Below are 56,490 nucleotides of genomic sequence, written 5' to 3' on the forward strand. Positions count from 1 at the left end.
CCAGGGAGGGGGGGGCGGCGCGGGGTCGGTCTACGCGGCGGGGCCGTCGTGGTGGCCCGGTGGGGGTGTGGGGCGGCCGGCCACGTGGAGGGCGAGAATGTGGACTGCCCGATCGGCGGCGAGGAGCAGTGCCGGCGGCGGACCCCCGGGGCGGGCGGTCAGGGCGCCAGGGATAGGCTCGGTGCCACTGGGGCATTGGCGCAGTTGGTAGCGCGCTTCGTTCGCATGGAAGAGGTCAGGGGTTCGAATCCCCTATGCTCCACCCGGCGCACAAGGTTCAAACACTGGCCCGTAGAGATACGGGCCGGGGTTTGGACCTTGTGTGATTTCTCTGCCCAAGTGAGTGCGTTGCCGTTGAGTTCGGGGTCGACCAAGACCTCGTAGGCGCGAGCGTGCTCGGGCCGCAGGGTGTTGTCCTCGTCGATGTAGATCTTGGTGAAGAGCGCCTGGTTGCACAGCCGGCGGTTGGTGTCGTCGCAGCGGGAGTAGATCGCGGCGCAGTTCTCCAGTAGGTCGAGTGCCTCATCGAGGTGTTTGCGGGCCTCGGCGTAGTCGCGGTGCTGGGCGTCGAGCTGGTGGTTGATCTGGTCGAGTTCTGTCGAGATCCGGTCCTGCTCGCTCTTGAGGACGTTGAGCGGGACGGCTCCGGCGTAGTGCGCTCGCATGAGGGTCTTCTGTTCGTGTTCCAACTCGTCTCGTCGGCTGGTAAGTTCCTTGAGGTTTGCTGTCTCGGTCGCCATGAGGTGGTCGAACTCGTGGTGGAGCATTCCGGCCAGTGCTTCGCGCCGGGTGGCGGTGATCTGCACGCGGTCGTAGTAGGTCTCGACCAGGTGCTCGACGTCGCTGATGAGGATGGACTGGCGGGTGCAGTCGGTGCGCTTGGAGTGACGGCCCGAGCAGACGAAGTAGGGGTAGATGTTGCCGGTCTTGTTTCTGGCGTTGGAGACCACGAGCCGTGATCCGCAGGCTCCGCAGAAGACCGTGCCTTTGAGGTAGTGATCGTGGACCTGGGTGGCCTCGACCGCGTACTTGTGGGCAGTCAGGACGGACTGGACCTGATACCAGACCTCGGCGGGCACGAGTGGTTGGTGCGCTCCCTTGTGTCGCACGCCGCGATAGATCACGTCGCCCTTGTAGTAGGGGTTGGTGAGCATCCGGTGGACCGATGAGATCGCAAGCGGCTTCGAGGCCCGCTTCGGCGTGGGCGCCGTCACCAGTCCACGGTCGATGAGTGCCGCGTGGAGTTGTGTGACGGTCCAGTCGCCGGAGGCGTATGCCTTGAACGCCCACTCGACCAACGGCGCGCGTTCAGGGTCGAGCTCGACGGTTCGCAGTTCACGCCCGACCTCATCGAACACGCGGATGTTCTTGTAGCCAATGGGAGCCTTGCCGTTCGTGCCTCCGTTTGCGGCCTTCTGGCCCATGCCCTTGGCGACCTCGGTGGCGAGGTTGCGGGAGTAGAACTCCGCGATGGTCGACATGATGCCGTGCAGCAGCATCCCGGAGGGCGTCTCGTCGATGTTCTCGGTGGCGGACACCAGCATCACTCCGGCCTCTTTGAGGGCCAGGTGGATGGCGACGTCATCGGCGCGGTTTCGGGCGAGCCGGTCGACCTTGTTGACGATGCAGTAGGAGACGCGGCTCTCCTTGACGTACTCGATCATCCGCATGAGTTCGGGGCGGTCCGCTTTGCGGGCCGACTCGCCTGCGTCGACGAACTCGGCAACGATGACCGCTCCGAGCTGCTCGGCCTTGCGGAGGTTGCCTTCGCGCTGGGCGGGGATCGAGAAGCCTTCGTCCATCCCGCCCTTCTCGGCCTGTTCCCGCGTGGAGACGCGGAGGTAGGAGACGGCGAGGGCTGTGCCGGGCAGGGCGCTTGGGCTGGTGGCCTCGGTGGGTTTTACGAACAGTTCGGTGCTCATGGTGGCGGCTCTTTCAGTGCGGGTTGCTGATGCTTCCCACCCGCAGACGCGACCGATTGGTCGCTGGCGATGCTGTTTGTGAAAGAGCCTGATGGCTGTAGAGAACGACCGTGAGGTCGAAGTTCGCTTGCCCGCCGACGGCGAGGTTTAGGGCCACAACACCACGCTTCCGCGCGTGGTACGACTTCATTCTAGTGCTCAGGCCGACAGTTTGGCCGGAGCCGTCGGCGTCGGGTCGCGGTAGGTCTCGGGTGCCTGCGCCGCAAGCTGCGCGGCACGGGTGGCTCCGGTCTCACGGAGCGTGAGGCGGATCAGCACCTCGCACAGCTTGTGCAGGTCAGGACCGTCACGGTGGACGGCTCGGGCCGACAGTCGCCGTTCCTCAAAGGGACGTCGGTCGGTCTTCTTCGTGTACGCGCTCATCGGTATCTCCTCCTTGGTTGGTGCGGGTTCTTCTGGTGGATAGGTGCGTCAGAGCACCCGGTCACAGGCTGGGCGGCTCGTAGGCCGGACTGCTCTGGCGTGGGCTTGGAGACAGGCGCTGGTCGTCCTCGTGTTCGGCGTTGGCGCGAGGGAGGACGCGCTTGATCGGAGGTACGTAGTCGCGGAGCGTCTGGACGGTTACCGGTGCTGGCGCTTGCGTCGGGGTCGCGGGTGTCTCGCGGTTCTCTTCTTGCATGGCGGCCAAGGCGGTCTCGACGGTGGCGAGCTGCTTCTCGGCCTGGTCGAGTGCTTCGCCGCGCTTGAACGGCTGGCCGATGCGCTGGGCTGCTTCGGTCTTGGACCGCTCGGCTTTGTCGAGGTCTTCGTGGACGTGGGTGAGCAACGTCGGGATAGCGGACACGCGATTCTCGATGCGCTGGACAAGGCCGACTCCGCCGGCGAGGAACTCCCGCTGGGTCAGAGTGAAGGAGGAGCGTGGGATGCCCGCCAGGCTGGTAGTGACGTTGAGGACGCCCATCCCGGGGCTGGTCCTGACTTCGATGTCGAAGCCGCTGATGTTGCCGATGACGCCGTACTCCTGCCCTCGGTAGGTGGGCATCCATTGGAGTCGATTGGCCTGCATCCAGCGTTCGAGTGCCCCAGCGGCGTCGGCCCGGGAGGTGTAGTTGCGGACGTCGAGGGTGATGCGGAAGCGGTCCCCGCTGGTGTCGGTGACCAGCGGTGCGGCTGCTTCGAGGGCGGCGATGTGCTCGGTGAACCGTGCGATGTCCTCCTCAGCACGGCGTTCGGTGTGGGTGAGCATGTTCTGGTTGCGCTCGTGGGCTCGTTGCAGGCGGCGGAGCTTGGCGACTTCGCTGGTCAGTGTGGAGTGCTCTAGCAGGAGTGGGTTGCCTGAGCTGAGTGCTTTGGCTTCGGCGGCCGAGAGTGCGCCGGGGTCGATTTCGTCGATTTCGCGGGAGTCGAGTCGGCCGCGCATGACCTGGGCGATGAAGGTGGCCTTGCGTTCGATGGTCTGCCACATGAAGGCGTCGAAGGATCGTTCGGTGACGAACCGGACGATGGCGATCTCCTCGTTCTGGTTGCCTTGCCGCAGGATGCGTCCGTCCCTTTGGGCGAGGTCGGCGGGACGCCAGGGGCAGTCCATGTGCCACAGCGCGACCGCGCGGGCCTGGACGTTGGTCCCGACTCCCATCTTCTCGGTCGAGCCGATGAGCACAGAGATGTGACCGGCTCTGGCTTGGGCGAACAGCCTTGCCTTCTCTGAGTCGTTGTTGGCTTCGTGCATGAATCGGATGCGCTCCCCGGGCACGCCGCGTTCGTTGAGTTGCAGGGCGAGCTCGTCGTAGGCGTTCCATCTGTCGGGGTTGGGCGTGCCGATGTCGCAGAACACCAGTTGCAGCGCGCCCTTGATCGGTGAGGGTTGGCCGGTGAGGGGGTCGAGGTACTCGTTGTCGCGGGTTCGTTCCCACACGGCGGCGATAGCGTCGGCGGCGACATCGACCTTGGTGGGACCGGACGGGCGTTCGGGCAGCACCATGCGAATGTCGAGCGCGGCTTTGCGACCATCGGTGGAGATGGTGAGCATGTTGTCTTCCTCGGGACGGACCGCCTTGTTCGCCACGGCCTCGGCCCGTTCCCCGAGTAGTTCCACGAACCGTTCGAGTTCGGCGGTCGGCTCCACCGGGACCGTCTTGGCAGCCCGTTGGCCGTCGTCTCGCTCGGCGAGCGCCGGGATGGGCAGGTCGAGGTCGGCGGCGGTCTTGACGTCGGCGAACACCGACCACATCCGCAGCATCTCGGGGACGTTCTGGAACTTGGCGAACCGCGTCTTGAGGCGGAACGCGCCGGTGGGTGACATCTCCATCTGGGTGACGGTCTGCCCGAACGTTGCGGCCCAGGCATCGAAGGAGCCGATGCCGGCGGCGTCGAGGAGGTCGGGTCGCAGGTAGCGCTGCATCACGAACGCCTCGGTCACACTGTTGGCGATCGGGGTCGCCGTCGCGCCGGTGACCACACGGGAGCGGCCCGAAGCGCGCAGGTACTCCAACTTCATGTGCAGGTCGGCGGCGCGTGCCGAGCCGTCGATGGCGGCGTCGCGGATGTTGGAGTCGGTGGCGAGGTTCTTGTAGAGGTGCAGCTCGTCGACGCAGAGGTAGTCGATACCGGTGTCCTCGAAGCACACGCCCTCGTCACGACCGGTGTCGATGCGGGACTCGATCTTGCTCTCGGTCTGGAGCAGCTTGCGCTGGATGCGCTTGACCGTCATCGCCTGCCCGGCCTCGGCGTTGTCCAACACCGACCGGAGCTGGTCGACCTGGGCACGCACATAGTCGTCCTGGGTGGCCTGACGCAGCGGAATCTTGGCGAACGCCGTCTGGGTCAAGATGATGCCGTCCCAATCGTTCGCTGCCGCCTTGGCGACGAACTCGCGGCGCTTCTCCGCCGACACATCTGAAGACGACGCGGCCAGCACACGGGCTTGCGGATAGATCTGCAACCACTCCCTGCTGAACTGCTCCAGCATGTGATTGGGGACCACGATGACGGGCTTGTTCACCAGCCCCATACGCCGCATCTCCGAGACACCGATGATCATCTCGGCGGTCTTGCCCGCCCCGACCTCGTGGAACAGGCCGGCCGAGGGCTCGGCGATCATCCGGGCCACCGCTGCCCGTTGGTGCTGACGCGGAGTGAACCCTTCGGCCACGCCGGGCAGGGTCAGATAGCTCCCGGCATCGGTGTAGTCACGCAGCACGATGGAGTTGAAACGCCGGTTGTATTCCTCGACCAAGCCGCGTGCGCGTTCGGGCTCCTCCCACACCCACTCTGCGAACCGCTCCGACAGGGCGTCGGCCTTCTCCTGAGCCGCTGTCGTCTCGACCGGGTTCAGGACACGGCGCTTGCGGCCGTCGATGTCCTCGAACTCGTCGTGGACCAGCACCGCCCGCTGCTCCATCACCGCTTGGGCGGTATCAGGGGCTGGACGGCGGACGGTGCCCCACTCGCTCGTGGACAGCAGGCCGCCGCGTCCGCCACGGACCTCCCACATGCCCGGCAGAGGGTTCTCCACCTTCACGTCCTCGACCCGCAGCAGTTCGTTGAGGAACGCCTGGTGGACCTCGGCGCTGATCCACACCGCGCCGAGCTTCGCGGTGATCTCGTCTGCACCCAGGGTGGGTGGCATCACCGCCTCAAGCGCCTGCACGTTGACCTCGAAGTCTGGCTCCTCCTTCGCCGCCGTGCGGGCTTGGTCGAGCTTGGTTCGCACGTCACCCGAGAGGTACTCCGGTGTATGGATCAGTTCCTTGCTGTCGGGGTCGGTGAAGACCAGCCCGGCCAGTGCCTCACGGGCCTCGTCCTGGTCCAGTCCGAGGAGGTCGGAGATCATCGGCAGGTCGACGCCGCCGGTCTTGTCCAGGCTGACGGCGATGGCATCTGCTGGGGTGTCGACCCCTTGGATCTCGGGACGCGGTGCGACGACGCGGCGGCTCATGATCGCGGCAGGGGTGGCGACCTGTTCCACGTCGTCGAACTGCTCCAGCGCAAGCACCAAGGCACCGAACGGGTCGGTCCGCAGCAGCCGGATCGCCGGGGGGACGATGCGCGCGTAGGTGTCCTCACCGTTCTCGTCCATCCGGCCGGTGCGTCGCAGAGTGAATCTGTTGATGGGTCCCCACCGACCGACGTACTTGCGGTAGTCGTGACTCAGCGTGGCGCGGGCGGCGGTGATCTCCTCGGTGTCTTCAGCGGTTGCGCCTTCCAGCGTCAGCAGGTGGGAGGCTTGGTCACGCAGTCCCAGCAGGGCACGCAACTCGCTGGCGGCGTTCTTGGGCACCTTGACCGGCTCCAACAGTCCATCGGCGACGGTGGCGAAGGTGCCGTCGGATTGGGCGACGAGGCTGCCCGCCCACAGGTCTTCGGCCGCCACAGCACCTGTCACCGGATGGCCCGGACCCTTCACCCCGGTCACGAGTTCAGGGGCGGTCATGGTCAGGTCGTTGCGTCGGGCCGTGAAGGTGATCTGGTCGAGGGCTTGGGCGAGGTCGTCCTCCAGGCTGTCGAGGCTCCCGGTGACTCGCAGCATCGGAGCGCCGTAGGTCCCGGTCCCGGTGCTCACTTCGCCGAGCATGTGGTCTGGACGGGTATCGAAGTAGGTGTTGATCTTGATCTCGTCGTTCCCGATCTGAACCGGGACCACGTTCTCCCACTCCGGTGCCCGCACGGGTTCGCCTGGCAGCCGTCGGCGGAACAGCAGCAGGTCGGTCAGCACCGTGGTGCCGGCGGCACGCTGGAACGCGCCGTTCGGCAGCCTGACCGCGCCGAGCAGGTCGGCCATCTCTGCCATCGCACGGCGGGCACCGGGGTTCTGGGAGTCCATCGTGTAGTGGCTCGTCAGCACCGCGACCAAACCGCCGGGACGAGTCAGAGCGAGGGACTTGATGATGAAGTGGTTGTGCATGGAGTGCCGTCCGGCACCGTGGCCGGGATTGTGAACCGGGTCGTGGAGCTTCACGTCCGAGAACGGGACGTTGCCGATCGCGGCATCGAACGTGCCGGTGCGGATGCGGGTGTCGGCGAACGACTCGGTGCGCACCTGGGCGTTCGGGTACAGGGCACGGCTGATCGCAGCGGTCAGCGGGTCCAGCTCGACACCGGTCATCTGCGCTCCGGCCGGCGCCATGCCGATGAAGGTGCCCGCGCCGCTGCCGGGCTCCAGCACGGTCCCGGTGGTGAAACCCAGAGAGCTGAGTGCCCGCCACATCTGCCGTACCACCAGCGGGTCGGTGTAGTGCGCGTTCAAGGTGGTGCTCTCTCTGCCGCCGACCACTCCTGGTCGGTGAGCAGTCCACGCAGCTCGTGGTGTTCGGAGGCCCAGTTCTCCTTGCTCGGGTCGAACACATCGGCCACCGCGCCCCAACTCGACCAGCGGGCCAGCGTCTGCTGTTCCTCGGCGCTCGCCGGTCGCTGCTCGTCGGTCAGGGTCCGCAGGAGGCGGATCGCCTCGATGTTCGCGGCGTAGCGGGCCTTGGCACCCGACGGTGCGAGGTCGTCCTGACTGGTCGGGACGAAACTCGGGGCGGGGGTGGGGTCTAGCGGACTTCGCGCAAGAACCGGAGCGTGGCTGCCTCGGCCATCGTTGCCTGGTTCTCGGCGACGAACTTCCGGGGAATCGGCGCCGCCACCAAAGAGGTCAAGAACTCCGGCGTCACCGCCCAGGTCTTCGCCTTGTCCTCGAGTTCCGCTGTCGAACCCATCAGGTCCGGGCAGTCCTGAATCCGCTCCGCCCAAGAGATCAGTGCCTCGTCGGAGGGGCGGGTCTGCTCCCATTCCTCCCGGGCCTCGGCCAAGGTCAACTCCGGTGCCGGTGTCCACACCAGTTGCGCCATCACGACCTCCTCCGCTGTCCGGGTCGCCGTCTGGAGTCGGGCGACCTTCTGGCTGTAAGTCTCCCTCGCCGGGTCCGGTCCAGCCAACAGGCGCGCCAGATCGCTCACTTGTGCCTGCACCTGCTCGCCCAGGTCCGTGAAGAACGCCACCGGGTCGTACAAGGCCCGCACCCGGCTCGGTGCCCAGCGTTGCCAGTGCGTCATCGCCAGTTGTGCGTACCGGTTCATCGACTCCATCGCCTTCCGTGTGCTCGACGAGCTCTGATGCCGATTCCTCGGCGGCCGATTCGGTAGCCGGTTCCTCGCCCCACAGGTCGAGGGTCAGTTGGCCCTCGGCGTCGTATCGCGTTCTTCCGCGCCCCATCGCCCGTCACCTACTGACCGTCGATGCGTGCCGGACCCGCGCTCCGGGCGTGGAATCGCTCCTCGACCAGACGGCGCTGTTGGAGGTCGTCGTTGACGAACTGCGCGAAGTCCTCAGCACGGTCCTTGATCTCCCGCTCGGGCGCTGGCGCAGGCAGAGACTCGCCGGGCCAGGTCGTCTGGCGGGTGGGCCGGTCGTGGTCCAGCCGGGTGCCGCAGGTGGAGACCCATTCCCGCAGGCGTCCGCGTGCCTCGGCGAAGTCCTTGTGCCAGGTCAGCGGCATGGACGGCGAAGAGTCCGCGTCGTAGCAGGCAAGCCAGTGAAGGTGGAGCGCCGACAGTTCCCAGATCAGCTCGTCGTGGCGGTGCCAGAACGGTGGGACTACCGCTGGGGGGAGGCCGTACGCCTTGCGGAGCCACTCCACCCAGTAGTTGAGGCTCAGCCACTCGGGCAGTGCTTCCTCAGCGGTCAGCGTGTTCCAGTTGATTGGCTGGAGCTGCTCTTCGTGGCCGTCGACGTCGGGCTCGGGCTCGTCTGTCGGTGGGGCATTGTCGTAGAACGCGGTCATCGGGTCGCTCCGGCTCAGAGGCCGATGGCCTGGCTGGAGCCCAGTGTCGTGGGACGGGCGCTCGGACCCGGGTCGTCGACCTCGGCCCGCTGAGCGGGCCGGTCGACCGAGTAGCGCGTCCGGGCGGTGTCGTGACCGATGCGGCGGGCGACGAACTCCTCGCGGGGCACGGCCTTGCCGTTGCGGTCCACCTCGTACTCGTGGATGTAGCCCGAGGCGACGAAGTTGTCGCCCTTGCGGAACCGGGAGTTCGCCCGAACGGCGCTGGCGCCGTAGATCACGAGGTCGTGGTAGCTGGGCTCCAGCGGGGTGAAGGTCCCGTCGGTCTCCTTGCGCGAGTGCTCGACCCCGATGCGCATGTAGCACCGTGCGACCTCATCGCGGGTCTGAGTGAGCTGGGGGTCGTTGGCGACGAACCCCGACAGGCTCATCTGGGTGGGGATGCTCATGGCTGCTGCTCCCTGCTGTTAGTTGGGCCACCGGGGTGGTGGCCGCTCTTGGCAGGTAGGTGCGCGCCAACGCCCGAGGCTCGGGCGTTGGTTCAGCGTCGGCGCAGCGATTCCTCAATGTCGGCCCGTTCAGCTTGCAAGGCATTGGCGTCAGAGCGGGTGGTCCACGGGCGAAGGTCGGTGACCAACGGCGGCGCTGAGCGAAGCAGCACCAGCCCGGTCCCGAACGGCAGCATTCGGATGGTCTCCGGTGGCATGACCGGCACGCGCCGGGTGGAGCGTTGCAGGGACCGCGAGCCGTAGTCGCCCACCGAGATCGTGTCGGTGTGCTCGTCACGTTCCCCGATAAGCGCGGAGAGGTCTTGCAGGTCGCGTGCCGATGCCGTGCCGCCGAGGATCACCTTGACGATGGAGGCGTCCCAGATTGCACCGGCCGCGTGGTCGCCCCACTTGTCGCGCGCCTGTGACAGTGATTGGAGGACCGGCATGGTGGTGATTCCGGTTCCGCCTCCTTCGGCCATCAGCACTGGCAGGGACGGCAGGGGTGAGAGGTTGCCGATCTCGTCGAGTGCGAGCAGCAGTGGCGGGTCGAGACGGGCGCCCGGTGAGCTCGCGGCCAGATGGCGTGCGGTCTCCACCAAGTCTTCGATGAATGCTGCCACCAGCGGCCAGGACGCACCTGCCCCGGCGCCGGTCGCCAGCAAGTAGAGCGTCCCGTTGCTGGTGAGGAACTTGGTGGGGTCGAACTCCTCACCGGGAGACGGTGTCACCGCGTCGAGGACCCGGGGATCGGCCAGGCACGACAACGCGAGTGAGACTCCCATCCAGATCGAGTCCCGGGTCCGGGGGTCGGCATGGATCATCGACTCCAACGAGTCTGCCCACCCCGGTGCCGCGCTGGGGTGGCTCGACAACACGGCCACGGCATCGGCTGCCGATGACGGTGAGAGCGTCCACCCGAACAACTCCCGGGGACTGCGTTGGTCCAGTGCGGCGGCATGAAGCAGGGCCTGCAACGCGGTACGGGTCTTGCCCTCCCAGAAGCCACCGGACTCCACCCCACCCGAGGTGAGCCCGGTCGCTGAGGCGAGGCCGGTCGCTCGGATCATCGCCGTCAGCGGGTCCTCGCACCCCCGCACCGGCGACCAGCGCAACCCCGATGGCAGGCCGTCCGCGAGACGTTGCGGGTCGAAGACCGCTACAGGTCCCTTGCGCTTGCGGGCGGTGATGGTCGCAGCGATGTTGTCCGGCCTGGTTGCGGTGGTGACCACCGCCCCGGGGGCATCGAGGATCGCGTTGATGACGACATGGAGCCCCTTGCCGGAGCGCGGTGGCCCCAGCAGCAGGATCGAGTCCTCCACCGATGCCCACACGCCTTTGCCGCGCGAACGGCCCAGCAGGTATCCGACCTGTGCTGCGGGCGGCTTCGTCAACGACGGGCGCAGCGTTCCAGCCCGCTTCAACAGTGCCTTCTCCGACGCCGTGCTGGCCACGTCACGAACAGTGGCCACCCCTGCGAGCCGATGTGGGTCACGGGAGGTCTTCTGCCGCGACCCCGACACCAGCCGCCACCCGACCACGGCCCCTGCGACCACTACGGCCACCAGAAGCGCGACGGTCGGCCAGTAGACCCAGACCGACAGCCCGGGCACGCCAAGCGCCACACCCGGTGCGCCGGCGTGGGTCAGAACACCGAACCCAGCAGCGATGCCGCCAGTTGGAAGTGGGTTCCCGGTCACGAACGCGGCGAGAACACCGGCAAGCCAGAGCACCGCAGCGAGAGCGGCAGCGGCGGCGACCAGAATCAGACCGAGGATCACCAGCTCGTCATCGACACCCCGGCCACGCGGGTTCACGCCTGGCTCCCGCTGACAGCGACGAACCCGGAGGCACGACCCAGCAGAACGACCGTTCCCGGCCGTGACGCCAACAGCGCGGCAGGAAGCCGCAGCCGAGCACACCCATCGGGGCCAGCGGTCTGGTGTGCCACCACCACCGCGACCGCAACCTGCTCATCGGGAGCGAAACCGCTGCCACCAACCTCCAGCCGACCGAAACCGGCTGCGTCCAGATCGGCACGCTCCCAAGAGGCGGGCGACTCGCTCACGACCTGCACCGGCAGCGGCGGTGGCTTCACGATCTCGGTGAACACCGAGCCGTCAACCTCATGAACCTCGATCCGCACCGGGCACCCCAAATCCGTGGTCACCTGCTCCACGAGCCCACCAAGTGCCGAGCGTCCCACGCCCGGACCTGCCGGAACGGGATACGGCTCACCGTTGAGAGTCGCGCTCAGCCGAGCTCCGCCATCGCTGGTGGTCATGCTCGCGTCGCTGATCGTGATCGCCAGATGCGGGAGGACCACCGGCACCCGGCTGGCGTCCTGCGGCTTGCGGTAACGGGCGTCGGCAGCGGGCCGAGCGTGGAGCCCCATCACAGTGCCACCGCCTCTACGGTCGCGGCGCTGGAGGACCGGGCATCGGAGCCTGGGCCCACGTCGGGACTCCGACGTCTGGTGCTCCGTGCCTGCGCCAGCGCGTCCCGGTCCAATCCCGGGGGTGTGCCGTCGCCGACCTTGGTGGTCTCAAGTTGGTCGAGAATGGTCGCCGCAGCGCCCCGAACACGCTCGGCCGTGGACTGCACGACCTCGACCGGAGTCTTGCCGGGCACGCTGGAGGCCCACGATGCGACGTAGGGGATGGTGTAGTCATCGGTTGCCAGCCCGTGCGCGGCGCCGACCATCAGGGCGACCGACTCGGCCTCTACCTCGGCGATGCCACGGTGCATCACCGCATCGTTGTTGTCGGGTCCGTGCAGCATCACATGCCCCAGCTCGTGCGCGAGCGTCTTGACCTGGGCGGCGTCGTCCATGTCGGTGCGCACCGAGACCTCGTGGCTCCCGTAGTCGGTCAGACCGTTGGCGCCACCGATCGCCTGCGCGTTGGAGACCAGCCTCAGCTCGAAGCCGCGTGCTGTCACCTGAGCAGCGAGCCCGTCCCACAACCCCTCGGGTGCTTGCCCCTGAAGCAGCGTTGGTCGGGTGGTCTCGGGGATCGGCTCGCCCTCGGTCTGAGAGATGTCAAAGACATAGGCGGGACGCAGGCCGACCAGCTTGGACCGAACTGTCTCGCCCCACGCGGGCCGCTCGCCACGCGCGAGCCGCCGCCATGAGTCCTCGACCTCGGGAGTAGCCGAGGCGAAACGCGCCGTGACGGGGGCGAGAATCTGATAGCCCGACTGGCCCTTCAATACGTTGCGGCCCATGCTCAGCCACTGCTTGAACCCGGCGACGTAGGTCGGCATCGGCTCCGGCACGCGACCCTTGCTGAAGGCGGCGTAGTGCTGCACATAGATGAGCAGGGTGTTGTTGAACGACCGCGAGCGGAACCTCGCGGCGAACTCGATCGCGCGCTTCCAGTCCTCGCCCGAGACCAGCCCGCTGACCGCTTCGGTCAGCCGCTCGTGCAGGGCTTCCAGCTTCGCATCCTGCTCCGCACGGCTCAGCCGCGTCCTCGTCGCCATCGTGCCCTCCTGCCGTCGGTACGTTCCGAACGTCAGGTGCGCCACCTCCACCCGTGCAGGGCGAGACCGGGGAATCGCAGGTCAGGTGAAGCAAGCGCCGCCGATGCAGTCGACCGTCAGGGCGGCCTCGTCGAAGAGAGTTCCTTGCCCGGCGTCGATCTGCCGCTCCGCATCCGAGCGCAGGTCGACCTCGCGCAAGGGGATGCGGTCGGAGTGCAGGAACATCTGGCCGGCGAACGGCGCTCCGCTGCGAGCGTTGAACGCTCCGCCGTCGCGGATGTGCTCATCGAGCTCGCAGGCGCGCTCCCACAGGTCAGGATGCTGGCCCTTCAACGCCGCCCACCGGGCGTTGCGTGAGTTCGGGCAGGCTATTGAGAATCTGGGCCTGCGCTGTGCGGGGACATCAGCGATCGAGTTCATCAGGTGCTCCTTCCTGGGGCTCAGCCGGTCGGTGGTGCTGGTCGTGGGCCGGTGAGAGCACTGATTGGGATGAAGGCGGGCTCGACGCCGAGCTCCTGCGGTGTTGGCCCTGCCGGGGTGGGGACGTCGGAGAGCTTGTCGAGTAGGGCGGTCAGTGCTTCGCGGTCGCCTTCGAGGGCTTCGCGTTCGTCGTCGGTGAGGGTGAGCTGTTCGAGCATCTGGCCGATGCCGTCCTTGACCGCGAGGAGTTGGCCGCGGGTGGAGTCCTTGGGGACGTAGAACGGGCAGCGGGCGCAGGCCAGGCGGTGGGGGCACTTGGCGAAGAAGTCGTAGCCGCAGTAGCCATCGCCGAGGTCGTAGTACTTCCAGGGCTGTTCCCCGCCGGCGGCGGCGCCGGTGAGGATGGCTTCGCGGTCGATGAGGACCTGGATGGTGCGGACGTTGCGGGCGAAGTAGTCCGCCCGCTTGTAGGCGGCCGAGAGGACCCGTTGCAGGATCTCGGCGTAGTAGCGGGTCGAGGCGATGTGCTTGTGGCCGAGCCATTGCTGAAGATCAGCGATGCTCAACGGCTCGCGGGCGTTGAGGAGTTGGGTGGCGATCGTGGTGCGTGCCCGATGGCTGGTCAGCGCGCCGCGGGAGTCGGCCTCGGGGATGCTGGCCTTGGCGCACAGGATCGGGATGAGCTTGTCGTTGAGATAGGTCTGACTGACGAGCTGGCCCCGGACGCAGAACAGGTGCTGGCGGTATCGGCCGGTCTTGCGGTCCATCAGGTCGGGCTGCTCGCCGCGGACGGCCTGCCAGGTTTCGATCAGCTCACCGACGAGGGGGTCGACGGGCTTGCTGAACGCCCGCGAGGTCTTGTTGGCCGGGACGTGCAGCAGGCAAACCCGGTAGGGCTCGCCGGTGGTCTCATCGACTGCTTGGTCCCAGGTGATGCACTCCAGTTCCAGGCGGCGGATCTCGTCGATGCGACAGCCACCGAACAGCCAGACCCCAACCAGTGCGCGAACCATCTCGATCGGGTAGTACGTCGTCGCCTTTCCCGCAGTGTGGGCGGCAGGTGTGCCGTAGACCTTCAAGTCCTCCTCGGCCAGCGTCAGCCCGGCGGCCATGAGTTTTGCCCAGGAGGCGTCGTCGATGACGCGGGGGTTGGGTCCGAGCTGGGCGCGTACCGAGATCGGCAGGCTCAGTACCTGGCGTGGGTTGAACCTCGGGGTGATCCACTCCCACTCGATCAGGTCGCCGAAGAACCCGCGCACTGAGTCCATCCGGTTCGCCTTGCCGCTGGCCGAGAGTGGCTGACCCTCTCGGCTGCGGTTGCGGCCCAAGCCGCTGCTCCACTGGCCAGCCTTGGCCTGGAGCGTCGCCGCGACGTACTCCGCTGCGATGTCACGGGTCCATGCGGCCGGGTCGACCGCCTCGGGGTGGTGCTCGGCCGCCCAGCGGCCGGCGGTCAGGATGCCTGAGAGCATGGATCGGTTGCTAGCCGGCTCCCGGGTCGAGAGCTTTGCCCACCGCTGGGCGTAGTCGCGCCAGGGCTGCGGGACTGTCTCCCAGGTCGCCGCGGTGGGTCCGCGCATGTCGTTGTTGGCGATCAGCGGCACCGGGATGATGCCGCGATGCGCCAGCACCCGGGAGAGCCGGAACAGGCCGAGACGACGGCTCCGGCCGGGCGGCGCAGCCTGCACCAGTTCGTAGAGCAGGTCGCTGGTCAGGTCCTCCAACCGCGGGCTGCGGTTGCACAGCAGCGCGTCGTAGAGGGCCTGCCTCGTTGACTCGTGCTTGGCTGTGACGCCCCAGGACTCCAGGGTGGTCAGCACGTCAGCGAGCGTGTGCTGGGCGACCCCGACGCCGAAGACCCACGCCGCCAGGTCCTTGGGCTTCAGCGAGGGGAAGCGGTGGTGGAGGCGATGGTGGCCAGCCAGCAGATATCCCAGAGCGACCAGCGCACCGAGGCCCTTGTGGCCGTGTCCGTTGCTGAGCAAGGTCGTCTCGATGACCTCGACCCAGGTGTCCTCATCCTAGGACCAGCACGCGGTGCCGCGCTCGTGAGTCGCCAGCAGCAGGGACTTCCGCACTCCGCTCGGCTTGTAGTTTTCCCGGCTGGTCAGCACCGCATAGACGGGCTCGATCACGCGCTCCAGATCCGTCCTCATCTGCCGGGTCATCCTCGGGGCCTGACGCACCGCCCATCGAGCCAGCGCCGCACGCTCCACGTCGGTGAGCGCTGGGTCCAGGCACCGCAGGTCGGCGAGTCGATCACACAGCGGCGCGGCGGCCTCGTCCGCCATCCGACGTGCCGCGTTCACCGGACACCTCCACCGGGCAACGTCGTGTCGTCTGGAGTGGCGCCGCCGCGGGCCGGCGCATCGGGGGCGGCGAGCATCGAGGCAAGTAGTCGATCGCGGTCGATGTGTAGGGACGTGTTGGCCTTGTGGAACCGTTCGGCGATCTCTCGGCCCGAGAGGTGGATGTAGACCATCGTGGTCGCCAGGTTGCGGTGCCCGGCGTACTGCGCGATCTGGTCGATGGTCCACTCCGCACGCGCAAGGTCGGTCAGCCGCAGGTGCCGGAAGGTGTGGGTCGAGAACCGTGCCAGCCCTGCCCGTTCGGCAGCGGCCTCGATGATCTTCGACCACGACCAGACCCCGATCGGATCGCCGTGGTTGCGCCGCGAGACGCTGCGGAACAACGGCCCGTCGACCCGGCCGAACGCCCCACGTCGCTCCCGCAGGTAGGCGACCAGCAGTTGGGCCGACGCCGACCCGAACGCGACCGTACGAGCACGCTTGGACTTCGTCGTCTCAGCCCGCAGATGGATCAGCCCGTGCGCCGGCTCGAGGTCGGCCACGTCGAGCTGCACCAGCTCCTCGCGCCGCAACGCGCCGTCGTAGGCGAACGCAGCCATCAGCCTGTTCCGCAACGGCTCGCGGCCGAGCTCGACCAGCATCCGTTCCCACGCGGACTCGTTGGGAATCCACGGAGCCTTCTCCACCCGACCGACCAGCCCGTGCCGAGCACGGCCGCCATACCGACTCGACTGACCACGACGTACCGGGTTGCGCTCTCGCAGCCCGTCCTCGACCAGATAGTCGTAGAACGACCGCAGCGCGACCACTCGCTGCTGGATCGTCGCGTTCGCCAACCCGACGCCGCCCAGCTCCAGGCCGGCGGCGGTCAGTGTGCGGGCGTGCATCTCACCGATCCAGTCCGCCACCACATCCGGCGTCGCGGCCACCGGGTCGACCTCGCTGGTCGCGCAGAAGCGAAGGAAGTCCTCCACCGCGCGCCCGTAGGCGTCGATCGTGTTCGGTGCCCGGCCGATGTTCGCGGTGAAGTGCAGCCACCGCCATGCCTGCTCTTGCTCTCGGAGAAGTGGGAATCCGTCCCAGTTGATGCGCGCCATACGGGCACGCTAGGAACCCCTCTCAGATTCCACATAAGGCAGAACCAGCACGCGCTCCTGGGCGGGGTGGGGTGCCCATTGTGGGCGAACCAGCGGATCGTGTCGCTGCGGCGAAAGGCAAGGCCGAAGTCCTTGATGAGCGGCTACACGTTCACCTGCCACGGGTCGAATCCCTGACAGCCGCAGCGGTCACACCTTGGCTGATGACCACCGACGCCACCGGGACCGTCACCTCCGCCGCGTTGCGCTCGGAGTCGGGGGTGGCCGCACCGGCACTCGGTCGTCTCCTTGCAGCGCGCGATCTCATCGACGGAGAACCCGAGCCACTGTTCGACCCGTACCCGCTTCCATGCCCCGCGCCCGCCACCTTGGGCGTTGGCCAACCGTTTGACCTCGCGGGTCACGACCCTGCGCTTGAAGTCGTAAGAGCAGCGGTACCCGAGCACTTTGCCCGCGCTCCCGTCTGGGTTGCGGACGTGGGCCGGAGGAGTGGGGTTGCTGGTCGTTCGCACCGGCGACAGCAGCGCACTCTCCAGTGAGCCTGCGGAGACACGGATGAACGGGATACCAGCCCGATCGAGATGTCTTTGGACATACTCGGCGTAGGCGTAGGTTTCCGGCAGCTCGCCTTCGGTGTCGGCGAACACGACAGCATCCAAGCGAGGCAGTTGCCCGGCCGCTGACATGAGCGCAAGTGCCGCCGACTGAGTGCCGCCCCCATAGGACAGCACCCGCAGGTCCGGGCTTCGCCTGATACTCATCGCATCCGGGCCGTGGTGTCGAACAGCTCCAGCTCGGCGGGATGGAGCTGGTGCTGGCAGACGAAGGAGCGGTCCTTGATCCGCCACAAGCCTTGGCCGGTTCCCAGCGTCGGCAGAAGTTGCCGTTCGGTGCCGGTCAGCCCGAGCGCGTCAGCGGTCGCGCCCAACTGGTCGGACTCTTGCCGGTAGATGATGCGGGTCTCGGCGTTTGCCAGCAGCGAGGACGCGAGCGCCCGCATCGCCGAGCCCTGGTCGCCCACAGTGTCGAGGTCGGTCAGCTTGTGGAAGATCAGCATGTTGGCGATGCCGTAGTGCCTCGCCAGCCGCCAATGCGCGTCCATGCGTCGTAGGAGCGACGGGTGTGACATCAGTCGCCATGCCTCGTCGTAGACAACCCAGCGCTGACCGCCCGCAGGGTCCAACAGTGCGGACTCCATCCACGCCGACGCGCAGGTCATCAGCACCGAGATCAGCGTGGCGTTCTCGGTGACCCGCGAGAGGTCCAGCGAGATCATCGGCAGCGTCGGGTCGAACCGCACCGTTGACGGTCCGTCGAACAGGCCCGCCAGGTCCCCGCCGACGAGGCGGCGCAGGGCGTGCCCGACAAGGCGCCCGTCCTCAGCCAACCGTCCCTCCGCGTCGTCGCGGGCGCCGGGGTTGAGCAGCCGGTCGACCACCATCGGTAGTAGCGGAATCTCCGCCGCCCGCACGGTGCTGGCCAGGGCGACGTCGACCGCTGTGTGCTCCAACGGCGTCAGGCGACGGTCCAGCACGGTCTCGGTCAACGCGCCGATGAGGTCACGGCGGCGAGCCGTGACCTGGGCTTCCCATTCCACGTCGTCGAGTCCGGTGGGCCGGTATCCCTCGTCGAGTGGGTTGAGTCGCGCGGGCATTCCGTGACCGAGTTCGATCGCCATCCCGCCGACCGCGCGCGCGACGGCCGTGTGCTCGCCCTTCGGGTCGCCCGCCACATAGACCCGCCTGCCGAACGGCAACGACCGTGTGTAGAGGCTCTTGGCCAGTGAGGACTTGCCTGAGCCGACGATCCCGGCAACCACCACGTTCGGGGCCGTGATGAGTCCGTTGCGGTACAAGACCCACGGGTCGTAGACGAACGAGGCGCCGCTGTAGAGGTCTTGTCCGACGAACACCCCGTCTGACCCGAGTCCTCCTTCGGCAACGAACGGATACGCCCCGCCCCAGGTCGCCGAGGTGTCCTGATGACGCGGCAGCCGCAGTCGTCCCGACGTACGAAGGCTCGTCGGCCCCGGCTCTCCGGACTTGGGAAGGACGACCATCGCCCGGCGTTCCGCCGCCAGGTCGTCGGCCTTCTGCTTGGCTGCGGCCTTGCGGGTCTCATGGTCGGCTGTCAGCAAGGACTTCGCCGATGCCTTGCGAGCGCGTCGGTCACGGCGTCGCTCCCGGCGTGGAGCGACCAGGACCGCGCTGTGCAGCCGGTCGCCGTCCCGCGCTGTCACAGCCACGGCTCGTTCACTTCATCAGTGCGTTCCGGCGCGCTCGCGGCGGCCGGTGAAACCTGCTTGGGGTGGTGCGCCACGGTCGATGGGGTGTAGGTGATCTCGGAGTCGGCGTCGTGTGCGTAGGTCATCGACTTCACGGCGAGGGCTACGCACTCGCTCGCGGCCCGGAGGTGCTCGGTCACTCGCTGCGCTGTTGCACGGCCCGCATTCCGGTCGCCGTGGACCTCGGCCTGCTCTCGTGCCGTCGTCTCGTAGAAGCGCACGAGCTGAGTCAGCGAGAACTCCAGCCACGCCGATCCGAGCGCCAGCGAAAGCAGCACCGGGTAGTCATGACCCGGATTGCTTATGGTGCGCATCGCGTACGCGAGGGCTCTGGTCGCATGCTGCACCTCGCCGGCGTCAGCAAAGGCATCCTCGAAGGTCGGCATCTGCGTCTCCTGCATCTCGACAACGTGTGGTCGAGATGCAGGTGCGCAGTGCGACCCTGTTTACAAGAGGTCCCGGTGGCTTTCCACCGTCGCGTAGATCGTTTCCAGGTCGATCGGCTGACCGTGGATGAGAGGCTGCGCGTTCCGGTAGCCGGTGACGATCGCCTCGTGTGAGGCATGGGTCGGATCGAAGGCAGGACTGTCGGCGTAGCCACCGGCAGGGCGAGGTGTCCAGGTGAATCCGGCGGCCTCGCTGTGGTCGTCGATGTCGGCAATGAGGTCCTTTAGGCCGTCGGGACCGAGCGCTGACAGTGCTGTCGTGACACTGGTGGTACTGAGGAGGCGGTCGATGTCATAGAAGTGTCGACCGTGCTTGAGCAGCGCGGCGGTGTCGTTGCGGGCAGCGGCATCGTGGACAGCCGAGACCTTCTCCAACAGGGTCCGCTCGGGGGCGAGTACCTCTACGGAGAACGGGACGAACTCATCCCAAGCATCGTCGGACTCGCCGAGTTCTGTCACCGCGAAGTCAGCGACGATTGAGCGGAACGAGTGCTGGGAGTGGGGATGAGTACCGCCCCGGCTGCCGAGTTCGAGCAGCACGCCTTCCTTCAGTGAGTCGGCGCTTTCGCCCGTCGGGTAGAGGTAGGTGGTGTACCGCTTCACCCCTGTTGTTGAGGCACCGACCCTCACATCAGACTTGGGGAGCCCCAGATGTGCGGTTACATCGGCATCAACCTGCTTGAGCACCTTGTGTCGCGCGTTCAGGCTCGCCTCGGGAGGCAGGACGGCGAGCAGGTCGACGTCCTCGGAGAAGCGATCCACGATGCCGAACACCCGGCTCAGGCTCGTTCCACCCTTGAAGATGAAGGTCACCGGAGCCTTGGCCCCGTCCGGCATGGCGACCTCGCGCGACTGCGACGCGGCACGGAGAACCTCGGTGACCTAGAAGTCCTTCTCCACATAGGGGGCAGGCAGGCCGCGCTCGTCGGCAGCCCTCCCGACCAAGACCGCCAGATCGTCAGGGTGTTCACGCAACCGCATGGGTGTCTCCCATGTCCGAGGAGGTTTTGAGCACGCCAGTGAGGGAAGCGAAGTTGTCTCGAACGGCACGGTTGTACTCGCCGGGCACAGCCTCGGTGAGCGCATCGAGTCGCACCCGCCCCTCAGCAACAGCTTCACGGACCATTGCCGTCAGTGCATCCCAGCCCGCCTCGGCGAAGACCTCCGGGGCTCGCAGCACCTCCAGCAACGCTATCTCTGTGGCGTTCAGATCCACCCGAGCGAGGTTCTTGCGGGCGTGCTGCTTCACCCCAGCAATGGGCTCGACGGTGCGCAGAGTGGCCACATGCAACACAGGAGGAATCTGCGAGGTCAGGCTCAAGGCACGAGCAGCCGAATAGCCAGCAGGGCCGACCCCACGAGTCCCGAGTACTTCGCGTACGACATCCTCGGTGCGGGGAGGCGTCAAGCCGTAGCGTGTGCGCCGGCCTCGGTAGTAGAGCCCGCGACGCACCGGGATCAGCAGGCCGTCGTGGGCGGCGCGAGAGGCGGCCTTCCGCGCAGCAGTCGCCGACCCCGGGAGCTCGTCGACGCGGACGAATGACTTCTCCGGGGTTGCACGGATCACCGACGATGCGGACACGCTTCCCACATCACGAAAGTATACTGGAAACGTGACATGAGCGGAACGTGGGTCCCTCTGATCCATCACACGCCTCGGCACAGTGGGAGCGCCGCCGTGGCGAACGCTTGGGCCTGCTGGCCCCAGAGGCGCCGGGTCTCGCAGGAGGCTTGGATGGCTGCCTGCTCGATGGCCGCGACGGCCTGTTCCAGTTCGTCGGGTGTGGTGGCGCTGACGGTGATGAAGCCGGTCGCGCGGAGTACGCCGTGGCCTGCGGTGAGGTCGGCTTCCTGACGGAGCACGTCGTGGTACTCGGCGTCTTGCTGGGCGTCCTCGATCTGGCCCATCCGCTGACGTTGCGCCGCGTCGGAGACGTGCTCGGTCTTGCGTTTGCGGATGTCGCGGGCGGCGTGGTCGGCACGCATCGGGGTGTAGAGCAGTGTGAAGGTCCGGCGTATGCCAGAGGACAGCAGGACAGAGGACAGGAAGCCGGGATAGACGAGCGAGCGGGGCCATTCGCTGATCCACAGCACGCAGTGGTGGGCCGAGTCGCTGCGCAGGTGGCTCCAGGTCTCGGTGACCGCGACCGGTCCAGCGGTGGCGAGCTCGCGGCCGAGGTCACCGTGGCGCTCCAACGTGGCCGCGACTTGCGGGTCGTAGGCCGAGCGGAGGATGACGGCGAGGTCGCCGGGCTCCAGCCACGTCGAGGGAGCGAGATCAGCGGCCCGGAGGGCGGCGGTGATGGTGGTCATTTCCTGTCTCAGCACTGCCGCAGCGCCCCGCATCCCGCCACCGGCGGCACGGATGGCGCGCGAGGCGGTCTTCATGTCGAGCGCGATGGAGACGGTGCTGGCGTGGCGCTCACCAGCGGGGCCGGCGCGGTCGATCAGCTCGCCGTAGGTTGTCGCGGCCCATGAGCCGTCCTGTTGGCCGTGGCGGTGCCACCACTCGGCCAGTCCCTTGCCGGAGTCAGGCAGGGTGCGCTCCATCATCTGCATCGAGGCGATGCGGCCCGAGCGGCAGGCGGTGGCCAGCACTCGGGACCAACTGGTGACACGCCGTTCCTGCTCGATCGGGTCGAGGAGGACGAAGGCCGGATGGGTGACTGAGACCAGTGCCGTCAGTGTTGCGGCGTGTGGGTCGTGGACCATGACTGCGCCGGTCTCGGCATCGACCCATTGCCGCAGGCTGGCCGCGTCGCCGGGGAGGGCGAGCACTCCGGCCGGGCGGGGTTTGAGCACGCGGCGGCGGTAGACGAGTTGCCCGCCGCTGGAGCGCCAGGCCCACCGGAGCAGGATCGGCAGCCACTCCACGAGCTTGCGACCTCCGACGCCGACCCACGCCAACGCAGCGCACAGGACCAAGATGGGTGCGGTGTAGGCGAGGATGATGCCGCCGCCCAGGTAGAGCGAGAACACCAGCACGACCGCGCCGAAGCCGACGACAACGAGTTGGGAGCCGGATAGTCCGAGCAGGACGCCACGCTTGGACAGGCGGGAGAACTTCACCGGCGTCAGACCGGCCTCGGTGCCCTGTCCCGTCGTAGTCATCGCTTCTCACCCCCGGGCCGAGCCGCAGGTGTCGGATCAGCGACGTCGGGCACCATCGGCGCCGGTGGCGGGGGGCTCCCAGCGCTCTGCGGGTGAGGCTGGCTGGCCTGGCTTGCGCCGTCGGCATGGCCCTCGGCGCTCGCCCCCACCTTGGAGCCGACACGAGGCCCGGCGGTAGCTGCTTCCTTCGCCACGACGGCCCCCGCCAAGACCCCACCAGCGGCCCCACTTGCCGCGCTGGTCCCTCCGGCAGACGACCCGCCTCCAGCGGTCGCGCCGCCGACCCCGGCACCGCCCGACGGAGAGGAGGAAGGCGTTGGTGCGGGACCGGAGGAGCCGGACCCTCCGCCGCCATTGCTCGCGTCGAGCACCTTCTTGGGCTCTTCGCCGCCGCGTCGGGTCGTGGGAATCGGGAGCGGGCGGTTGAGTGCGGCCTTGGCTTCTTGCTCCATGCTCATCGAGTGGTACATGTCGAAGCCCATGAACGAGATCGCCTTGTAGGCCATGTAGGGCGCGAACGCGGCGATCAGCATGAGCACGACTCCGGCGATGGGCTCACTGACAGATTTCAGGTCGGCGTCGATGGGGGCTGACACCTGAGCGGTGGCGAGCAGAAAGATCACCACCACGACGACCTTGGACACGATGAGGGCGATGACGAAGGAAGCCCACTTGCTGACCCATCCTCGGGTGTGGTCCCAGGTGGCGCCCGCCAGTGCCACGGGCGCGAACACGATGGCGATCAGGAGCAGGGCCTTGCGGATGAGCAGGCTGATCCACACGATCACCGCGCCCCCGATAGCGAGGCCAGCGATGAAGATGGTGATGATTGCGCCCACCCCGGGGGCCGCGATGTTGAGCGTCGCCAGACCTCCGGCGAGCAGGGCGATCCGGTCGCCCATGTCTTCCATGTTGGTGCCGGCCGCGTGGACGATGCCGACGCAGATCTGGTCGGTGATCTCCAAGGCGGTGGCCAGGAGGGCGAGGGCGACGAATGACCCGAGGATCGACTTGGCGAGCCCCAACAGGGCACGCGACAACGCGGCGGGTTCACGACGGACCATGCCGCCGATGACCTGGAGCAGGAAGAAGCCGACCATGACGACGGCGGCGACGCCGAAAAGGATGTTGTAGACCCGCACGTACTGCGTGCTCGTGACGTCGACCATCGTGGTGGAGTCGAATACTTTCCACATCGACTCGAACATCCACGCGGCTGCTCCACCCATCGCTTGGGCGAGCCAGTCGAAGGGTGCTGAGACCAAGGCGCCAGCGGCGTCGCCAGCGACATCGCAGACTGTGGAGATCACGGGTACCCCGCATACGTCGACCATTCGTCCGCCTCCTCTCGTGTGGTGCGGTCGTCAGACCGCTTGGCCGACGTTCCAGAAAAAGTTCACGAGCGCGACCGAGGCGCCGGTGATGATCGCCGCGCCCAGGGCGACCAGGACGCCGGTCTTCCCACGTCCCGCCAGGTGCGGGTTGCTGCTGTTGGCGCCGAGCGCCCAGACGATCGCGGAGATGATGAGCGCGAGCACAGCGAGGATGAGCCCGACAGTCATCGAGGCTCCGACGATGGTGCGGAGCTGCCCGATGCCGGGGAGCCCGTTGGAGTTGGGCGAGATGTTGATGTCGGCGGGCAGGACGGCGACGACCCGACTCGAGAGAGTGGACACCGAGGTGAGGGGAATGACGAGGTTGAGCATGAGAGTCTCCTGATTCAGCGCGGGTGGTTGCGCTGGTCAGGTGCTCTCGTGTCCCCGCCGTCGCGTCTTAGTCGCCGATGGCGAGACCGGTCGTGGGGGCGGGAGCCTGCCTGGCTCCGGGAGACGGCCGGGAACTCCGACCCGGCGCTGGCCGCTTGGTGACTTTGGTGCGTGCGGCGATCACCCGGTCGGGATCGACGGCGGTGTGGGAGAGGTCGTAGCCGTTCCACGGTGACCTGCCCGGGACGTGACGATGCCCGAAGTTCGGGCGTTCGGTGATGACCGGAGCGCCGGGGAATCGCATGGCTTCGGGGTAGTGCTTCTCGACCCACTCGCGGGCCTGCTTGCTGGGCCTCATGCTGGCGTCGACCATCCTGATGTGTGCGGGAACGATCGGCAGTTCGCGCCAGCCAGGGATGGCGTGGTCGTGCCACGCCTCGACGGCCTCGTTCTCGCCGTCGGTGATCGCGTGCCAGTCGCAGGGTTCGCACACGGCCTGGTACACCAGATCGCCCAGGCATGAGCAGTTCCCGTGCCGGTGGGTGTCGTCATTGCAGCGCAGGTCGGCGGTGAACATGTCGAACCCGTGATCGCCGACCTGAACGTTGCCTGCAACCGCGATGGCACGATGCCACATCCGGCTCGCGGCGTAGGAGCCGAGGACCCCACGGTTGAGGAACTGCCAATGCGCGAAGGCGGCGTCGAGCTCACCGGGAGGGTAGTAGTCGGCGGTGAAGTGCAGCGGTGCTCCAGTCCACGGCGGAGCCGCTTCGACCTCAGCGGCGTGAATCATGCCTTCGATGTCGAAGGCAAGCTGTCCGTCGGACTCGCCCATGTATGCCGGGCGGCTCACAGCGAGGCCCCGAGGTTCAGCAACCAGTTCGCCCACGCCAACGCCCCGCCGGTGAGGACCGCGCCTCCGAGCGCCACGAACAGCCCCGTCTTGGCCTTCGCGGAGGCTTGCCAGCTCCCTGACGAGGACGCGATGGCCCAGGTCGCCGCGCAGATGATGACCATCAGAGCCGAAGTCAGCAGGCCATAGGTCAAGAGCGCACCGACCATCGAACGCAGCGTCCCAGCACCGCCCAGCGCACCGAAGTCCGGTCCGACGGCTGCTGCGAGGGTCGTGATTCGGTTCATGCTTGGACCCCGGCCGCGATGGTGAAGTGGAGGTGGTCGTAGTGCCCTCCAGTGATGGCGGCCGGATCGTGCATCCCGCCACCGTCGTAGCGACGCCATCCCTCGCTGTTACGCGCGACGCTCCAGATCTTGCCCTGCCAGATCAGGTACTCGACGCCGAGCTTGGTCGCGTTGGCCTTCAACCAGTTGGTGACGTCCCATCCGTAGTCCAGTGCATGTCCCTTGGCTGCTTGCCCGATGGAGTTCCCGAACGTCCCGTCGCAAGCACGTCCCAGCGGGTGTTCGGACTTGGTGCCGGGGCGCGGGGACCAGCAGGCCCAGGAGGATTCGGGGAACCGAGCCCGGACTTGTGCGAGGACATAGGCGGTGCGGGCGGTGATCTTGCCGTTGCTCGTCGGGTCGTCGACCAAAGCATCGGGGTTGGAACCGTCGAACTCCTCGGGGGCCGCCACGGTGTCGGCTCCGCAGCCGGCCGGGATGGCCGTGCTGCTGTTCTGGTCGACTTGGGAGGCTCCGTGTCCCGCGAGCCACGGCTCGGGATTGACGGTGGCAGCCCACGCTCCGCCGGGCCGGACCTCGAAGTGCAGATGAGCGCCGGTGGAGTAGCCGTCGCTGCCCACATCGGCGATGTGGTCCCCAGCGTGAACCTGATCTCCTACGGAGACTCCGATGCCACTTGCGTACATGTGGGCGTAGCCGGTGGCCACGAGCTGCCCGCCGACGGTGTGCTCGATGAGGATCAGGTGCCCGTACCCGCTGGCAGGTCCGGCGAAGGCCACTCGCCCGTCAGCCGCCGCCAGGATCGGAGTGCCAGCCGGAGCAGCGAAGTCGACGCCGGTGTGCAGCTTGTAGACCCCGGTGATCGGGTGGACCCGCATTCCGTAGCCGCTCGTCTTGACCCACGTTGCGGCGGGTAGCGGAAACACCACGCGACTCGTCTCGGGAGGAGCATCGGCGCCAGTGGGACTTCCGTTCGTGGTCGAGACTGCGGCCGAGGTGGTAGGCAGGCACGCGGCTTGTGCCGGGTTGATGAGGGCCGCGAGGCCAAGGAGGACGGTGGCTGGCCCCAGCATCACCGTTGCCAGTGCCGTGCCTCCGGCCAGAAGAGTCTTGTTCATGACAGCACCTGCTCGTCGCTCATCTACTGGTCTCAGCCCAGCGGCTGATCGAGCCGGGACAGGCGCAACAGGTGGCACTCGGGGTAGGTCGGCCCGCAGACGATGAACGCGGTGAACGCGATGTCGTGCGAACTCGTCACTGGTTCGCTCTCCCAGATGCCCGCCCGCTGCCGGACGCCGGTCACGGTGTAGGCCGTCGTGCCGGGCGCGAATCCATCGGGTCCTGCTTCCCGGAGGGCCTGCTCCCACAGTGTCGGGACACTCAGGCTCTCGATCTCGATCCGCTGGCGGGTGGAGTAGCTGCGCAGTTGGCGCCACGCCTCGTTGCTGGGGAGGTATCCGGCGATGTCGGCGACCAGCCCCGGCGTGGACTCGCCGCTCGGGTCTCCTACGGCGACCAACCGCTCGACGTAGGCGTTCCTGCTGATTGCGCTGGCCGTGTCCCAGTCGAACAGTCCGGCCGCGACGCGCCGCGCGAAGGTCTCGGGGTCAGCGGTCGGCGACAATGGCCGCAGAACCCCTGGCGTCTCCTCGGGAGCTCTGAGCGTCCACGAATCTGACTCGTGAGGCTCGGTGGTCGGAGCGAGCGCCGTGTCTGTGGACGCCCCCGAGCGAAAGGACACGGCGGCGAGGACGAGTGCCGCGATGAGCGCGAGCAGGACAATGACGGCAACGACGAGACGACGAGTCGGGAACTGATCCGGGGCTTCGCGGAGCATGAGGGGTTCCTTCCGACGGAAGACTTGGGTGGACACGACATAGGTGTCCACGCGGCCCCGACGGTCGTGCTCAGGCCGTCATCGCCTCGCGGTCGGCGGCGGCACGGGAGGCACGCAGGGCCTCAGCGAAAGCGACTGTCTCGGCAACGACGCGCTCCCAGGATTCCCATTCCTCGTCGCTCAGACCCTCGGCGATCTCGGCCGGGTCATAGTGCTCGGTCCAGCCGTCGAGGTCGCGCCACGTCAGCCGGAAGGAGCGCAGGCTGTGCTTGGTAGGAGCCTGGGGTGTGCCGCGATCGGTCTTGGCGGGGTTCCGGCGGCGCTTGGCGGTCTTGGCACGCTCAAGCGCTTCAGCCGCGAGTCGTCGGAGTTCAGCGGCCTCCAAGAGTGCCTTCTCGTCAGCGGCGAACCGGAGAGCCGCCTGGACTCGCTGATAGGCCGGGTCGACGGGCCTCCCGACCTCGATCCGCTCCAGTTCCCCGGCCACCATCTGACGCAACGACTCCGGCTGGCTCTCATCGACGAGCAATGCTTGGAGCCGCCCGATCTGCTCAAGCCGGGTGTACGACGACTTTCCCGTGACGGCTTCAGCAGCCTGCACGCGAGCCTTGCCAGAGAAGCCTCCCAACGGTGGTGTCGAATCGACACCACCGTTAGAGCCATCAGGCTGCGTCTCGTTCAACGGTGGTGCCGAATCGGCACCACCGTTCCACCGGGGCTGATACGTCGGGGTGAATCCCTCAGCCGCGCGACGTCGCGCAGCGTCCTCACCCATCAACAGTTTCAGTTCCCGGTACAACGCGGCGGCTTCGAGTTGGGTGTAGGGCTGGTGCAGCGTGTTCTCGTCCTGCTGTGCCAGTAGTCGGCTCAGTTGGTCCGAGACTCCCGAACGCACCCACACGTTGCAGGTGCGCCAGCCCAACCGTTGCACAGCGACAAGGCGGCGCCACCCACACACGAGCACCCCGTCCGGCGTCACCGTGATCGGCTGGAGCAGCCCGAGTTCCTCGATGGACTCCATCAGAGCTTCGGTGTCGCCGGGGTCCTTGCGGTGCCGTGATCCAACGATGATGGAGTCGATGCGCCGTTCAAGCTCGATGTGGCCATTGGCGTCCACGTCAGGCATGGCTGGTCCTGATGGTCCGGGGAGAAGCGGTGACGATGGTGCGCACCAGGGCGTCGTCGGCCAGCAACTCGGCCACGCCGTGCCCGATGAGGAGCCGCAGAAGGACGCCGCGTCCTGCGGTCGTGTGGGCATGGTCTGGAGTCTGATTGCCCAGCACGACGCGCAGCAGCGCCGCCCATGACGCCCGGCTGAGGTCGAGGAGCGCGCAAGCATGCCGGTCGCGCCGCAGCATCTCGTGCGCTGCGCTGCGTGAACCTGACTCGATCACCCTCGCGCAGATGTAGTCGATCCCCGTACGTGCGGTGTCGACAGGCCAGCCGAGCAGACTGAACAACACGACGGTCTGCTCTGCGGCCTGCCACGCGCCCGTCGGATCCGCACCCTTTTCGGCGGGCTCCCCAAGGTCGTCCTGCTCGGCAGCCACACGGAAGGCGGGGTGGTACTCGATCAGCGCCACGTCTCGGTCGCTGAATCGCTCGGCATCGTGATTCGCAGAGACGTGTGGGCGGCGTGCTTGGTGGGTGGAGCACAGGAGTCCGTTGGCGCGTTCCTCTGCGATGAGCGTGACCTGCACGGCGCGGGTCACCACAGCCCAAGGGTCCTCTGCGTCTCGGGCGGCTCGTGAGCGCATCACATCGAACGCTGCGACGGCCGCGTCCTCGGGCTCCAGATGGTGCTTTCGCGCGAGCGCGCCGTACTTGTCCATCGAGTAGCGCATCAGGTCGGCCGCTTCGGGATCATCGTGCCAGCTCTGTTCGCCGGCTGCGTGCAGGCGATGCAACGTCGCACGCAGTCCTTCGGGATCGGTGAACGGCAGACGAACGTCGACAGGCCGCTTCACAGCCGAATCCCTTGCTCGGTGACGGTCGGGGTGGACGACCCGGGTCGACCGATGGCGTTGCGGGTGATCCGACGCCGGACCTTCCACGCTGCCTGTGCCGGAGTGCGGCGAGCCCGCCGCGCCAACTCGGCCTCCAGGTCGACGCCCCGACGGAGCCGGTCGGAGCCGAGAGTGGTCACCAGTTCGGACGGGCGCACCCAGGCGATCGTCCTCTTGGCCTTGACGTCCTCCGGTGCCCGGCGCTCTGTTGGACTCTGGGACGGGTTGCGATGGACAGCCAGTGCCGGGACCTCGGCTTCGGGCCCTTCGGTTGTCCGCGATGCCGACTCGGGGCTCCAGTCGGTTCTGTGTTCATGTGGGTTGTGATTCATTGCGGCTCCTTCGTGGTGGGTTCGGTTGCTGACTCGGGGGTCGAGTCGATGGGTGCCAGCCAGCGGCCGACGGTAGAGGGGTGGACGCCGAGGTGGCGGGCAATGGCTCGGTTGCTCATCCCGTCCAGGCGCAGTTGCTCTGCCTCGGTGCGCTGGTCGACGGCGTCCGCGTCGGATGAAGGTGAGTCCTGCGCAGGGGTTGGGTCGTCTGGACGTGGAGTGGTTGCGGTGTCGAGGTTGCGGGTCAGATGGACCGTCAGGTGAGTGACGGCGAGCAGCACGACGGGCGGCACTGATGCAACGACCGCTGCAACAGCGGCTGGTACTGATGCGTCGGCGGCGATCACCGCGTGCAACGCATTGGTCGCGACCGAGACGGCCGCGCCGGCGGCGAGGGGGAGCCACGGGTACCACGTCGCCCGTGGCTGGGCGGGCAGTGAGAGCGCAACAACGGCGACGGTTGCGACGACGATGATGCCGTCGACGATGAGCGGCCATGCCCATGCTTGCTCCGGTGCGATGCCCGACCGGCGGGCCAGGTCGGCCAGCGATGTGAACGACAGCCAGAACGCTCCGGCGGCGATCAGCACGGTGCCGGAGACGGCGGTGGCAACGACCGGACTCATCGACCCGGTGCTTGTCAGTTTCGTGCTCACGGGCCGGTCACCCCCATCGGCGTCGCGCCGGCGGTAGGGGTCCGCTGGAGGCTCGGGGAGGTTGTGCGGTACGCCGACCGGATGGTGGTCTCGGCCTCGCGTTCGGTCAGGCCGGCGGCGCGGGCCGCATCGCCGAGCACGGCGAGCGAGGCATCGAAGTTATGACCGGCTTCGACCATCCGACACGCCGCCCAGAACAGACCTTGATTGCGGGCGCCTTCGGGCCGGGTGGCGACCCACGCAGCCAGCCGCTCGGGACTGGAGCTGGCTGTAGCCGGGGGCAGGGTCCGTGTCGTCGGGGTCGCGCGAGGAGGGTCGAGGAACCGACGTAGCGCTGTGGTGTCGATGGGACCGGGTTGGTGGTCGGTGATCGAGACGACGCGGTACTCAGCAATGGCCCCGCTTGGCAGCGTTGCCCGCGACGGGGGGAGGACCACATAGCCGCCGTCGCCCCGGCAGTCGACGTGCTGGCTGGGCACCTGCCAACAACGTTGATCCACGCCGGGCTTGGAGGGGTAGCAGGCGTGCAGCCCACCCGAGGGGGTGCGCACCATCCAAGCCCAGCCATCAACGAGCCCGGCCGTCCGCGCACGCTCGAAGGCGTCGAAACCGGAGCCGGAGGCGTGGACGTCAACGTCCACCACCACGATGCCCGAGGGCGCTCCGGTTGGCATCGCGATGTTCGCTCCCGGCCAGCGGCCCCACCAGTCCGCAACTCTGCCAAGGTCGGTGGAAGCGTCCAAGAACCCCCGGCGCGTCAGCGGCTGCTTGCCCAAGGGGACACACGGAAAGACCGGGACGCCGGCCCCTGCCAAGTCGCGCGCGGCGGTGCCAAGGTTCGGTGCCACAGCGAGGCTGGCGAGCAGATCAGGTGACCACGCCGGGAGTTCTCGGGTCGAGCTGTTCATGTGCTCGACGTTGGCCAAAGGGGGTTACCGGATGGGTTCCCCCCGAGGGGGTTCCCCCCTACTGGATTCTGCGTTTCCGCAGGTCAGCTGGGGGTTCCCCAAAAAGTTGAAGAAAGTTTCGCTCTACCCCTTGCGAGGTGCCCGAACGCGACGGTTTCCGCCCGGATGGGCGCCGTTCTGCGAACGCTGGCTGGTCATGTCTTGGGTTCGCGGTGGCAGTTCGACGGGTCCGAGGTCGTCGTCGCTGCGGTTGTAGATCCGTTCATTGAGGAGCTGCTCGGCCAGGTCCTCATGCCCTTCGGCGGAGGCCACGGCCACGAGGTCGAGGTTGGTGATCTCGTCGTACGGCGCAGCATGGTGGGCAACCTCAGCCGATTCGTGGGCCATCGGCAGGTCACCCTCGGCGAGAGCATGAGTGGTCACGATGTGGGCGACGTCCACGATGGCGCAGGTGAGGATGTGGTCGATCCGGTCACCCTCCAAGACCCAGGACCAGCCGTTAGGTCGGAGCTGCCCGAATGGCTGACCAGTGACCAGTCTCAGCGCGGTCACGAGGTCGCTGATGCCTGCCGTGCCACGCGCTTGACCCCGAGCCCGGAGACGACGGAACAGGTCGGCGTCCAGCAGCACGCCGTCGACTTGATAGAAGTGCCCGCCGCGTTGCTGTGCGGCCCGGGACTCATCCGCTTTCGGGAGATGCCGTGCGCTGGTGTGAGGGTTCGTGCCGAGCCAGGAGCGGAGCGCATTCATGTCCACCCGGGCTCGCTTGGGCGTGATGCTGAAGGCGTCGGCGACCTGCCCGGAGGTCACCCCGTCGGGATGGAGCGCGAGGAACGCCAGCATCTCGGTATAGAACGGCTTGCGACCGGCAATGTCCGTCGTATCCCCGTAGGCACGCCCATACACCGGTCCCAAGACGCTGATGCGTGGGAGCCTGCAGTTGGGGTCGAACCACCATGCGACCTCCTGATCCAAGCTCGGGTCGGCGTCCTCGACTGCGGCCCGAGTTGCCTCGGGCACGATCGCTGCAAGCGCCTCGACGTCGTCGGTCGTGGTCGCCGCGACGTCGGCGTACTCACTGGTCGGTCGAGGAAGAAGTGCTGTGCCGCCCGCCGCTCCCACTGGCCGAGATTCAACGAGTTCGTCACGCAGCGCGCCAGCCTTGTCCACCAACTTGTCGCGGCCAGTAGCCGCCTCGTCCACAGGAACCGGGGCCAGGGTGGCGTCCCGGGTGACGTCGAGGATCGCAGCGCACGTCGATGCCTCCTCGTCGCTCAGACCCGCCGCTGCCACGGTGATACCGAGGATGGGAATGGTGAGCCGAGCGGACTCGTCCACGTCCAGCGCCAGCGACTCCTCGGCGATGTGGTCGCCGACGGTGACCACAGTGATACCGCGAGCCGCATGGGTGCTGTTGGCAGAGGTGATCGCATGCGCAGCATCACTGTTTGCGTAGCTGCGCTCCAGCAGCAGGGCACGGCGTCGTTCTGGGGCAAGGCCAGGGACGCCGGTTTGGGCAAGGTCCGCTGCGAGCTTGTCGAGCAGGCGAGTGTCGGCATGATGGTGGACCCGGAGCGGATCGAGGCCCACGAGCATCGGTGAGAGTCCGAACGTGTCGATGTCGACCTCCGCAGACCAAGGGTTGAGCACCAGTTCGGCAGCCAGTTGGCGAAGGAAGTCCTCACCAATGCCTCCTTCGCCCGTCACGGCGACGTGCGGCGTGTGACCGAGGTCGACGAACCAGACCGTCCCGTCGTCGTCTTGGCCGACAGCGACCAAGAGCGGGTACGGCGGTGCGCCCTGCTCGCGTGGCTCGTCGCTGTCGCCTTGGAGCGGGGCGATACGGGTACGGCCTGCCCCGGTCCACGGCTCAGGGAGCGTCGCATCCGCGCTCGCCTCGGCCAGGTGGAGCGTTGTCTCGGTAGCCGAGAGGGCGACCGCGATCACCTCGGGTAGACCGTGAGGGCTGTCGCTGAGCCGCCGTAGAACGTGGTCGAGCGCCGCGATCTGAGTGGCCATCGAGGACCCTTCGACGTGAAGTGTCTTCTCCAAGCCATTCAGTGACGCAGGCGGCGGCACGACGATGTGGCCGGGGCGCCGGTAGCGAAGTTGGGTGCGCTGGCGTCGGCGCAACGCGGTGAGGAGTCCGGCAGCAAGGACTGCACCGGCTCCGGCGAGTCCTGGAACCAACCAGCTAGGTGAGCCACTGGCCTCAACTGGGTCGGAGTCCTCAGCCTGCACGTCGGCAGCCGGGTCCTGTCCGGTGGCGTCGGGGCTCGTGCTGTCCGTGACCTCCCGGCTGTCCGGCTCGACTGCCTCCGGCTCCGGCTCCGACTCGGGTTCCGGGTCGGGTTCGGTCGGTTCGGGGCCGATCGGCGGATCGACGACCGCAGGGACGGCTGTGCTGGTGCTGGGGACGGTCAACTCCCATCCGGGCCGGATCAGGCTGGGGTCGGTGAGCTGTTGGCCGCCGGTTTGGACGGTATCGCGCGACGCCTCGAAGATCTCGGGGTAGAGCTCGCCTGCGCCGAGTTTCTCGTCGGCGATCTCCCACAGGGTGTCGCCGGGTTCCACGAGGTAGGTCTCCTCGGCAAGGGGTGTCTCGTCGGTTTCCTCGCTGGTTGTTGCTGCATCGCTGGGCAGGCGCAGGACCATGCCGGGGTTGATGAAGTCGGCGCGTCCTTGGAGCGCATCCGGGTTGAGGTTGACGATTTCGCGGAAGCGCATTGGGTCCCCGAGCTGTTCTTCGGCGATCTTCCACAGGCTGTCGCCGCGTCTCACGGTGTAGTCGACGGTCGTCGTTGCCACATCGGTGTCGGCGCTGGCCACGGGGGCGGCAGCGGTCGCGGGTTCGGTGAGCGGGGCCGCCACCGTTGAGAGTGCGACCTGCTGGGGTGTTTCGGAGGCAGCGTGCGCTGGCTGTGGCGTGAACGCTGGTGCGACTGCGGGGGCGGCAACGAACAGAAGGGCGGCCACGGCCACGAGGCGCCCGATCTGGTCTTGGAGCGGTCCGAGGCCGGGGAGTCGTGGGGCGGGTACGCCCCGGATGACGGCGACGACTTCGAGGGCGCACAGCAGCGCTAGGAGTACCCAGACGAGCCACGCGACGACTGCGAAGACAAGGAGCAGGAGGGTGCCGTCGTCCGGGCTGGTCAGGATTGTCCCGATGTTGCTCTCGCGCCAGGGGGTCGCGCCGATGGCGAGGAGCAATGGCGGCATCCCGATGGCGAAGGCGGCGATGAGCAGACTGGCCCCGAGTCCTGAGAGCCGTTCGCGTAAGCGTTGTGGCGTGGTGGGTCTCATTGTTCGGTTCCTCCCAGGCTGCGGACGATGCGGGCAGAGGCATCGGACGTGACGGTGAGGTCACCGATGCCGATGAAGCCGAGGAAGGTGGGCGTGTAGGTGCCGGTGACGGCGACGTGGATGGTGTCGCCGTCGGTCACCGTGACGGTGCCTTCGATGCCGGAAGCGGCGAGGTACTGCTCGGCTGCGGTACGCGCGGCAGTGGCGTCGACGCGGACGTACTGGCCCTGGATGGCTGGAGCGGCCTCCACTTGCTCGGCCCCGGTTCGAGCGGCTTCGGCGGCGATGTTGTGGGCGCGCTGTTTGGCGTGGACCTGGCCGCCGAGGTCGACAGCGAGTCCGACGAGCATCATCATCACGAAGCTGGAGGTGACAAGCCAGATCGAGATCGAGCCACGCTCATCCCGGACACGGCTGCGAGTTCTGGCCGTCATACGCGCTCCCTCCAGGTGTCGATCGGGCTGGACATGGTTGCCTTGATGAGGCGACTTCCGGGCACTCCCGGTACGGACAGGTCGGAGAGGTCGAGACGGCATCGGACGGTCACCGTGACGGTTGCGGTTTCGCCGGCCGCGCGGTTGAACTGGCTGGTGTCCACGGTGACGTCGATGTCGAGACAGCCGATGCCTTGGTTGGTCAGGCTGGTGGTCGCTGCCGCGATGGCCTTGTTCTTGGCGACGGTCGCGGTGCGTTCGATGGACGCGGCACGGGCGGCATCGGCGGCGGCGGTCTCGACGGACTGATGGGTGGTCGCGGTCCGCCCGCCGAAGATAATGAGTCCCACGAAGAGCACGAAGGCAGGCACGCCGACGACGGCCTCGACCGCAGCCGAGCCCCGCTCGTCCCTTACCTGGACTCGGCGTCTGGTCCGCAGATGTGTCATGGGGCGGTCAGCCTCTCGACGGGCACAGATGCCACTTGGCGGACCACGGGCGACCAGCCTGGGATCACGCTGAGGGAGTGGCCTTGGACGACCACGGTTGCTGTGGTGCCGGTCCGGTTTGCCGTGGTGGTTGCGCCGGTCAGCACGCCGTCGCCGCCTGCGTCGGCGATGAACGCCGCAGCGGCCTGTACGCCATCCGATTCTTTCCCGTTCTCTCCGCCAGCGGCTTTCGCGCCTTCTTGCGCAGCAGCGATTGCCACCGTCCGGGCGTGGTAGAACAACGCGGCCTGCATCCCGAGGAACATCACCGCGAAGAGGGCAGGCAACAGAATCACGAGCTGGATGGACACCGAGCCGCGCTCTTTCCTTCCACGCGCCAGCGGCCCGCTACTTGATGTTGCCGGCTTGGCTCTCGACATAAGCCTTCACCGCAGCGACCACGATCCCGACAATGGCGATGACGGCCACCGCCCACAGGACGTGCTCGGTAGTCACAGAGCCTCGCTCGTCGCGGACACGGAGTCGCGCGTCGAGACTCAGATGGAGGGCGAGTAGGAGTGTGAGCAATCGGTACATAGTGGTGTTTCCTTTCCTGGATGGGTTCCCTTTCGTGGGGTCGTGGCTGTCATGTGTTGCCGAACATCCGCAGCAACGACGGGGCGACGAGCAAGGCCATGAAGATGACGCCGAGCAATGAGCCGGGAATGGTCATCCGCTCACCAACCGCGTTGGCCTCGGCGATCTCGTCGTTGAGCATCGCGGTGCGCATGGCGGCGGACCGGGCGCGGAGGTTGGCATAGACCGATGCCCCTTCCTCGCCGCTGAGGCGCATGATGTCGGCGAAGTCGTCGAGCTCGGGAAGTCCGAGTTCTTCAGCCAACGTGTGCAGCGCGTCCCAAGGCGGCAGCCCTGACCAACGCGATCTGGTCAACTCCTCCGACAGCCGGGTGAACACCCAGGAGTCCCCGACCTCGGCGGCGGACTCCATTGCCTGACGGACGCCGGAGCCGTTGTGGCGTTCCAATGCGACAAGGTCGATGTAGGCGCCGAGTGCCCGGGTGAACTCAAGCCGCGCTTTCCGGGCGTCATCGACCGCGTTGTAGTTGGGCAGGAAGAACATCACCACCGCCAGACCGAGCGAAGCGAGCGCGGGAATCGCCACCGGGAACCCGAGACCTATCAGGCCGAAGAACCACGCCAAGAGCGGTGGAATCAGCAGCCCGAGGAACGCAAACGTCAACTTTTCGCCATAGAACCGGGCCAACGGGACGCGCAGCAGCGCCAGCTCGCGGGTAGGTGTCCGCACCCACATCCCCGGAGGCAGGGCCTTCATCGCCCACACACCGAGCCGTTCCTTGCCCCCACTCGCCGTGGTCGGGCCGAGGGTCTTGGCGCGGCCACGGGTCGGCGTGAGCCGCCCCAACGCCTCGGCGAGGTCAGGCTCGGCTGGCATCAGACGCACGACCAACAGCACGACGCCGAACGCAACGAGCGCGCCGGCTGCCAGAGCGAGTTGAAGCCCGGTCGTCATGCCACGTTCCGAGCCGGTGACTGAGCCTGCGGTCGGTCCAGGAAGCGGGGAAGGTTGCGGCCCATCGCCATGCGCTTCATCCAGATCAGGGTGGCGACGTAGGCCGACAGCAGGCCGACGAGAATGACCTGCCCGAGCGGACTCCTGTACGGCGCGACATACGTGCCGGACACCGCGAGGATCACCAGCACACCCGCGCTGATCAGCGTCACCCACCGGGCCGTCGCTCTGGGTTTGGCGCGGTCTGCCTCGACCTGACGCCGCGCACGCACATCGGCGGCGACCGACTCGGCCAGACCTTCGAGCACCGAAGCCAAACCCGCGCCACGACGACGTGCCCCGAGGATCAGGTTCGCCGCGATCAGATCACCTGTGGAGTCGTCCAGTTCGTCCGCGAACGCTCGCAGCGCGTCCTCGGTCCCCCAGCGTGCCCGCAGGCGTGCCACCAGCCGGGTGACTTCGGGCGCGACCGCTGCCGGAGTGGACCGCAGCGTCGCCACGAGGGCCTGCTCAAGCCCAACTCCCACGGTCAGCACCCCCGACAGCGAACGAGTCCATTCCTCCATCGCCTCCAATCGAGCGATGCGCGATGCAGCCGACCCGGACGACAGCAGCATCGGCAGGCCGACCGCTGCCACGGGCACAGCGACGATGGCGAGCACCCACCCGGTGACCAGCCACGCGACCACACCACCAGCAATGCCGCCGAGCAGGAGCATCCGCGTGGTCCGGTCCAACTCGCCCAGACGACGCATCCGCCTGGCTGCGGGACGCTTCTGGCGAACCGGTGCCGGACGGAGCCCGAGGATGAGACCGATGACTCCGGCGACGATCAGCGCGCCCGCCAAGGCTGGGACGAGCGCGATCATGGCCGGGGCTCCTGTCCCATGAGGTAGCCGGACAGGTCGAACCCGAACTGCGCGAGAGACCGGTACTCATCGGGCAGCACGGCAGGTCGTGCGGTGCCGTCAGGGTCGGGGGCGAAGATGTGGGTCGTCGCATACCCCGTCTCCCGCTCACCGGGAGCGAGCGCGATGACCTCCGCAACACGGCGATGACGTTGTGAGCTCCCGTTCACGGTCGTGGTGCGCAAGTCGAGCTGGACAATCAGGTCGATCGTTGCCGCGAGCTTCGACGTGGCAAGGTCATGAGTGACGTGCGGCCCGGCTTCCATCGCGCAGGTCACCAACTTGCGGACTGCCGCGACGGCATCGGAAGCGTGGGTAGTGGAGATGGAACCTGTGCCGGACTCCATCGCTTTGATCATCGCCCAGATCTCCTTGCCCCGGACCTCGCCGACGATCTGGCGCGACAGGTTGAACCGGAAGGAGTCGACCAGGGCGTCGTCGAGGGTGAACTCACCGGCCATGCGCCCGTCGGGGCCACGCTCTCCCGAGCCGGGGCGGGCCTCCCACGGATGAACGATCCGATGCCGCGCGAGTTCGTGCAGATGCAGCTCGTACTCGGTCTCGAAAGTGCCGATGGCCTCCAGAGGGTCGATCTCCGCACACAGCGCCCGCACCAGCGTCGTCTTGCCCGCGCCCTGTGCCCCGGCCACCACGATGCTCTTGCGCGCTTTGACCGCAGCCCGAAGGAACGAAGCCGCGACCGGGGTGAGCATCTGGCGCTCAACGAGGTTGTCGAGAGTGATCTCCATCAGCCGGTGACGACGGATCACCACCGAGGGCCGCGGAGTCACCCACGCAGCCGCTGCCAGACGCGAACCACCGTCCAGACGCAAGTGAAGCCGAGGCTGAGCCTCGGAGAACCCACGGGCGTTGACCTCGGACCGGGAGGCGAGGAAAACGAGGAAGTCGATCAACTCCTCATCCGAGTCCGCCACCGGCGGGCCGTCGATCAGCGACCCGTCGATGAGTTCCAGGAGCACGTTGTCGTGGCCGGCGATGATGATGTTCTCCACGTCGTCGTTGTCGACCAGGGGCTGAAGGCGCCCCAGCCGGAACAGCGAGTCGAAGACGGCGCGGGCGAGCCCGTCCTGTTGCGTGGTCGTCCACGCGGCGTTCCCAGCATTCACCCGATCCGCGACAGTGGCCTCGATGAGGTCCAGCACAATCGAGCGCCCGAGCTCCTCCTGCGCGGCCTTGTCGAGCCGCGCCCGGTCGGCGGCCACCGCCTGACTCAACTGCTCGGAGGCTTGGGCACGCAGTGCCGCAACCAGCGACCAGTCAACTCCCGCCGCAGGCGCGTCGTCGCCCGCCGAGTCGACGGGCCTGACCAGTCGCGGCCCGGACTGGCTCCGATGCGAGCCGGACTGGCCATTGGTGGGCATCGGCTGCGCGAACAACGGCAGTGCGGTCAGATCTGCCACTTCGGTTTGTGTCTCATCGAGGCTCTCACTCGTCATGGCCGCACTCCTTCGAGCAGTTCGCTCCGCCGCCTGGAGACCGTCGAATGAATCGAGGCGATCCCTGCCTGTAGGCCGCGAACTAGGGGGCCGGTCTCGAACCTCTTCGGAGGTTGGGCGCCGCGCGAGAAGACCGCAGCCGCATCCGGTTCGTCGGGGAGGGTGGCGACCACGGGAAGTCCGAGCACGCGGCTGACCTCGCTCGCCTTGTACGGCTGGCCGTCGCCGACGACCGCGACGCCAGCTTGCTGCCAGGCGCCGGAACCTTGCGAGTGAACCGTGCCGCGTTGGATCGCGTCGGCCCACGACCGCACGGCAGATAGCGCAGGTAGCGTCGTCCGGGTCACCAGGAGCGTCAGGTCTGCATTCGTGAGCAGCGGCTCGGGTGACCCGAGGAGTCCGAGTCGCCCGGCGTCCACGATCACGTCCTGACCCGTGCCCTCCAAGTCCGCCAGCTCATCGGCCAGTGCTTGCCACAGGTCGCGCAGCGCAGGCGCCTGCGTATGTGACCGGGTGCCCGCGACGAACGAGACGGTTGTTCCCTCGATGCGCTGAGCGATCTCGGCCAGCCCGTCGTGGATGCTGCTCGCGGTCAGCGCCAACTCGATCAACCCCGCCTCGTACTCGCGCGTGCCCCGGAAGTAGCCCGCCAACAAGCCGGAGCCGCCCGTGGGATCGGCCTCGACCAACAGCACCGGGCGTGGCCACAGCATCGCGAAGCCGAGCGCCGTCGTGGTGACGCCGGGCGACCCGGACGCGGAAGCAAGTGCGATGACAGCCATCAGCGCTCCCGCGAGTCCAAGACCAACGAGACGTTGCCCGTGGCCGTGCGGGCGGCCAGAACTGCTGCGTCGGCGTGAGGGACGAGGAGGTCCACGATCGTCTGGCCGGTTTCGTCGGAGATATGGACCCCGGCCACGGTCGCCTCGCTGAACGTCGGCGCTCCGGCGGGCAGCTCCTCGCCCTGAGCCGGAGTCACGATCACTCGAACTCGGTCGCCGGTGACCAGCGCGAGCCCCGGAGCCTGCGCAGGGGTCACAGCGACACCGACGATGGAGTTGTTCCCGGTCGGCTCCACCGCAGTCGTGATCGAGTCAGGCGTGAGCATCGCTCCGGCTGCGACGTCGTACGCCGCACGTTGCCCAACCACCCGGTCGAACTCACTTGCCGCCACCGGCTTGAGCGCGGGGTCCACGCTGAGCCGAACTCGAGCGAGGTCGTTGGCCTCAATGACGGAGCCACGCTCGATGGTGTGCCGGGCGACAAGGACTTCCTGCGTGTTGGTCGTTGCCGACCACGCCCATGCAGCGAGCAAGCCACCCAGCAGGATGGCAGCGATGGCGACGAGGGCCAGTGCGGGGCGTCGGCGGAGTTTCGGTGGCGGCACAAGCTGGCTGGCGGCGGGACTCGACTCGGGGTCGAGGGTCCTGTCGTCTCGGGTGGCTGTCTTGCTCATACCTCGCTGCCTTCCTCTGCCGGTTACTGCACGAGCACCTGCGCTTCTCCAATGGCGATCTGGGCCTCTCGGACGAGTCCGTTCAGCCGGATGGTTCCCATCTGTCCTGCGCCCTCCCACTCGATGACCCACTCCGACGTGGCCGTGACCGCGAACTTGTGGTCGGCCTTAGACGAGCTGGAGGTCGTGTAGACGTGGCCACAGTCGGGAGACTTCTTGCTGCCGTACGCCGGCTTGTATGGCGTGCCCGGCTTGGTGCAGGTGACTTTGGTTCCGTCACCCATGTCCCAGGTGACCTTGTGGACCCGAGCTGCTGCCGTGACGGTGATGCCGCCAGCGGTCGCCGAGGCGGTGATGGGTCCCCATGTGTGCTCGCCCGGGTTCGCGGCCCACATCCACACCGGCATCCCGACAAGCCCCACGCTGCCGTCCTCGGCCTTCGGCGCGATCCCGATGTTGATCGCCGTGAGCTTCATGTCGGCGATCGCGCGCTGTGCAACCTCACGGGGGTTGGGCCCAGTACCGGACCTCGGAGGCGGAGACGCTGACCAGAGTTGCAATTGCATATCGGTCTGGGGCTGCCAGCACTCATACACAGCGCCGTCACCAGGATTGCGTCCGTGCCACGCCGGATGTCCCACCGGCGGCTGTGGATCAGCCAGCCGCACATAGCAGTTCCACGCGTTCGACCAGTAGCCGAACTCGACACTGCAAGGAACAGGACCCGGAGGCGGCTTCGAGTGACCTTGCTCCCTGCCGTCCCAGTAGCAACTGGAACCTGATCCCGAGTCCTTCTGACTTTCGCTGTCCGGGCTCGCTGGATCGCCAGGGGTTCCGGGGAGATCGACCCAAATGAGACACTCTCCTGTCGACGGATCAACACGCGAACACGTCGTCTCGGACGCGACAGCGGACAAAGTAGTGCCGAAGCCGACAACTGCAGTGACAACGAGCAGTCGGCTCAGGACACGGGAGAACATGGCATCTTCTTAAGGTCCTCGCCGCTGGCGACCCGCCAACCGCCTTCGGGGTCCTCGGACCAGTTGAAGTTCGCGACAATATGACGAGTCCACCCGGTGTCGGGCCGGTCTGGCGAGACGACCGAGTTGCCCTCCTTGTCCACCACGTCAACGTCGCTGACATCCCAACAGACATCGACGAGGACTGCGGGGACCTTGCCGGACTTCGGGTCTGAACTATCGAGGTTCACCGACTGGATCGCCAGGTTGGCAATCTTCGTCTCGCCGACCTGGCGCCTACCTTTGCGGTGCTCCTGCCTTACGAACTGCCGTTGAGCGGTCAACTCAGTACTGATAGCAACGGACTCCAGCCTCCCCAAATCCTGACGCGTGTCCTGCCGAAGTCGACTCAGAACGGCATAGAACTCGCGAATCTTCGCGTCTACCGCTCGCGACGCATGCTCCGCCTCGGTCGGGTGAACTGTTGAGGTGTGCGCTGAGGTTGGCGTTGAAGACGGCCCGATCGGAGGCGGACTCTCCTTGTCCTCTGAACACCCCGGAAGAACTGCCAGGAGAAGTGCTGTTGCGAGCACGCGCGTTCTCCGTAAAGTCGCCATCCCTGCACCTGCTTTCCTTCGAATGACCAGGTTCGTGCACCATGCACCACCCCCAGGTGCCTCCTAACGTCAGGTGCGCAACCTTGTCCGACTGTCCCCGCACGGCCAAGCGGATGGGGTCTTATCAACCGAGGTCCCTGATGATCTTCTGGGCGTTCCGAAGCAGTTGATCGTTGACCTCGTCGAGGACTTCTAGCATCGGACGGTCCTGTTCGGCCATCTCCATCTGATGGCTCCAGAACACTCGGCGGAACACATCCGCCAGACGGCTTGAGCGTTTGCATTCCACGTCCTGCAGCGCAGTGTTGATCTCTTCATCCGTGGGGGCCGGCCTCTCATGTGTCACCAAGAACCCGTCGAACGCAGCGAACGCATTCTCCGGGGTCGTGTAGTTGAAGCCGGCCTCGCGCATGCATGACGACCACGAACTGATCGCTTTCTTGTAGTCCGGGTCGGCGTAGGTTGCCTTCAGGGACTCCTGATAGATCCTCGCTAGTACCGGCGTGCTCTCGTCCTCGCTCGGTCGATCTTGCTCGATTGACCTCATCGCCTGCCCGCGGCAGCCGCCGTCGTTCGCGACCTTCAGCGCGAACTCATACTCAGGGGTCGATCTACTTTCGTTGCCGCCTTCGCGGATGCCGACGGGGTTGTCATCATCCGCCCCTGTTGCGAAGGTTTCCATGTCGGCTTGGTATCCGAAACGCTGGGCATAGTCGACATCGAGGATGCCGATGTACCCGTCGAAGAGGATTGGGGACCGTTCTGAGACCTCCAACTCCGGTGGCGGGTCGAGCAGCGTGAAGCCCTGATCCTTCATGCATCTTTTCACCTGCAGATGGAAGGCCTTGTTGAGAATCAGTTTCTGCTCGGGATTCAGTTCACCGAGCGCCGCGTACACTCCGGGGACGAGTTCTCCCGTCTGACCGGCCGGGATCGCCTTGTCGTCAGAGACGACCGGAAGGACGGTAGGGGTGCCTGTCGTGCCGTCGTCGTTCGAGGCGCTGTACAGGCTGGAAGGATCGACTTCATTGCCCGGATGGGAACTGGTGCTGTCCGTTTCGCACGCCGTGAGCAGGCACAGGCTGAGCATTGCGCAGACGGCGATGGTCAAGCTAGTGGCGCGGGTTCTCGTCATGTCAAGCCACCTAGCCGCACATGATCGTAGAGGGAGTGTCGTACCTGAGGCCCAGGTGCACGCCCCAGCCATCGACGCACTTGCCGTTGGTGTTGTACTGATAGACCGACCCGGCGTAGTAGGCGTAGTTGCCTCTGTCTTTGACCGCTGGGCCCGCGACAGTGCAACTAAGGCTGGGCCGGGTCTCTTTGTATTTCAGGAGCCATACCTCGGTCCAGGAAGTGGCACCGTAACAGGAGCCGAGGTGATTCATTCGTGCGCAGTTCGTTCCACCCGAACCACTGGAGTAGTAGACAACGAATTCACCCTTGTTGGGATGAAGGTTCCGGAAGCCGAGGGTGCCTGAGCAGGCCGATGCTGGGCCTGCCAGTGCAACCTGAGTTAGGGCAAGCCCGGCTGTTGCCAGGATCGCGGACGCGAGCAGCCGCATCAGCCGGTTCCTCGGACTCGGGTGTCCCTCCGAACGAGAAACGCTCATGATGCTCCTTCCTCAGTTCCACCCTCCGAGCGCATGGTGGATCTGTGTTTGATGAGACAAGCCGAACCCGGAGTGTCCGTGCGTCGACTTGGCGGCCATTCGATGGACCTAGGGACACGGGTTGTGTCTGTGTGACATTCGGCGTGTCGACATTGGTCGAAGCGGTGCAGTCGTTCGGCGGCGAGGAGTCTTAGCCGCACATGATGGCGGCGATACTGCCGTAGATCACACCCTTGTGTTTTCCAGTCGTGGCGATGCACTTGCCGTTGGTGCTGTACTTGTAGACCGGCCCGGCGTAGTACGCGTAGTTGCCTGTGTCAGAAGTCGAGACGCCGGAGATCAGGCACCTATACGCGGGGCTTGTCTGAGTGCATTTTGAGAGCCACACCTCTGTCCAGGAACTGACGCCATAGGTTGTGCCGAGATGATTCATCTGCGGGCAGTTCGTTCCACCCGATCCGGATGAGTAGTAGGCAACCAACTCGCCGACGGAGGTCTTGTCGCGGTAACCAAGGCTTCCCGGGCAGGCCGCTGAGGCGGGCGTCGCCGTCGCAACAGTGGTGATCGCGAGTCCGGAGACCGTTAGCAGAAGCGACAGGACGTACCGCACGAGCCTGTTGCGCGTCTTCTCCCTGCTGTTCCTAGAGATGACCATAGTGCTCCTCGCTGCGCCCTGTACCTAGCCGGCTCGTGTGTTTTATTGCCCTTGCATGTGGGGCAACACCGCGCGGTTCCCTTGTCGAGCTGTTCCACAGAAACTGCATGAGTAACGGGAACTGCGAACGATGCGCCCTTAACTACTGATGTCACCAAGCCGCGCGAATCTAACGCGCATGCACCATGCCGTTCGTGGGTAGGTATCCCACTTGCCGAGGGAAGGCGATGTATCTACTGAGGCGCGCGATTGGAGGTGGCCGGGACTCGTCGAGCCTCTACCAGAGCGCTGAATGAGAGAACTGCCGGTGGTTCGAACTCGAAGGCTTCCGACGGTTCGATCAGTATTTCCTCGTCGCCAAGATAGAGGCCGGTCTCGGGGTCGAGGAAGATCAGTAGTTGCGTGGTTTGATCGAGCCCTGGCACGACGAACGCGTCCGCGGGCCGATTGAGTCGGTCGTTGACCTCTCCGAGGTAGGTGACCTCGGGCTCGCTCGCTAGCGTTCGCCAGAGTGCAGCGGCGAGTTCGGGTCGCACGACGTAACTGTGAAACAGATCAATGGTGTCGATGACCAGACAGGATGCGGGCGTGCCGGCGCAGGTCTCCGGGTCTTGCCTGGCGTCGAGTTGCTGCCGCAGTCGCTGAGGGTCGGTGGAGAGTTCGTCGGCGAAACCCGGGCCTGGGTCGTTGCTTTCGAAGGACTCGTTGACGGTCGTTGGCGCGCCCGGTTCGTCTGCTGGTTTCGTGACACGGCCGTGCTGGTCGAGATCTGAGCCGCGGCTTTCCACGATGTGCATGGTCCCGTCGGGAGCGAAGTTCGATTCGCGGGTGACCGAGACCAGTGAACTGTTGATGGATCCGTCTGCTTCGTGCTCGCTCGATGTGAACCATGCGTTGACCACGACTCGTTGGACAGGTTCTGGGGCAGGCGCGGGTTGTTGTTCCGCGACGGTCGCCAGCTGCTGCATTCGCTCTCGCGCGGGTTGCCAGTCAGGGGGCTGTCCGTTCGCGACATTGGGGAACGTGAGTAGGGGTGGTGTGGCGGCGACTGCGTGAGGAGTTGACCCTAGCCACCCGGGCCCCAAGATTGCTACGCCCAAGATGATCGCGACCGCCGCGCCGAGGAGGGCCAGGGCTCGACGTCGGTGCTTGTGCCCGGTCCTGGTCCTCAGGTACGGAGGTGCCATGGGAGCGCTCGACACGATCCGGGCCAAGTACTCTTCGGCCCGCGTGTCCTGGCCTGGAAGGGCCGTTAGGTCGCGTGGGGTTGCTCCCTCTTCGAGAAGTTGACGGCGGAGTTCGTCCGCGAACTCCTCTGGGTCAGTGTGATGAGTCACGGTTCACCTCCCGGTCGGCCCACAATGCTTTGGCGTTCTTGCGTGCTCGTTGCAGCCGCATGCTGACTGCGGCCGGCGTGCAGTCAAGGATGATGGCGATTTCGGCCACCTTGTATCCGTCGATCACCAGTTCCAGTACTTGCCGATCCGTGAGCGAGAGCGACCTGGTCCATTCCGGCCACTCGTCGAAGACGACCAGTTCGATCAGATCCTTCGTGCGTTCCGAAGGGAGTTTTCCGACTCTATCGATCGCTTGGCGATAGGCAACTTCTGCCCGCCACCGATTCCGTAGCAGACCCTCGAGCACCCGATACGCAAGGTTCTTTAGCTTCTTGTGCTCGAGGTCGTAGCGAGGCGACTGGACGTTCTTGTTCCAGATGACCTCGAGTGTCAACTGAGCCAAGTCCTCGGCTTCCGCCGAGTTCACTTGCCTCTGTGCGTAGCGCACCAAGTCGGGGAAGACGGACCGGAAGAAGTCATTGAAGTCCGGTACCTCCACGCCCGGCCCCCCTTCAGAAGACCTCCTTAGTCTAGGTCTGGCATCGAGAGTGCTGCGCGCAGGGCTGCGCGGCGACGTGAGATCGGCGGGTCTAGCAGCTGGACGTGCTGGAGAGCTTCACCTTGCTCGGGTTGTAGTACGCCGAGGCGATCGTCGGGCGGTCCTGGCCGGGGGAGAAACAGACTGAAGCCGAGCCGCTGCTGTTGTACAGGCGAGCTCCCTGCGAGCGATTGTTCGAGTACGACCGGGCATTCCAGCTCAGGTTCTTGGTGACGCCGCTTCCGGACGTTGAGTAGAAACTCCCCGTGTAGTTCGACAACGCCCAACCGCAGAACTTCCCTGACCCACACTGCGAGAGCGAGTACACGCCCATTTCGACCGCGACGAACACATCACCGTCGGCATAGTGAATCTCGTTCCCAACGATGATCCCGCCCGGATGCCGTTGGAGTTCCTGCACGAGGATACGACCGATCTCATCAGACCCCACTTCCTCATTCGAGTTCGCTGACGCGGGTCCCGCGCCCAGTATCCCGATGAGCGCACACGCCGCCAGCACACTGATCTTCACAGTCCTTGTCCACCTCATACTCACTGCTGTTAGCCAATCGGCGGGATCTAACGCCGGACGTGGATCGAGTCCAAGACGCGGTCCGGTTGACGACGAGAGCGAGATCATCAAGGCGTCAGACCGTTGGAGATGGGCATGTCTTCAGATCCGCGCCTGTGCATCGTCAGGAGCCATCCGCACTACGCAGATTGTAGGAGCCTCTGGCTCCCGGGATGGCAGCGCCTGGCCTCGGCACTGATCCTGTGCACGGGTCAGGGAGCAGGCGTCAGTGACGCGGCGAGGATCCGCTGCACCTCGACGAGGGTCGCCTCCAGGTCGATCGGAGCGACCAGCGACTGCATCGCGATGCCGCGGAGCATGCCGATGAGCATGGTGGCGACGCCGTCGGCGTCCACCTCGGTGTCGATCAGGCCGCGGGCGCGGGCGTCGTGGACGCCTTGGACGATCTTCTCACGAAAGGCCTGGTCGGCCTCCACCACGATCGGTCGCAGCTCACTGGAGGGTCGCGCGACCGCGTCGGCCCAGAGCATGAGTCGGGCACGGTATATCGGCGTGAAGTCACCCAGCATCTCGAAATAGGCCCCGACCAGACGGTCCAGCCTGACCAGCGGGTCAGCATCGCCGAGAGTGGTGTCGAGTCGCTCCTGGAACCACTCGGTGACCGACTCCGAGAGCCGGCGCATCAGCATCGCCTTGGTCCCGAAGTGGTGCGATGCGAGTCCTCGGCTGTAGCCGGCGCGCTCGCCGACCGCCGCCAGTGTCATCGCCGCCGGGCCCACCTCGGCGGTCAGCTCGGCCGCCGCCCGGAGCAGACGCCGCTCAGCTGTCTCGCGACGCTCGACCTGCGTGCGCCGAGGTGCCGTCCCGGCCGTCGAGGTCATGGGTGGAGGGTATCGGCGGCGGATCAGCCGGCTGGACCCGGGCCCGTGCTAACTTGCTGGTCAGCCAACTAGTAAAGAGGAGATCGCATGCCCCCGATCACCCGCCAGGAGTTCGATCTGTTCCTCGAGGACCTGACCTTCCGCGAGGTCACGATCCCCTCGACCGGGGAGATCGTAGAGATGCCCCTGACCAGCCGAGAGAACACCTCCATGACGGCCATTCACACCGTCTCGCGCGAGCGCGTGCTGGACCTGCTGCCCCGGCCCGACCTGGTGCCCGCCGAACTGCCCGAAGGCCGCAGCATCGCCACGGTCACGGCCATCGAGTACGCGAACCGGAACATGGATCCGTACAACGAGATCATCGTCGGCATCCCCGTCGCGCTCGGCGTGGGCGCCGCGGCTCCGACCGTCGAGTCCCTCCTGGAGCCGAAGCTGGGCGGGGCGGTGCTGTTCCTGCGTCACCTCATCGTGGACACCCGGCTCTCCGAGATCCTGGGCAACGAGATCCTGGGCTACAACAAGTTCATCAGTGACATCGAGTTCACCGAGACCGACACCAGCCGCAGCGTCCGGGTCAGCGAGGGTGGGCAGGACTTGTTCACCCTGACCGTGCAGGTGCCAGCGGAGGTCGATCACCACGACTACGACAGCGACCACAACACCGTCGCCACGCTCAAGAACGGCAAGATCAACCTGCTCACCTATCCCGTGGCGGTCGAGGTCCCACAGCCGCAGCCCACGCAGGCCCGGCTCGCCCTCGGCGACCACCCCTTGGGCAGGATCCTGGCGGACCTGGAGTTCTCCGAGGAACCACTGCTCATCCGGTTCTCGCGCGACTGGCGCCTGTACAGCGACGAGCGCAACCTGCGCACCGTCGACGTCGTCGGCTGACTACCGCCGTGCACACCACCACGCACATCGCGCCCCACGAGCTGGACAACACCGACGACCCGGCGTTCGCCGACCCGTTCTTCGCGCGGCAACGCCAGCGCCCGGCCACCTACCGTCTCACCGACGAGATCGAACGCGAGTACCTGTTCCCCACCTTCTACGGTGACGTCACCACGGCAGCGGCCGTCTTCGGTGCGGACCTGACCGCGGCACGCTCCCTGGTTCGCGACCGGCTCGGTCCAGGCGTCCGGCCCGTGTGCCTGGACCGTCGCCGGGCGGCCGTCGCCGTCGCGGCCTACGACTACCGGTCGGTACGTCAGATCCCGCCGTATCACGAGATGGCGGTGGTGATCCCCGTACAGGTCGGCGGACGCTGGCACCCGCCGTTGCTGCCACTGCTGCTGCAGCGACGCTTCGGCTCCTTCGGTCACCTCGTCGTCGACATGCCCGTCACTTCCAGGGAGAACCAGCTCCGGGGCAACCGGATCTGGAACCTGCCCAAGACGACGCGGCGCGTCGACATCGCGCAGGACGCGGACGCCCTGGTCGCCACGGCCTTCGGCGAGGACGGCGCCCCATACCTACAGCTGCGCGTCCCGACCCGGACCGGTACCACGGCACACAGCGAGTCGTCGGTCTGGATCTACTCACGCCTCGACGGGGCTCTGGTGCGCAGCCGATCACGTCTGTCCGGCGACCTCGCCAAGCACACCAGCCTGCGACCACCTAGGGCAGGACGGCAGACTGCCTCTGCCGCGATCGGCGACGGGGCCGAGGCGGCGACGCTGCGCACGCTCGGGATCGACGGTCCACCGCTGCACTGGTACCACGGCAGTGGCCTGTCGAGTTCCTTCGACCTGCCCACCTCGTCGCCGAGCCGCTCCTGAACCCACCCACCGACAACCAACGACGTAGACGTCGAGCGACGCGATCACCTCTCCTGCACCGTGCGGAAGGAACCGATGACCACTCAACCCCTGCCGGTGCGGACCCGGCTCTTCGCCATGCTGCTGAAGGCCGTCGCCGAGGAACAGACCGACGCGGCCCAGCTGCTCGCCCTACGTCGCAAACGCCAGCGACTGCTCTCGACGCGCCTCGGCCGGGCGATCGTGGGAACCGACGCACCCGGGGTCCGGGTCCGCGAGCTCACCATCGGCGGCGACTCTGAGACCAGGTTGCGAGTGCACTCTCCGGAGTTCGCCGGTGGCTCGCTGCCCATCGTGGTCAATTACCACGGAGGCGGCTGGTGCATCGGATCACCCGAGCAGTCCCGTTGGCTCGCCAGCCGGGTCGCCGGTCAGGTCGGGGCCGTCGTGGTCTCGCCGACCTACCGACTCGGCCCGGAACACCCCTATCCGGCGGCGACCGAGGACGCCTGGGCCGCCCTGCAGTGGGTCCACGAACACGCCGCCGACCTCGGAGGCGATCGAGGGCGGATCGCCGTGATGGGCGACAGCGCCGGAGGCAACCTGGCCGCCGTCACCGCGCTCATGGCCCGTGACACCGGAACACCGGACCTCAGCGCCCAGGTGCTCATCTATCCGGTGGTGGAGGTCCACGAGCGCTGGCCCTCTGAGGACGCCAACGCCCTGGCACCCCTGCTGACCTCGTCGCTGATGCGCACCTTCACCCGCACCTATCTGGCCGATGCCGCGGACACACAGGACTGGCAGGCCTCTCCGATCAGGGCCACCTCGCACACGGGCCTGCCCCCGACGCTGATCCTGACCGCCGGGCACGACCCCCTGCGTGACCACGGGACGCGGTACGCCGAAACGCTGAGGGCCGCCGGCGTCGCGGCCGAGCTGTGCGACTTCCCCGACGCGATCCACGGATTCACAGCCCTTCCCGGTGCCGCCCCCGCCGCGGAGACCGCCTTGGACGAGATCGTGGCCTTCCTGCGTCGATCGATCTGACCTCGCCTCCGCACCGAGACCCGTTCATCCCGAGCGGGCGCAGCCGACAAGCCCGGCAGCTTCCTCACCCGGCCGGGCTGCCGCGGTTCGCCAGAGCCGTGATCAGCTGTCCGGCGGCGCCACCCGTCGCAGGACCCGCAGGGATCCGGTCACCGCGTGCTCGACGAACTCCCCACCGGCCAGCGCCTCACGATAGATGCGGTGGGGGGGGGGGGCTGGCCGCCGTCGGCGGGATCGTCGAAGACGTCGTGGATCACCAGGGCACCTGCGACCCGTATCCAGGGCGCCCAGCCGAGCAGGTCGTTGCGGGCGTGCTCGTCGGTGTGACCGCCGTCGACGAAGACCAGGTCGAGCGGTGTGCGCCACCATCGGGCGACGTCGGCCGAGCGGCCGACCACGGGCGTCACGACGTCCTCCACACCGGCGGCGGCGAGCGTGCTCCGCAGCCACGGGAGGGTGTCGATCCGCCCGTCCTCGCCCACGAGCTCGGCGTCGTGGTACTCCCAGCCCGCCTGATGCTCCTCGGACCCACGGTGATGGTCCAGCGTGACGATCGTGGCCCTCCGCACCCGGGCGGCATAGCCGAGGTAGACCGTCGACTTGCCGCAGTACGAACCGATCTCCACGCCCAGACCGCCGTCGGTGAGGTGCTCCAGGCCTGCCCGGTGCAGGGCCAGGCCCTTTTCGGTCGGCATGAACCCCTTGACGCCCTCAGCGACGCGACGCAGCTCGTCGGGCAGGGCAGTGCTCATCCGGTCGGGCATGTGCAGGACTCCTTCAGGTCGCAGGCCGGCAGGCCCTCGCCCCGGAACAGCCCGGCGTCCGCGGTGGTGGCCGACAGGGCGTCGACGGCCAGCAGGACCGTGGCTGCGGTCCAGGTGGACTGCTCGACGGGCCACCGTTTGCCGTCGCGGTAGACCAAGCCGGTCCAGTAGGACCCGTCGTCGTCGCGCAGGTGCTGCATCGAGCCAAGCATGCTTCGCGCCTGCTCCGAGCATCCGATCACGTCCAGGGCCAGCACCAGCTCACACGTCTCGGCGCCGGTGACCCACGGATGGTCGTGGACGCACCGCACACCCAGGCCGTCGCAGACGAACTGCTCCCACCTGGCGTCGAGGCGCCCGGCGGCGACCTGTCGGGGCAGGATGCCGCCCAGCACCGGGTAGTACCAGTCCATCGCGTGCCGGTCCTTGGGCGTGTACAGCTCCGGGTGGTGATCGAGCGCGTGTCGCAGCGACGACGCCGCGAGCTCCCAGTCCGGGACCGGGGCCGCGCACGCCTCGGCGAGGGCGGCGGCGTTGCGCAGGCTGAGGTAGGTGCTGGCGTCCCCGGTGACCAGCGACTCCTCGGCGGGCCGGCCCGCCGGGTCCTTGGCCCAGTGGAACGCACCCTCGGGGCCTGCATGGTCAGGACGGCCTCGATCGCCGAGCGGACCGTCGGCCACATGTGGGACAGGAAGCCGTCGTCGCCCGTGACGATCCAGTGGTGCCGCACCCCGGTGGCCACGTAGGCACAGAAGTTGGCGCTCGTGGTGGGGTCCTGCTCAGTGTCGCCGTGGTAGCGAGCCGCCCAGGTGCCGTCGGGGCGCTGGGCCCTGCGCAGCCACTCATAGGCTCGCTCGGCCTCCTGCACGCGTCCGGCAGCAGTCAGGCCCATCGCCGCCTGGACATGGTCCCACGGATCGGCGTGCCCACCGTCGAACCACGGGACCTGGCCAGAGGGCTTCTGAAGTGAGGCGATCCAATCGGCCGTCCGCTCGCATTCGGCCTCGGTCAGCACGCCGGGCAGCGACAGTCGCGGCATCGGGATCACTCCGGCTTGCGGAAGTAGAGGGCGACGCTCTTGCCGATGACCGGGTCGAGCAGTGCCTCGGCGAAACGGTGATCTCGGGTGCCTTCATCATGTCCCACACCAGCAGCCGGTGGTAGCCACGGACCAGGGGGTGCTGGTCACGCTGGACGCCGACCGCGCACTTGATCCACCAGTACGGCGAGTGCAGGGCGTGGGCATGGTGGCTGCCGGTCGACGTCAGGCCCGTCACGGTGATCTTCTCGCGCAGCTCGTCGGCCCGGTAGATGCGCACGTGGCCGCCCTCGTTGGCGTGGTACTCATCGGACAACGCCCAGCAGATGCGTTCGGGCAGCCAGCACGGGACCGTGACGGCCAGGAGTCCACCGGGTCGGAGCACCCGCACGAGCTCGGTGATCGCCCGGTCGTCCTCGGGTACGTGCTCGAGGATCTCCGAGGCGAGCACCACGTCGAACGTCGCGTCTTCGTAGGGCATCTGCAGGACGTCGCCGGCCTCGACCACGCCCGTGGCCTCGGGCGGGAGCTCGACATCGGCACGCAACGCGCCGAACATCTCTTCCACGCCCTTGAGCTCCACCTCGTCGAGGTCGAAGGCTGCGACCTGGGCACCGCGCCGCAGGGCCTCGTAGGAGTGCCGGCCGGCTCCCGCGCCGACCTCGATGAAGCGCGTCACGGGGCCGACCCCCAGCCGATCGAAGTCAACGGTGAGCACGGCGGCTTCCTCTCTGGTTCGATGCGTGGTGCGTGGCGATGGCGGACTCATAGGCCTCGACCGTTGCCCTGGCAACGGCGGTCCAGCTGAAGCTCTCCATCGCCCGCTCCCGCGCAGCACGGCCCATCGTCTCTCGCATGTGCGGGTCATTGAGCAGAGCGCCGACGGTGGTGACCAGGGCCTCGACGTCCCCTGGCGGCACCAGGAGCCCGGCCTCGCCGCCGGTCCCCACCACCTCGGGCAGGGCCCCGGCATCGCTGGCGACCACAGGCGTCCCGCACGCCATCGCCTCCACCGTCGGCAGGGAGAACCCCTCGTAGAGCGAGGGCACCACCATGACCTCGGCCGAGGCAAGAACGTCCGCGAGCCGGCAACGCTGATGCTGGTCAGCGCGCGGACATGATCGCCCAGGCCCAGCGCGGCGATCAGGCGCTCACTGGGACCGCCGGGCTCCAGCGAGCAGACCAGGTCGAGCGTCACGTCGCGCTTGGTACGCAGCTTCGCGACGGTCTCCAGCAGGTGCGGGACGCCCTTGAGGGGGCTTGTCCGCGCTGGCGACCGTCACGACCCGGCCCGGCCGACGTTCGCGAGCCGGGGCGACCAGCTCGGTGTCGACCCCGAGCGGGATCACCTGCACCCGGCCACGGTCGAGTCCGAAGTCATCGGCGGTGTCGTCGTCAGCCGATACTCCGGAGACCCCCACGATCGTGTCGAGCTGCCGGGCCACGCGACCCTGCATGCGTACGAACCCGTACCAGCGGGCCACCGACAGTTTGCGCCAGCCTCGGGCGGCATCGATCTCGACCCTGCGGTCACGGGTGATCGGGTGGTGAATGGTGGTCACCAGTGGAAGGCGGCGCGCGATCTAGAGCATCCCGTAGCCCAGGCACTGGTTGTCGTGGACGACGTCGAAGTCGCTCGCCCGGTCCTTGAGCAGTCCCGCGACCCGCAGGCTGAACGTCAGTGGCTCGGCGAAGACACCCGTGCTAATCAGCAGATATTCGAGCAGATGGTATGGGTCCCCGAGCTCGCCGAGACGTGGTGTGCGCACGGATTCCGCCTCGGCGAACAGATCCAGGCTGGGGTACCTTCGTCACGCGCACCCGAGGATCGATGGCGTGCGGGTAGGGCTGGCCGGAGAAGACCTCGACCTCATGCCCCAGCTCGACCAGGGAGCCCGCCAACTGGCGAACGTAGACACTCTGCCCGCCGCTGTGCTCCTTCGTGCGGTAGGACAGCAAAGCGATACGCACCCCACACCCTCCTGTCGGACCATGACGACGCTCTCACACCTCGGCGACCGGCATAGCCGGACGCGCCGCCAGCACGAGTCGGCGGCGGAGCGCGAGCTCGCGGCCGGCTTTGCGGACCGCGATCGCTGCGATCGTACCTGCATCCGGGCACACGGCAACGACTGGGCGCAATGGAACTGGTCTGCCGACTGGGGTTGCTGCGCAATGCCAGATGCGCGGCGGTCTTCGGCGGATGACTCGCCGTCTCCGGGATTTCCATCAAGACTCGGCGAAGCTGCCGTGGCCATCGCGGCTACGGCGGGACGCCGAAATGCCACTCTCTTGACATCATCCTCGGCACAATCGAAGATAGAACTAGAATTTTCTTCTAGAAATACATGTGGACGTCGTGCCGTTGGCCGACGACGAGCCGAGGGACGATATCCGTGCGACTGCAACTGACCGACGAACAAGAGGCCTTCCGAGACAGGATGCGCTCCTTCTTCTCCATCGCCGTTCCCCAGGAGATCCGCGACAAGGTCGCTGCCGGTGCCGAACTCTCCCGGGAGGAGATCGTCAGCAGCCAGCAGATACTCAACGCCCACGGACTCGCGGTACCACAGTGGCCCGTCGCGTGGGGTGGGCAGGACTGGACGCCAGTCGAGCGCCACCTCTGGACCGATGAGCTCCAGCGATCCGCCACCCCGATGCCATTGGTCTTCAACACCAGCCTGGTCGGACCCGTCATCGCTGAGTTCGGGACCGAGGAACAGAAGCAGCGCTTCCTGCCCGCAACCGCCAACCTGGACATCTGGTGGTGCCAGGGATTCTCCGAGCCCGAGGCCGGATCGGACCTGGCTTCGTTGCGAACCCGTGCGGTCCGCGAAGATGACCACTACATCGTCAACGGGCAGAAGACCTGGACGACATACGCCCACTATGCCGACTGGATGTTCGCGCTGGTGCGCACCGACCCGGACGCCCCGCGCAAGCAGCAGGGCATCTCGTTCCTGCTGATCGACATGACCAGTCCGGGAGTGACTGTGAGGCCGATCGAGTTGCTGGACGGCGCCAAGGAGGTCAACGAGGTCTTCCTCGACGACGTCCGGGTGCCGGCGGAGAACCTGATCGGCGAGGATAACCAAGGCTGGGCCTGCGCCAAGTTCCTGCTCGGCAATGAGCGCGGTGGCTTCGCCATGTCCCAGGTCGTTCGCCGTCGCCTCGCCCAGGCGAAGCAGGCCGCCGCCGAGATCCCCTGCGGCGGCGGCAATCTGCTGGACGACCAGCTCTTCCGGGCCCGCATCGCCGAGCTGGAGACGACCGCCCAGGCCCTGGAGGTGACCGGCCTTCGCGTCGTTGCCGGATCGCAGAGCGGTCGGCCCAATCCGATCTCGTCATTGTTGAAGCTGCGCGGTAGCCAACTCCACCAGGACACCACCCAACTTCTGCTCGACGTCGCCGGACCGGACGCACGACTGTTCGAGCCCGGGAGTACCTCTGCGCCCGACTGGGCCCCGCGCACCGCGCGAACCTACCTGAACAACCGCAAGTCGACGATCTACGGCGGCTCAAGCGAAGTTCAGCGCTCGATCATCGCCTCTTCGATCCTGGGACTGTGAGGACACGCCATGGACTTCGACCTCTCCCCTGAACAGTTGGCCCTCCGGGCCACGGTCAGAGACCTGTTCGCCGACCACTACGACAGCATCGAGCAACGCAATGCCGTCTCCTCCACCGACTTGGGATGGAGCGAGAGCCTCTGGCGTCAAGCCGCCACGATGGGCCTGCTCGGCCTGCCGTTCGATGAGGAGTACGGGGGCATGGGAGCTGGGCCGGTGGAAATCTCGGTTGCCATGGAGGAGGCCGGCCGTGTTCTCGCCCCGGAGCCCTTCGTTGAAGCGGTCTACCTCCCCGGCATGCTGATCTCGCGTGCCGCCAACCCCGAGCAACGCAAGCGCATGATCGCCCCGTTGGTAGCCGGCGACACCCGCGCCGCGTTCGCCCACGACGAGCCCGGATCACGCTGGCCGACCAACCGGGTCCAGACCCAGGCGAAACAAGACGGGGACCAAGTGCTTCTGACCGGCCGGAAGCGCCCGGTCGCCGCTGCCGACAGCGCCGACCTGCTCATCGTCTCAGCACTGACGACCGAGGGCACTACCGGACTGTATGCCGTGGATGCCGGCAGCGCAGGGCTGCAACGCCATGTCTACCGCACCCACGACGAACGGCGAGGCGCCGAACTGGTGTTTGACCAGGTCCCGGCCGAGCCGTTGGCGGAGCGAGCCGAGGTCACGGCGTTGGTCACCGAAGGGTACATCTGTGCCCAGACAGCGCAGTGCGCCGAGG

The 56,490-nt window shown here is 67.0% G+C and carries 60 protein-coding genes, 1 tRNA gene and 1 pseudogene (1 of these 62 only partly in view); 7 read left to right on the forward strand and 55 right to left on the reverse strand.

Annotated features, from left to right (window positions below; genetic code table 11):
• Positions 1-189 precede the first annotated feature (189 nt).
• Together BHE97_RS07515 and BHE97_RS20625 are read left to right on the forward strand one after the other, a co-directional pair.
• Positions 190-262: transfer RNA gene (locus BHE97_RS07515), tRNA-Ala, on the forward strand.
• Positions 263-557: 295 nt separating this feature from the next.
• A complete protein-coding gene (locus BHE97_RS20625; protein WP_236757575.1) occupies positions 558-959 on the forward strand; it encodes a hypothetical protein in 402 nt (133 codons plus the stop codon).
• Here the strand turns inward: BHE97_RS20625 and BHE97_RS20630 are convergent.
• The 48 genes and pseudogenes from BHE97_RS20630 to BHE97_RS07760 form a co-directional block, all read right to left on the reverse strand.
• A pseudogene (locus tag BHE97_RS20630) lies at positions 876-1,922 on the reverse strand (recombinase family protein); the annotation flags it as partial. The gene BHE97_RS20625 and the pseudogene BHE97_RS20630 sit on opposite strands and share 84 nt — an antisense overlap.
• Positions 1,923-2,120: 198 nt before the next feature.
• Positions 2,121-2,345, reverse strand: coding sequence for a hypothetical protein (locus BHE97_RS07525; protein WP_087623427.1), 225 nt, complete (start codon positions 2,343-2,345; stop codon positions 2,121-2,123).
• A 61-nt stretch (positions 2,346-2,406) separates the two neighbouring features.
• Positions 2,407-7,167, reverse strand: a complete 4,761-nt coding sequence (locus BHE97_RS07530; RefSeq protein ID WP_170931321.1) for a helicase-related protein — start codon at positions 7,165-7,167, stop codon at positions 2,407-2,409.
• Between the two features lie 289 nt (positions 7,168-7,456).
• Positions 7,457-7,981 (reverse strand): hypothetical protein, encoded by a 525-nt coding sequence (locus BHE97_RS07535; protein ID WP_087623557.1) that lies wholly within the window; start codon positions 7,979-7,981, stop codon positions 7,457-7,459.
• A gap of 146 nt (positions 7,982-8,127) precedes the next feature.
• Complete coding sequence (locus BHE97_RS07540) at positions 8,128-8,685, reverse strand: hypothetical protein (RefSeq protein ID WP_087623429.1); 558 nt, start codon at positions 8,683-8,685, stop codon at positions 8,128-8,130.
• Between the two features lie 14 nt (positions 8,686-8,699).
• Positions 8,700-9,134, reverse strand: a complete 435-nt coding sequence (locus BHE97_RS07545) for a single-stranded DNA-binding protein (protein WP_087623430.1) — start codon at positions 9,132-9,134, stop codon at positions 8,700-8,702.
• 92 nt (positions 9,135-9,226) lie between these two features.
• Entirely contained in the window at positions 9,227-10,990 is a 1,764-nt protein-coding gene (locus BHE97_RS07550) for a TraM recognition domain-containing protein (protein WP_087623431.1), read from the reverse strand.
• Positions 10,987-11,571 (reverse strand): hypothetical protein, encoded by a 585-nt coding sequence (locus BHE97_RS07555; protein ID WP_140400030.1) that lies wholly within the window; start codon positions 11,569-11,571, stop codon positions 10,987-10,989. The genes BHE97_RS07550 and BHE97_RS07555 overlap by 4 nt, the downstream gene beginning before the upstream one ends.
• The gene (locus BHE97_RS07560) at positions 11,568-12,656 is read right to left on the reverse strand and encodes an ArdC-like ssDNA-binding domain-containing protein (RefSeq protein WP_087623433.1); all 1,089 of its coding nucleotides are present in this window, start codon (positions 12,654-12,656) and stop codon (positions 11,568-11,570) included. The genes BHE97_RS07555 and BHE97_RS07560 overlap by 4 nt, the downstream gene beginning before the upstream one ends.
• 81 nt (positions 12,657-12,737) lie before the next feature.
• Positions 12,738-13,076: a hypothetical protein gene (locus tag BHE97_RS07565; RefSeq protein ID WP_087623434.1), complete on the reverse strand. Its 339-nt coding sequence runs from the start codon at positions 13,074-13,076 to the stop codon at positions 12,738-12,740.
• A gap of 20 nt (positions 13,077-13,096) precedes the next feature.
• Positions 13,097-15,061: a tyrosine-type recombinase/integrase gene (locus BHE97_RS07570; RefSeq protein WP_201791351.1), complete on the reverse strand. Its 1,965-nt coding sequence runs from the start codon at positions 15,059-15,061 to the stop codon at positions 13,097-13,099.
• 36 nt (positions 15,062-15,097) lie between these two features.
• Positions 15,098-15,385 (reverse strand): hypothetical protein, encoded by a 288-nt coding sequence (locus tag BHE97_RS07575; protein ID WP_087623436.1) that lies wholly within the window; start codon positions 15,383-15,385, stop codon positions 15,098-15,100.
• Positions 15,382-16,482 (reverse strand): tyrosine-type recombinase/integrase, encoded by a 1,101-nt coding sequence (locus BHE97_RS07580; protein WP_087623437.1) that lies wholly within the window; start codon positions 16,480-16,482, stop codon positions 15,382-15,384. Before BHE97_RS07580 ends, BHE97_RS07575 begins: the two co-directional genes overlap by 4 nt.
• A gap of 143 nt (positions 16,483-16,625) precedes the next feature.
• Positions 16,626-17,243, reverse strand: a complete 618-nt coding sequence (locus BHE97_RS07585; protein WP_140400032.1) for a phosphoadenosine phosphosulfate reductase family protein — start codon at positions 17,241-17,243, stop codon at positions 16,626-16,628.
• Positions 17,240-18,721 (reverse strand): ATP-binding protein, encoded by a 1,482-nt coding sequence (locus tag BHE97_RS07590; RefSeq protein ID WP_087623439.1) that lies wholly within the window; start codon positions 18,719-18,721, stop codon positions 17,240-17,242. Before BHE97_RS07590 ends, BHE97_RS07585 begins: the two co-directional genes overlap by 4 nt.
• Positions 18,718-19,152, reverse strand: coding sequence for a hypothetical protein (locus tag BHE97_RS07595; protein ID WP_140400034.1), 435 nt, complete (start codon positions 19,150-19,152; stop codon positions 18,718-18,720). The genes BHE97_RS07590 and BHE97_RS07595 overlap by 4 nt, the downstream gene beginning before the upstream one ends.
• 60 nt (positions 19,153-19,212) lie before the next feature.
• Positions 19,213-20,049: a nucleotidyl transferase AbiEii/AbiGii toxin family protein gene (locus BHE97_RS07600; protein WP_087623441.1), complete on the reverse strand. Its 837-nt coding sequence runs from the start codon at positions 20,047-20,049 to the stop codon at positions 19,213-19,215.
• A gap of 130 nt (positions 20,050-20,179) precedes the next feature.
• Positions 20,180-20,803, reverse strand: coding sequence for a hypothetical protein (locus BHE97_RS07605; protein WP_140400036.1), 624 nt, complete (start codon positions 20,801-20,803; stop codon positions 20,180-20,182).
• Between the two features lie 56 nt (positions 20,804-20,859).
• On the reverse strand, positions 20,860-22,323 hold the full coding sequence (locus BHE97_RS07610) for an SCO6880 family protein (RefSeq protein ID WP_087623443.1): 1,464 nt from the start codon (positions 22,321-22,323) through the stop codon (positions 20,860-20,862).
• Positions 22,320-23,657 carry a conjugal transfer protein TrbL gene (locus BHE97_RS07615; RefSeq protein ID WP_087623444.1) on the reverse strand — a complete coding sequence of 446 codons (1,338 nt, stop codon included), beginning with the start codon at positions 23,655-23,657 and terminating at the stop codon, positions 22,320-22,322. Before BHE97_RS07615 ends, BHE97_RS07610 begins: the two co-directional genes overlap by 4 nt.
• A gap of 30 nt (positions 23,658-23,687) precedes the next feature.
• A complete protein-coding gene (locus BHE97_RS07620; protein ID WP_087623445.1) occupies positions 23,688-24,029 on the reverse strand; it encodes a DUF6112 family protein in 342 nt (113 codons plus the stop codon).
• Between the two features lie 67 nt (positions 24,030-24,096).
• Positions 24,097-24,882 (reverse strand): DUF6349 family protein, encoded by a 786-nt coding sequence (locus BHE97_RS07625; RefSeq protein ID WP_140400038.1) that lies wholly within the window; start codon positions 24,880-24,882, stop codon positions 24,097-24,099.
• Positions 24,879-25,169, reverse strand: a complete 291-nt coding sequence (locus BHE97_RS07630) for a DUF6112 family protein (protein WP_087623447.1) — start codon at positions 25,167-25,169, stop codon at positions 24,879-24,881. The genes BHE97_RS07625 and BHE97_RS07630 overlap by 4 nt, the downstream gene beginning before the upstream one ends.
• Positions 25,166-26,287: a M23 family metallopeptidase gene (locus BHE97_RS07635; protein WP_087623448.1), complete on the reverse strand. Its 1,122-nt coding sequence runs from the start codon at positions 26,285-26,287 to the stop codon at positions 25,166-25,168. The genes BHE97_RS07630 and BHE97_RS07635 overlap by 4 nt, the downstream gene beginning before the upstream one ends.
• A gap of 32 nt (positions 26,288-26,319) precedes the next feature.
• Positions 26,320-27,006 carry a hypothetical protein gene (locus tag BHE97_RS07640; RefSeq protein ID WP_087623558.1) on the reverse strand — a complete coding sequence of 229 codons (687 nt, stop codon included), beginning with the start codon at positions 27,004-27,006 and terminating at the stop codon, positions 26,320-26,322.
• 70 nt (positions 27,007-27,076) lie between these two features.
• The gene (locus BHE97_RS07645) at positions 27,077-28,132 is read right to left on the reverse strand and encodes a ParB N-terminal domain-containing protein (RefSeq protein WP_087623449.1); all 1,056 of its coding nucleotides are present in this window, start codon (positions 28,130-28,132) and stop codon (positions 27,077-27,079) included.
• Complete coding sequence (locus tag BHE97_RS07650; protein ID WP_087623450.1) at positions 28,125-28,973, reverse strand: serine/arginine repetitive matrix protein 2; 849 nt, start codon at positions 28,971-28,973, stop codon at positions 28,125-28,127. The genes BHE97_RS07645 and BHE97_RS07650 overlap by 8 nt, the downstream gene beginning before the upstream one ends.
• The gene (locus tag BHE97_RS07655) at positions 28,970-29,344 is read right to left on the reverse strand and encodes a hypothetical protein (RefSeq protein ID WP_087623451.1); all 375 of its coding nucleotides are present in this window, start codon (positions 29,342-29,344) and stop codon (positions 28,970-28,972) included. The genes BHE97_RS07650 and BHE97_RS07655 overlap by 4 nt, the downstream gene beginning before the upstream one ends.
• The gene (locus BHE97_RS07660) at positions 29,341-29,970 is read right to left on the reverse strand and encodes a DUF2637 domain-containing protein (protein ID WP_087623452.1); all 630 of its coding nucleotides are present in this window, start codon (positions 29,968-29,970) and stop codon (positions 29,341-29,343) included. The genes BHE97_RS07655 and BHE97_RS07660 overlap by 4 nt, the downstream gene beginning before the upstream one ends.
• A gap of 26 nt (positions 29,971-29,996) precedes the next feature.
• On the reverse strand, positions 29,997-30,908 hold the full coding sequence (locus BHE97_RS07665; protein ID WP_087623453.1) for a bifunctional DNA primase/polymerase: 912 nt from the start codon (positions 30,906-30,908) through the stop codon (positions 29,997-29,999).
• Positions 30,909-31,031: 123 nt separating this feature from the next.
• Positions 31,032-34,211: a LysM peptidoglycan-binding domain-containing protein gene (locus BHE97_RS07670; RefSeq protein ID WP_087623454.1), complete on the reverse strand. Its 3,180-nt coding sequence runs from the start codon at positions 34,209-34,211 to the stop codon at positions 31,032-31,034.
• Positions 34,208-34,645, reverse strand: coding sequence for a pilus assembly protein TadG-related protein (locus BHE97_RS07675; RefSeq protein WP_087623455.1), 438 nt, complete (start codon positions 34,643-34,645; stop codon positions 34,208-34,210). The genes BHE97_RS07670 and BHE97_RS07675 overlap by 4 nt, the downstream gene beginning before the upstream one ends.
• Complete coding sequence (locus BHE97_RS20970; RefSeq protein ID WP_087623456.1) at positions 34,642-35,094, reverse strand: TadE family protein; 453 nt, start codon at positions 35,092-35,094, stop codon at positions 34,642-34,644. Before BHE97_RS20970 ends, BHE97_RS07675 begins: the two co-directional genes overlap by 4 nt.
• Positions 35,091-35,444, reverse strand: coding sequence for a TadE/TadG family type IV pilus assembly protein (locus BHE97_RS07685; RefSeq protein WP_236757576.1), 354 nt, complete (start codon positions 35,442-35,444; stop codon positions 35,091-35,093). Before BHE97_RS07685 ends, BHE97_RS20970 begins: the two co-directional genes overlap by 4 nt.
• 37 nt (positions 35,445-35,481) lie before the next feature.
• Positions 35,482-35,670 (reverse strand): hypothetical protein, encoded by a 189-nt coding sequence (locus BHE97_RS07690; protein ID WP_087623458.1) that lies wholly within the window; start codon positions 35,668-35,670, stop codon positions 35,482-35,484.
• 49 nt (positions 35,671-35,719) lie between these two features.
• The gene (locus BHE97_RS07695) at positions 35,720-36,625 is read right to left on the reverse strand and encodes a type II secretion system F family protein (protein ID WP_087623459.1); all 906 of its coding nucleotides are present in this window, start codon (positions 36,623-36,625) and stop codon (positions 35,720-35,722) included.
• Complete coding sequence (locus BHE97_RS07700) at positions 36,622-37,494, reverse strand: type II secretion system F family protein (protein ID WP_087623460.1); 873 nt, start codon at positions 37,492-37,494, stop codon at positions 36,622-36,624. The genes BHE97_RS07695 and BHE97_RS07700 overlap by 4 nt, the downstream gene beginning before the upstream one ends.
• Entirely contained in the window at positions 37,491-38,990 is a 1,500-nt protein-coding gene (locus BHE97_RS07705) for an ATPase, T2SS/T4P/T4SS family (protein ID WP_087623461.1), read from the reverse strand. Before BHE97_RS07705 ends, BHE97_RS07700 begins: the two co-directional genes overlap by 4 nt.
• On the reverse strand, positions 38,987-39,772 hold the full coding sequence (locus tag BHE97_RS07710) for a hypothetical protein (RefSeq protein ID WP_087623462.1): 786 nt from the start codon (positions 39,770-39,772) through the stop codon (positions 38,987-38,989). Before BHE97_RS07710 ends, BHE97_RS07705 begins: the two co-directional genes overlap by 4 nt.
• Positions 39,772-40,446 (reverse strand): SAF domain-containing protein, encoded by a 675-nt coding sequence (locus BHE97_RS07715; RefSeq protein ID WP_087623463.1) that lies wholly within the window; start codon positions 40,444-40,446, stop codon positions 39,772-39,774. The genes BHE97_RS07710 and BHE97_RS07715 overlap by 1 nt, the downstream gene beginning before the upstream one ends.
• Positions 40,447-40,469: 23 nt before the next feature.
• A complete protein-coding gene (locus BHE97_RS07720) occupies positions 40,470-40,922 on the reverse strand; it encodes a hypothetical protein (RefSeq protein ID WP_087623464.1) in 453 nt (150 codons plus the stop codon).
• Positions 40,923-41,407: 485 nt separating this feature from the next.
• Positions 41,408-41,998, reverse strand: coding sequence for a hypothetical protein (locus BHE97_RS07725; RefSeq protein WP_236757577.1), 591 nt, complete (start codon positions 41,996-41,998; stop codon positions 41,408-41,410).
• A 148-nt stretch (positions 41,999-42,146) separates the two neighbouring features.
• Entirely contained in the window at positions 42,147-43,157 is a 1,011-nt protein-coding gene (locus BHE97_RS07730; RefSeq protein ID WP_140400040.1) for a hypothetical protein, read from the reverse strand.
• 668 nt (positions 43,158-43,825) lie between these two features.
• Complete coding sequence (locus BHE97_RS07740) at positions 43,826-44,290, reverse strand: hypothetical protein (protein ID WP_087623468.1); 465 nt, start codon at positions 44,288-44,290, stop codon at positions 43,826-43,828.
• Positions 44,291-44,523: 233 nt separating this feature from the next.
• Complete coding sequence (locus BHE97_RS07745; RefSeq protein WP_170931322.1) at positions 44,524-45,627, reverse strand: CU044_5270 family protein; 1,104 nt, start codon at positions 45,625-45,627, stop codon at positions 44,524-44,526.
• A complete protein-coding gene (locus BHE97_RS07750; RefSeq protein ID WP_087623470.1) occupies positions 45,611-46,126 on the reverse strand; it encodes a sigma-70 family RNA polymerase sigma factor in 516 nt (171 codons plus the stop codon). The genes BHE97_RS07745 and BHE97_RS07750 overlap by 17 nt, the downstream gene beginning before the upstream one ends.
• A 91-nt stretch (positions 46,127-46,217) precedes the next feature.
• Entirely contained in the window at positions 46,218-46,697 is a 480-nt protein-coding gene (locus tag BHE97_RS07755; RefSeq protein WP_170931323.1) for a peptidase inhibitor family I36 protein, read from the reverse strand.
• Positions 46,698-46,948: 251 nt separating this feature from the next.
• The gene (locus tag BHE97_RS07760) at positions 46,949-47,578 is read right to left on the reverse strand and encodes a TetR/AcrR family transcriptional regulator (RefSeq protein ID WP_087623472.1); all 630 of its coding nucleotides are present in this window, start codon (positions 47,576-47,578) and stop codon (positions 46,949-46,951) included.
• An 87-nt stretch (positions 47,579-47,665) separates the two neighbouring features.
• Here BHE97_RS07760 and BHE97_RS07765 point away from each other — a divergent pair, with 87 nt between their 5' ends.
• The 3 genes from BHE97_RS07765 (at position 47,666) to BHE97_RS07775 (ending at position 50,388) form a co-directional block, all read left to right on the forward strand.
• A complete protein-coding gene (locus BHE97_RS07765) occupies positions 47,666-48,472 on the forward strand; it encodes an acetoacetate decarboxylase family protein (protein WP_087623473.1) in 807 nt (268 codons plus the stop codon).
• Positions 48,473-48,480: 8 nt separating this feature from the next.
• A complete protein-coding gene (locus tag BHE97_RS07770) occupies positions 48,481-49,359 on the forward strand; it encodes a hypothetical protein (protein ID WP_087623474.1) in 879 nt (292 codons plus the stop codon).
• Positions 49,360-49,434: 75 nt separating this feature from the next.
• A complete protein-coding gene (locus tag BHE97_RS07775) occupies positions 49,435-50,388 on the forward strand; it encodes an alpha/beta hydrolase (protein ID WP_087623475.1) in 954 nt (317 codons plus the stop codon).
• A 149-nt stretch (positions 50,389-50,537) separates the two neighbouring features.
• On the opposite strand, the gene BHE97_RS07780 is transcribed toward BHE97_RS07775, so the two are convergent.
• The 7 genes from BHE97_RS07780 to BHE97_RS20660 all read right to left on the reverse strand — a co-directional run bounded on the left by BHE97_RS07780 (position 50,538) and on the right by BHE97_RS20660 (position 54,162).
• Positions 50,538-51,152: a class I SAM-dependent methyltransferase gene (locus tag BHE97_RS07780; protein WP_236757578.1), complete on the reverse strand. Its 615-nt coding sequence runs from the start codon at positions 51,150-51,152 to the stop codon at positions 50,538-50,540.
• Positions 51,137-51,832: a hypothetical protein gene (locus tag BHE97_RS07785; RefSeq protein ID WP_201791352.1), complete on the reverse strand. Its 696-nt coding sequence runs from the start codon at positions 51,830-51,832 to the stop codon at positions 51,137-51,139. Before BHE97_RS07785 ends, BHE97_RS07780 begins: the two co-directional genes overlap by 16 nt.
• A gap of 162 nt (positions 51,833-51,994) precedes the next feature.
• Positions 51,995-52,909 (reverse strand): class I SAM-dependent methyltransferase, encoded by a 915-nt coding sequence (locus tag BHE97_RS07790; RefSeq protein WP_236757579.1) that lies wholly within the window; start codon positions 52,907-52,909, stop codon positions 51,995-51,997.
• Entirely contained in the window at positions 52,896-53,246 is a 351-nt protein-coding gene (locus BHE97_RS20645; protein ID WP_343286116.1) for a glycosyltransferase family 4 protein, read from the reverse strand. The genes BHE97_RS07790 and BHE97_RS20645 overlap by 14 nt, the downstream gene beginning before the upstream one ends.
• A 96-nt stretch (positions 53,247-53,342) precedes the next feature.
• On the reverse strand, positions 53,343-53,753 hold the full coding sequence (locus tag BHE97_RS20650; RefSeq protein WP_236757581.1) for a glycosyltransferase family 4 protein: 411 nt from the start codon (positions 53,751-53,753) through the stop codon (positions 53,343-53,345).
• A gap of 21 nt (positions 53,754-53,774) precedes the next feature.
• Positions 53,775-53,960 (reverse strand): hypothetical protein, encoded by a 186-nt coding sequence (locus BHE97_RS20655; RefSeq protein ID WP_236757592.1) that lies wholly within the window; start codon positions 53,958-53,960, stop codon positions 53,775-53,777.
• Positions 53,896-54,162, reverse strand: coding sequence for a glycosyltransferase (locus tag BHE97_RS20660; protein ID WP_236757582.1), 267 nt, complete (start codon positions 54,160-54,162; stop codon positions 53,896-53,898). The genes BHE97_RS20655 and BHE97_RS20660 overlap by 65 nt, the downstream gene beginning before the upstream one ends.
• A gap of 425 nt (positions 54,163-54,587) precedes the next feature.
• On the opposite strand from BHE97_RS20660, the gene BHE97_RS07800 reads away from it, so the two are divergent.
• Together BHE97_RS07800 and BHE97_RS07805 are read left to right on the forward strand one after the other, a co-directional pair.
• Positions 54,588-55,760, forward strand: coding sequence for an acyl-CoA dehydrogenase family protein (locus BHE97_RS07800; protein WP_087623476.1), 1,173 nt, complete (start codon positions 54,588-54,590; stop codon positions 55,758-55,760).
• Between the two features lie 9 nt (positions 55,761-55,769).
• A protein-coding gene (locus BHE97_RS07805) for an acyl-CoA dehydrogenase family protein (protein ID WP_087623477.1) crosses the window boundary here: on the forward strand, positions 55,770-56,490 show its 5' portion. Its footprint extends 395 nt past the window's final position; 721 of the gene's 1,116 nt are visible here — the first part of the coding sequence; the start codon lies at positions 55,770-55,772; the stop codon falls past the right edge of the window.

This window comes from Aeromicrobium sp. PE09-221 (assembly GCF_002174305.1).
Taxonomy (GTDB): Bacteria; Actinomycetota; Actinomycetes; order Propionibacteriales; family Nocardioidaceae; genus Aeromicrobium.

Coding starts and splice junctions, on each gene's coding strand:
- BHE97_RS07630 (WP_087623447.1), bottom strand. CDS start 25,169: ATGAACCGAATCACGACCCTCGCAGCAGCCGTCGGACCGGACTTCGGT.
- BHE97_RS07560 (WP_087623433.1), bottom strand. CDS start 12,656: ATGGCGACGAGGACGCGGCTGAGCCGTGCGGAGCAGGATGCGAAGCTG.
- BHE97_RS07740 (WP_087623468.1), bottom strand. CDS start 44,290: ATGGTCATCTCTAGGAACAGCAGGGAGAAGACGCGCAACAGGCTCGTG.
- BHE97_RS07615 (WP_087623444.1), bottom strand. CDS start 23,657: ATGGTCGACGTATGCGGGGTACCCGTGATCTCCACAGTCTGCGATGTC.
- BHE97_RS07730 (WP_140400040.1), bottom strand. CDS start 43,157: ATGACGAGAACCCGCGCCACTAGCTTGACCATCGCCGTCTGCGCAATG.
- BHE97_RS07600 (WP_087623441.1), bottom strand. CDS start 20,049: ATGCCGGACGGGGCCAAGGCTCCGGTGACCTTCATCTTCAAGGGTGGA.
- BHE97_RS07695 (WP_087623459.1), bottom strand. CDS start 36,625: ATGACGACCGGGCTTCAACTCGCTCTGGCAGCCGGCGCGCTCGTTGCG.
- BHE97_RS07540 (WP_087623429.1), bottom strand. CDS start 8,685: ATGACCGCGTTCTACGACAATGCCCCACCGACAGACGAGCCCGAGCCC.
- BHE97_RS07640 (WP_087623558.1), bottom strand. CDS start 27,006: ATGCTCCGCGAAGCCCCGGATCAGTTCCCGACTCGTCGTCTCGTCGTT.
- BHE97_RS07660 (WP_087623452.1), bottom strand. CDS start 29,970: ATGAGTCCGGTCGTTGCCACCGCCGTCTCCGGCACCGTGCTGATCGCC.
- BHE97_RS07610 (WP_087623443.1), bottom strand. CDS start 22,323: ATGACTACGACGGGACAGGGCACCGAGGCCGGTCTGACGCCGGTGAAG.
- BHE97_RS07655 (WP_087623451.1), bottom strand. CDS start 29,344: ATGAATCACAACCCACATGAACACAGAACCGACTGGAGCCCCGAGTCG.
- BHE97_RS20970 (WP_087623456.1), bottom strand. CDS start 35,094: ATGACACATCTGCGGACCAGACGCCGAGTCCAGGTAAGGGACGAGCGG.
- BHE97_RS07635 (WP_087623448.1), bottom strand. CDS start 26,287: ATGAACAAGACTCTTCTGGCCGGAGGCACGGCACTGGCAACGGTGATG.
- BHE97_RS07585 (WP_140400032.1), bottom strand. CDS start 17,243: ATGAGTATCAGGCGAAGCCCGGACCTGCGGGTGCTGTCCTATGGGGGC.
- BHE97_RS07705 (WP_087623461.1), bottom strand. CDS start 38,990: ATGACGAGTGAGAGCCTCGATGAGACACAAACCGAAGTGGCAGATCTG.
- BHE97_RS07620 (WP_087623445.1), bottom strand. CDS start 24,029: ATGCTCAACCTCGTCATTCCCCTCACCTCGGTGTCCACTCTCTCGAGT.
- BHE97_RS07710 (WP_087623462.1), bottom strand. CDS start 39,772: ATGGCTGTCATCGCACTTGCTTCCGCGTCCGGGTCGCCCGGCGTCACC.
- BHE97_RS07690 (WP_087623458.1), bottom strand. CDS start 35,670: ATGTACCGATTGCTCACACTCCTACTCGCCCTCCATCTGAGTCTCGAC.
- BHE97_RS07670 (WP_087623454.1), bottom strand. CDS start 34,211: ATGAGACCCACCACGCCACAACGCTTACGCGAACGGCTCTCAGGACTC.
- BHE97_RS07700 (WP_087623460.1), bottom strand. CDS start 37,494: ATGATCGCGCTCGTCCCAGCCTTGGCGGGCGCGCTGATCGTCGCCGGA.
- BHE97_RS07760 (WP_087623472.1), bottom strand. CDS start 47,578: ATGACCTCGACGGCCGGGACGGCACCTCGGCGCACGCAGGTCGAGCGT.
- BHE97_RS07765 (WP_087623473.1), top strand. CDS start 47,666: ATGCCCCCGATCACCCGCCAGGAGTTCGATCTGTTCCTCGAGGACCTG.
- BHE97_RS07595 (WP_140400034.1), bottom strand. CDS start 19,152: ATGCCGACCTTCGAGGATGCCTTTGCTGACGCCGGCGAGGTGCAGCAT.
- BHE97_RS07715 (WP_087623463.1), bottom strand. CDS start 40,446: ATGAGCAAGACAGCCACCCGAGACGACAGGACCCTCGACCCCGAGTCG.
- BHE97_RS07675 (WP_087623455.1), bottom strand. CDS start 34,645: ATGACGGCCAGAACTCGCAGCCGTGTCCGGGATGAGCGTGGCTCGATC.
- BHE97_RS07720 (WP_087623464.1), bottom strand. CDS start 40,922: ATGAAGCTCACGGCGATCAACATCGGGATCGCGCCGAAGGCCGAGGAC.
- BHE97_RS07665 (WP_087623453.1), bottom strand. CDS start 30,908: ATGAACAGCTCGACCCGAGAACTCCCGGCGTGGTCACCTGATCTGCTC.
- BHE97_RS07525 (WP_087623427.1), bottom strand. CDS start 2,345: ATGAGCGCGTACACGAAGAAGACCGACCGACGTCCCTTTGAGGAACGG.
- BHE97_RS07565 (WP_087623434.1), bottom strand. CDS start 13,076: ATGAACTCGATCGCTGATGTCCCCGCACAGCGCAGGCCCAGATTCTCA.
- BHE97_RS07535 (WP_087623557.1), bottom strand. CDS start 7,981: ATGAACCGGTACGCACAACTGGCGATGACGCACTGGCAACGCTGGGCA.
- BHE97_RS20645 (WP_343286116.1), bottom strand. CDS start 53,246: ATGGTGGTGCCCTCGCTCTACGAGGGGTTCTCCCTGCCGACGGTGGAG.
- BHE97_RS07545 (WP_087623430.1), bottom strand. CDS start 9,134: ATGAGCATCCCCACCCAGATGAGCCTGTCGGGGTTCGTCGCCAACGAC.
- BHE97_RS07645 (WP_087623449.1), bottom strand. CDS start 28,132: ATGCCTGACGTGGACGCCAATGGCCACATCGAGCTTGAACGGCGCATC.
- BHE97_RS07780 (WP_236757578.1), bottom strand. CDS start 51,152: ATGCCCGACCGGATGAGCACTGCCCTGCCCGACGAGCTGCGTCGCGTC.
- BHE97_RS07775 (WP_087623475.1), top strand. CDS start 49,435: ATGACCACTCAACCCCTGCCGGTGCGGACCCGGCTCTTCGCCATGCTG.
- BHE97_RS07580 (WP_087623437.1), bottom strand. CDS start 16,482: ATGGCGCGCATCAACTGGGACGGATTCCCACTTCTCCGAGAGCAAGAG.